The 46,096-nt window shown below is 73.7% G+C and carries 44 protein-coding genes; 34 read left to right on the forward strand and 10 right to left on the reverse strand.

Going from position 1 to position 46,096, the window contains the following annotated elements; genetic code table 11:
- The 5 genes from AB0E83_RS23940 to AB0E83_RS23960 all read left to right on the forward strand — a co-directional run.
- Positions 1–1,846 (forward strand): ComEC/Rec2 family competence protein (locus AB0E83_RS23940; RefSeq protein ID WP_362115373.1); only part of this gene is annotated, 1,846 nt, incomplete at its 5' end.
- Between the two features lie 71 nt (positions 1,847–1,917).
- Positions 1,918–2,535, forward strand: a complete 618-nt coding sequence (locus AB0E83_RS23945) for a helix-turn-helix domain-containing protein (protein ID WP_362115376.1) — start codon at positions 1,918–1,920, stop codon at positions 2,533–2,535.
- Between the two features lie 5 nt (positions 2,536–2,540).
- On the forward strand, positions 2,541–3,806 hold the full coding sequence (locus tag AB0E83_RS23950) for an MFS transporter (protein WP_362115379.1): 1,266 nt from the start codon (positions 2,541–2,543) through the stop codon (positions 3,804–3,806).
- A 27-nt stretch (positions 3,807–3,833) separates the two neighbouring features.
- The gene (locus AB0E83_RS23955) at positions 3,834–4,697 is read left to right on the forward strand and encodes an arylamine N-acetyltransferase (RefSeq protein ID WP_362115382.1); all 864 of its coding nucleotides are present in this window, start codon (positions 3,834–3,836) and stop codon (positions 4,695–4,697) included.
- 117 nt (positions 4,698–4,814) lie between these two features.
- Entirely contained in the window at positions 4,815–5,702 is an 888-nt protein-coding gene (locus AB0E83_RS23960; RefSeq protein ID WP_362115385.1) for a YceI family protein, read from the forward strand.
- Between the two features lie 12 nt (positions 5,703–5,714).
- Here AB0E83_RS23960 and AB0E83_RS23965 read toward each other — a convergent pair whose 3' ends face one another.
- A complete protein-coding gene (locus AB0E83_RS23965; protein WP_362115388.1) occupies positions 5,715–5,957 on the reverse strand; it encodes a hypothetical protein in 243 nt (80 codons plus the stop codon).
- Between the two features lie 77 nt (positions 5,958–6,034).
- Between AB0E83_RS23965 and holA the strand changes: the two genes are divergently transcribed.
- Positions 6,035–7,030, forward strand: coding sequence for a DNA polymerase III subunit delta (holA, locus tag AB0E83_RS23970; RefSeq protein ID WP_362115391.1), 996 nt, complete (start codon positions 6,035–6,037; stop codon positions 7,028–7,030).
- A gap of 475 nt (positions 7,031–7,505) precedes the next feature.
- Here holA and rpsT read toward each other — a convergent pair whose 3' ends face one another.
- Positions 7,506–7,772, reverse strand: coding sequence for a 30S ribosomal protein S20 (gene rpsT, locus AB0E83_RS23975; protein WP_123452213.1), 267 nt, complete (start codon positions 7,770–7,772; stop codon positions 7,506–7,508).
- Between the two features lie 207 nt (positions 7,773–7,979).
- Here rpsT and lepA point away from each other — a divergent pair, with 207 nt between their 5' ends.
- The 3 genes from lepA (at position 7,980) to hemW (ending at position 13,222) form a co-directional block, all read left to right on the forward strand.
- The gene (gene lepA, locus AB0E83_RS23980; RefSeq protein WP_362115395.1) at positions 7,980–9,848 is read left to right on the forward strand and encodes a translation elongation factor 4; all 1,869 of its coding nucleotides are present in this window, start codon (positions 7,980–7,982) and stop codon (positions 9,846–9,848) included.
- A 215-nt stretch (positions 9,849–10,063) separates the two neighbouring features.
- Complete coding sequence (locus AB0E83_RS23985; protein ID WP_362115398.1) at positions 10,064–11,941, forward strand: long-chain fatty acid--CoA ligase; 1,878 nt, start codon at positions 10,064–10,066, stop codon at positions 11,939–11,941.
- 39 nt (positions 11,942–11,980) lie between these two features.
- Positions 11,981–13,222, forward strand: a complete 1,242-nt coding sequence (hemW, locus tag AB0E83_RS23990; RefSeq protein WP_362115401.1) for a radical SAM family heme chaperone HemW — start codon at positions 11,981–11,983, stop codon at positions 13,220–13,222.
- A gap of 20 nt (positions 13,223–13,242) precedes the next feature.
- On the opposite strand, the gene AB0E83_RS23995 is transcribed toward hemW, so the two are convergent.
- Entirely contained in the window at positions 13,243–14,049 is an 807-nt protein-coding gene (locus AB0E83_RS23995; protein ID WP_362115404.1) for a DUF3097 domain-containing protein, read from the reverse strand.
- 10 nt (positions 14,050–14,059) lie between these two features.
- A complete protein-coding gene (locus AB0E83_RS24000) occupies positions 14,060–14,797 on the reverse strand; it encodes an MBL fold metallo-hydrolase (RefSeq protein WP_362115407.1) in 738 nt (245 codons plus the stop codon).
- A gap of 137 nt (positions 14,798–14,934) precedes the next feature.
- Between AB0E83_RS24000 and hrcA the strand changes: the two genes are divergently transcribed.
- The 9 genes from hrcA (at position 14,935) to AB0E83_RS24045 (ending at position 23,949) form a co-directional block, all read left to right on the forward strand.
- Positions 14,935–15,954 carry a heat-inducible transcriptional repressor HrcA gene (gene hrcA / locus AB0E83_RS24005; RefSeq protein WP_362115410.1) on the forward strand — a complete coding sequence of 340 codons (1,020 nt, stop codon included), beginning with the start codon at positions 14,935–14,937 and terminating at the stop codon, positions 15,952–15,954.
- Positions 15,955–17,094 (forward strand): molecular chaperone DnaJ, encoded by a 1,140-nt coding sequence (gene dnaJ / locus AB0E83_RS24010; protein ID WP_362115413.1) that lies wholly within the window; start codon positions 15,955–15,957, stop codon positions 17,092–17,094.
- Between the two features lie 239 nt (positions 17,095–17,333).
- Complete coding sequence (locus AB0E83_RS24015; RefSeq protein WP_362115416.1) at positions 17,334–18,422, forward strand: nitronate monooxygenase; 1,089 nt, start codon at positions 17,334–17,336, stop codon at positions 18,420–18,422.
- Positions 18,419–19,162, forward strand: coding sequence for a 16S rRNA (uracil(1498)-N(3))-methyltransferase (locus tag AB0E83_RS24020; RefSeq protein WP_362115419.1), 744 nt, complete (start codon positions 18,419–18,421; stop codon positions 19,160–19,162). Before AB0E83_RS24015 ends, AB0E83_RS24020 begins: the two co-directional genes overlap by 4 nt.
- A gap of 60 nt (positions 19,163–19,222) precedes the next feature.
- The gene (locus AB0E83_RS24025; protein WP_362115422.1) at positions 19,223–20,521 is read left to right on the forward strand and encodes a tetratricopeptide repeat protein; all 1,299 of its coding nucleotides are present in this window, start codon (positions 19,223–19,225) and stop codon (positions 20,519–20,521) included.
- The gene (locus AB0E83_RS24030; RefSeq protein WP_362115425.1) at positions 20,518–21,627 is read left to right on the forward strand and encodes a tetratricopeptide repeat protein; all 1,110 of its coding nucleotides are present in this window, start codon (positions 20,518–20,520) and stop codon (positions 21,625–21,627) included. Before AB0E83_RS24025 ends, AB0E83_RS24030 begins: the two co-directional genes overlap by 4 nt.
- A 60-nt stretch (positions 21,628–21,687) precedes the next feature.
- Positions 21,688–22,047: a histidine triad nucleotide-binding protein gene (locus AB0E83_RS24035; RefSeq protein WP_362115428.1), complete on the forward strand. Its 360-nt coding sequence runs from the start codon at positions 21,688–21,690 to the stop codon at positions 22,045–22,047.
- A 4-nt stretch (positions 22,048–22,051) separates the two neighbouring features.
- Entirely contained in the window at positions 22,052–22,957 is a 906-nt protein-coding gene (locus tag AB0E83_RS24040) for a ribonuclease Z (protein WP_362115431.1), read from the forward strand.
- A gap of 2 nt (positions 22,958–22,959) precedes the next feature.
- Complete coding sequence (locus AB0E83_RS24045) at positions 22,960–23,949, forward strand: adenosine deaminase (protein ID WP_362115494.1); 990 nt, start codon at positions 22,960–22,962, stop codon at positions 23,947–23,949.
- Positions 23,950–23,974: 25 nt separating this feature from the next.
- Here the strand turns inward: AB0E83_RS24045 and AB0E83_RS24050 are convergent, their stop codons facing one another.
- Positions 23,975–25,336: an MFS transporter gene (locus AB0E83_RS24050; RefSeq protein WP_362115434.1), complete on the reverse strand. Its 1,362-nt coding sequence runs from the start codon at positions 25,334–25,336 to the stop codon at positions 23,975–23,977.
- Between the two features lie 359 nt (positions 25,337–25,695).
- Here AB0E83_RS24050 and AB0E83_RS24055 point away from each other — a divergent pair, with 359 nt between their 5' ends.
- The 5 genes from AB0E83_RS24055 (at position 25,696) to AB0E83_RS24075 (ending at position 30,092) form a co-directional block, all read left to right on the forward strand.
- Positions 25,696–26,769: a PfkB family carbohydrate kinase gene (locus AB0E83_RS24055; RefSeq protein WP_362115497.1), complete on the forward strand. Its 1,074-nt coding sequence runs from the start codon at positions 25,696–25,698 to the stop codon at positions 26,767–26,769.
- 105 nt (positions 26,770–26,874) lie between these two features.
- Complete coding sequence (locus AB0E83_RS24060) at positions 26,875–27,912, forward strand: PhoH family protein (RefSeq protein ID WP_362115437.1); 1,038 nt, start codon at positions 26,875–26,877, stop codon at positions 27,910–27,912.
- Between the two features lie 11 nt (positions 27,913–27,923).
- Positions 27,924–28,421, forward strand: coding sequence for an rRNA maturation RNase YbeY (gene ybeY / locus AB0E83_RS24065; protein WP_030494138.1), 498 nt, complete (start codon positions 27,924–27,926; stop codon positions 28,419–28,421).
- 13 nt (positions 28,422–28,434) lie between these two features.
- Complete coding sequence (locus AB0E83_RS24070) at positions 28,435–29,742, forward strand: hemolysin family protein (RefSeq protein ID WP_362115441.1); 1,308 nt, start codon at positions 28,435–28,437, stop codon at positions 29,740–29,742.
- Positions 29,739–30,092: an MmcQ/YjbR family DNA-binding protein gene (locus AB0E83_RS24075; protein WP_362115444.1), complete on the forward strand. Its 354-nt coding sequence runs from the start codon at positions 29,739–29,741 to the stop codon at positions 30,090–30,092. Before AB0E83_RS24070 ends, AB0E83_RS24075 begins: the two co-directional genes overlap by 4 nt.
- Before the next feature lies 1 nt (position 30,093).
- On the opposite strand, the gene AB0E83_RS24080 is transcribed toward AB0E83_RS24075, so the two are convergent.
- The gene (locus tag AB0E83_RS24080; RefSeq protein ID WP_362115446.1) at positions 30,094–31,500 is read right to left on the reverse strand and encodes an MFS transporter; all 1,407 of its coding nucleotides are present in this window, start codon (positions 31,498–31,500) and stop codon (positions 30,094–30,096) included.
- Positions 31,501–31,593: 93 nt separating this feature from the next.
- Between AB0E83_RS24080 and AB0E83_RS24085 the strand changes: the two genes are divergently transcribed.
- The 8 genes from AB0E83_RS24085 to AB0E83_RS24120 all read left to right on the forward strand — a co-directional run bounded on the left by AB0E83_RS24085 (position 31,594) and on the right by AB0E83_RS24120 (position 38,575).
- Positions 31,594–32,478 (forward strand): helix-turn-helix transcriptional regulator, encoded by an 885-nt coding sequence (locus AB0E83_RS24085; protein WP_362115449.1) that lies wholly within the window; start codon positions 31,594–31,596, stop codon positions 32,476–32,478.
- A gap of 72 nt (positions 32,479–32,550) precedes the next feature.
- The gene (locus AB0E83_RS24090) at positions 32,551–32,913 is read left to right on the forward strand and encodes a cytidine deaminase (protein ID WP_362115452.1); all 363 of its coding nucleotides are present in this window, start codon (positions 32,551–32,553) and stop codon (positions 32,911–32,913) included.
- Positions 32,914–33,112: 199 nt separating this feature from the next.
- On the forward strand, positions 33,113–33,595 hold the full coding sequence (locus AB0E83_RS24095; RefSeq protein ID WP_362115455.1) for a hypothetical protein: 483 nt from the start codon (positions 33,113–33,115) through the stop codon (positions 33,593–33,595).
- 198 nt (positions 33,596–33,793) lie between these two features.
- Positions 33,794–35,131 carry a beta-xylosidase gene (locus AB0E83_RS24100; RefSeq protein WP_362115458.1) on the forward strand — a complete coding sequence of 446 codons (1,338 nt, stop codon included), beginning with the start codon at positions 33,794–33,796 and terminating at the stop codon, positions 35,129–35,131.
- Between the two features lie 93 nt (positions 35,132–35,224).
- Positions 35,225–36,172, forward strand: coding sequence for a DUF916 domain-containing protein (locus tag AB0E83_RS24105; protein WP_362115461.1), 948 nt, complete (start codon positions 35,225–35,227; stop codon positions 36,170–36,172).
- Between the two features lie 39 nt (positions 36,173–36,211).
- Positions 36,212–37,162, forward strand: coding sequence for a GTPase Era (gene era / locus AB0E83_RS24110; protein ID WP_362115464.1), 951 nt, complete (start codon positions 36,212–36,214; stop codon positions 37,160–37,162).
- A gap of 2 nt (positions 37,163–37,164) precedes the next feature.
- Entirely contained in the window at positions 37,165–37,539 is a 375-nt protein-coding gene (locus AB0E83_RS24115; protein WP_362115467.1) for a hypothetical protein, read from the forward strand.
- A 22-nt stretch (positions 37,540–37,561) separates the two neighbouring features.
- Positions 37,562–38,575: a hypothetical protein gene (locus AB0E83_RS24120; RefSeq protein WP_362115470.1), complete on the forward strand. Its 1,014-nt coding sequence runs from the start codon at positions 37,562–37,564 to the stop codon at positions 38,573–38,575.
- Position 38,576: 1 nt separating this feature from the next.
- On the opposite strand, the gene AB0E83_RS24125 is transcribed toward AB0E83_RS24120, so the two are convergent.
- Both AB0E83_RS24125 and AB0E83_RS24130 read right to left on the reverse strand, forming a co-directional pair.
- Complete coding sequence (locus AB0E83_RS24125; protein WP_362115473.1) at positions 38,577–38,825, reverse strand: protealysin inhibitor emfourin; 249 nt, start codon at positions 38,823–38,825, stop codon at positions 38,577–38,579.
- Positions 38,826–38,846: 21 nt separating this feature from the next.
- Positions 38,847–39,878 (reverse strand): M4 family metallopeptidase, encoded by a 1,032-nt coding sequence (locus tag AB0E83_RS24130; protein WP_362115476.1) that lies wholly within the window; start codon positions 39,876–39,878, stop codon positions 38,847–38,849.
- A gap of 297 nt (positions 39,879–40,175) precedes the next feature.
- Here AB0E83_RS24130 and leuA point away from each other — a divergent pair, with 297 nt between their 5' ends.
- The 3 genes from leuA (at position 40,176) to AB0E83_RS24145 (ending at position 44,353) form a co-directional block, all read left to right on the forward strand.
- Positions 40,176–41,939 carry a 2-isopropylmalate synthase gene (gene leuA, locus AB0E83_RS24135; RefSeq protein ID WP_362115479.1) on the forward strand — a complete coding sequence of 588 codons (1,764 nt, stop codon included), beginning with the start codon at positions 40,176–40,178 and terminating at the stop codon, positions 41,937–41,939.
- Between the two features lie 238 nt (positions 41,940–42,177).
- Positions 42,178–43,533 carry a choice-of-anchor A family protein gene (locus tag AB0E83_RS24140; protein WP_362115482.1) on the forward strand — a complete coding sequence of 452 codons (1,356 nt, stop codon included), beginning with the start codon at positions 42,178–42,180 and terminating at the stop codon, positions 43,531–43,533.
- A 127-nt stretch (positions 43,534–43,660) separates the two neighbouring features.
- Positions 43,661–44,353, forward strand: coding sequence for a TerB family tellurite resistance protein (locus tag AB0E83_RS24145; RefSeq protein ID WP_362115485.1), 693 nt, complete (start codon positions 43,661–43,663; stop codon positions 44,351–44,353).
- Positions 44,354–44,360: 7 nt separating this feature from the next.
- Here the strand turns inward: AB0E83_RS24145 and AB0E83_RS24150 are convergent, their stop codons facing one another.
- Together AB0E83_RS24150 and AB0E83_RS24155 are read right to left on the reverse strand one after the other, a co-directional pair.
- Positions 44,361–45,731, reverse strand: a complete 1,371-nt coding sequence (locus AB0E83_RS24150) for an FAD-binding oxidoreductase (RefSeq protein WP_362115488.1) — start codon at positions 45,729–45,731, stop codon at positions 44,361–44,363.
- A 79-nt stretch (positions 45,732–45,810) separates the two neighbouring features.
- On the reverse strand, positions 45,811–46,096 hold a 286-nt coding region (locus AB0E83_RS24155), incomplete at its 5' end, for a helix-turn-helix transcriptional regulator (RefSeq protein ID WP_362115491.1).

Raw genomic sequence — 46,096 nt, forward strand, 5'->3', positions numbered from 1 at the left:
GGCCGGGGCGGGGCCGCCGCGGATCGTGGGGCCGCCGAGCGCGCTCCAGCGGACCGCCGGCGAGCTGCGGGCGGGGCTGCGGGAGGCGACGGACGGGCTCGCCCCGGACGCGCGGGCGCTGTTGCCCGGCCTGGTCGTCGGGGACACCTCCCGGATCGGCACCGAGCTGCGGGAAGCCTTCGAGGCGACCGACCTCACGCACCTGTTGGCCGTCTCCGGGAGCAACCTTTCGATCGTGCTGCTCCTGCTCGTCGGCCGCCCGGGGCGGGCGCGGCGGGTGGAGCGGGGCGGGCTCGCTCCCCGGATCGGGCTCTCGCTGCGCGGGACCGCCCTGGCGGGGGCGGGACTCACGCTGGCCTTCGTGGTCGTGTGCCGGCCCGATCCGAGCGTGCTGCGGGCGGCGGCCTGCGGGCTGGTCGCGCTGCTGGCCGTCGCGACCGGCCGCCGGAAGTCGCTGATCCCGGCGCTGGCCGCGGCGGTGCTGGTCCTGGTGCTGTACGACCCGTGGCTGGCGCGGAGTTACGGCTTCCTGCTGTCGGTGCTGGCCACCGGGGCGCTGCTGGTGGTGGCGCCGGGGTGGAGCGAGGCGCTGCGGCGGCGCCGGGTGCCGGGCCGGCTCGCGGAGGCGCTGGCCGCCGCGCTGGCGGCGCAGGCGGTGAGCGCGCCGGTCGTGGTGGTCTTCGCGGGCCGGATGAGCCTGGTGGCGATTCCGGCGAACCTCTTCGCGGAGCTGGCGGTGGCGCCCGCGACGGTGTTCGGCTTCGCGGCGCTCGCCGTGGCGCCGGTGTGGGCGGCGGGCGCGGAGGGGCTCGCGTGGGTGGCGGGCTGGCCGGCCGGCTGGATCGCCGGGGTGGCCCGGGCGGGCGCGGCGCTGCCGGGGGCGGAGCTGGCGTGGCCCGGCGGCTGGTGGGGAGGGGCGGCGCTGGCCCTCGTCACGGTCGCGGCGGTGGCCGGGGTGCGGCGGTTGCGGCACCGGACCTGGCCGGTGATCGGGGTGGTCGTGCTCCTCGTGCTCGTGGTGGCGCGACCGGTGCCGCTGGCGCGCTGGGTCACCGGCTGGCCGCCGCCCGGCTGGGTGTTCGCGATGTGCCAGGTGGGGCAGGGGGACGCGACGGTGCTCGCGGCCGGCGGGGACGCGGGGGTGGTGGTGGACGCCGGGCCGGACCCGGCGGCGGTGGACCGCTGTCTGCGCGAACTGGGCGTGAAGCGGGTGCCGTTGCTGGTGCTGACTCACTTCCACGCCGACCACGTGGCCGGTCTGCCGGGGGTGCTGAGGGGGCGGGCCGTGGCGGCGATCCAGACCACGGGCCTCGACGAGCCGCCCGGGCAGGCGGAGTTCGTCCGGCGGGTGGCGGGCGAGGCGGGGGTGCCGGTGGTGCGGGCGGAGCCGGGGGAGCGGCGGCGGGTCGGGGCGCTGGAGTGGCGGGTGCTGTGGCCGCCGGCCGGTCCGGGGCCGCCGGGCGGCGGCGGGCCGAACGACGCGAGCGTCACGCTGCTGGTGCGGGGGCCGGGCGGGGTGAGCGTGCTGTTGCTCGGCGATCTGGAGCCCCCGGCCCAGCGGGCCCTGGCGCGGGCGCATCCGGAGCTGGGCGCGGTGGACGTGCTGAAGGTGGCGCACCACGGATCCGCGCACCAGGACCCGGGGCTGACCGCGAGGGCGCGGCCCCGGCTGGCGCTGGTGTCGACGGGGCGCAACACGTACGGCCACCCCTCGCCCCGGACGCTGGCGGCGCTGGGGGCGGGCGGCGCCCGGGTGCTGCGGACCGACCGGGACGGGGCGATCGCGGTGGCGGGGGCCGGGAGGGAGCTGGTGGCCGTGGCGAAGGGAGGGAGCGCGCCCCTGTGAGGAAGTGCTTGTAAAGCAGTGCTTGTAAAGAAACCCTTGTAAAGGAGTCTTTCTATAGATAGCTTTAGATCATGCCGGAGAACAGCGCGCCACCCCCCGGGGGCGAGCAGCCCCACAGCGTCAGGCTGACCGACCCCCGGGCCCTGCGGGCCTACGCCCACCCCCTGCGCATGACCCTGGTCGGGCTGCTGCGCCGGCACGGGCCCTTCACCGCCACCCGGGCCGCCGAGCTGACCGGCGAATCGGTGGCCAGCTGCTCGTACCACCTGCGGATACTCGCCAAGTACGGGCTGGTGGAGGAGGCGCCGGGCGGGCGCGGCAGGGAGAAGCCCTGGCGGGCCACCGCCCGGTACACCGAATGGCCCGGCTACAGCGACGACCCCTCGGTCGCCCAGGCGACCGACGAGCTCAACGTGGCCGTCGCCGAGCGCTACTTCGGGCGGTTCGCCAAGGTCCTGGAGGGCCGGTCGGGCGTGTCGAAGGAGTGGCGGGAGGCCGAGCTGTTCGGGGACGCCCTCGTCTACCTCACCCCTGGGGAACTCGCCGACCTCGGGGAACGGATCGACGAAATGCTCCGGGCCTACGCGGACCGGGAGGACGACCCGGCCCGCCGGCCGCCCGGAGCGCAGCCCGTCAGCTTCCTGAAGATCGCCTATCTGGACCCGGACACCGACGACGGCAAGGAGTGACAGGCATGGCCCTCACCGCGCGGGTCCCGGCGCTGCTGCGGGAGCGGACGTTCCGCCGCTACTGGACGGGGCAGACGGTCTCGCTCGTCGGCGACCAGATCTCCCTCATGGCCCTGCCGCTCGCCGCCGTGCTCGTGCTCGGCGCCGACGCGGCCCGGATGGGCTGGCTCAAGACCCTGGAACTCCTCCCGGCCCTGCTGCTCAACCTGCCCTTCGGGGCCTGGGCCGACCGGCGGGCGAACCGTCGGCGGATCATGATCGCCACGGATCTGGGGCGGGCCGCGCTGCTGCTCACCCTGCCCGTCGCGTACGCCTTCGACCTGCTGACGCTCGGTCAGCTCTATGTGGTCGCCTTCGGCGTGGGCGCCCTGTCGGTGCTCTTCGAGGTCTGCAACTCCACGGTCTTCGCGTCCCTCGTCCCCGCCGAGCGCTACGTGCAGGCCAACTCGCTCGTGAACGGCAGCCGTTCGATGGCGTGGCTGGCCGGGCCCAGCATCGGCGGCGTGCTGGTGCAGGTGCTCACCGCCCCCGTGGCGCTGCTCGCGGACGCCCTCACCTATCTGGTGTCGGCCGGCTGCCTGGCGAAGGTGCGGGTGGACGAGCCGGCCCCGGCACCCGTGGCCAAGGGGCACTTCACGGAGGGCGTGCGCTGGGTGGTGCGGGAGCCGTCGATGCGGGCGCTCTTCGCCGCCTCCGGCACCGTGCAGTTCTTCAACTACATGTTCCACACCCTCTTCGTGCTCTACGTGACCAAGGACCTCGGCCTCGGCGCGGGTCTGCTCGGCCTGGTCCTCGGCACCGGAGCCGTCGGCGGACTGCTCGGCGCGCTGTGCAGCGGGGCGGTCGTCCGCCGGATCGGCATCGGCGGCTCCCTCGTCGCCGGCTTCCTCGGCTTCACCCTGCCGCTGGTCCTCATACCCGCCGCGGACGGGCCGCTGCCGCTTGTGGTGGGCGTCCTGTTCGCCGCCGAGTTCCTGTCCTGCGCCGGCGTGATGATCGTCGACGTGGCCGCCGGGTCCTTCCAGATGGCGCTCATACCCGACACCATGCGGGCCCGGGTCATGGGAGCCTTCCGCACCCTCAACCACGGCTTCCGCCCCCTCGGCGCCCTCACCGGCGGCGTGCTGGGCAGCGTGCTCGGCCTCCGCCCCACGCTGTGGATCGCGACCGTGGGCGCCGTCTTCGCGGTCCTCTGGCTGCTGCCCTCGCCCCTTCCGCGCATGCGCGAACTGCCCACGCGGGAAAGGGAGCCGGCCGTCACCGCCCCGTGAGGCGCGGCGAGCGGGCAGACTGCCCCCATGAGCGATCAGGAGAAGCCCGCGGGGCTGACGGACGCGGTGGTGGACCGGTACCTGAAGCGCATCGGAGCCGTACGGCCGGACCGGGCGGACGCCGGGGCGCTGCGGGAACTGCATCTGCGGCACCTGTTGTCCGTGCCCTTCGAGAACCTGTCCCTCCACCTCGGACAGGACGTCGTCCTCGACGAGGAGGCGCTGGTCGACAAGGTGACCACGGCCCGGCGGGGCGGCTTCTGCTACGAACTGAACACCGCGTTCGCCGCGCTGCTCCGGGCGCTCGGCTACCGGGTCGAGCTGCTCCAGGCGCGGGTCCTCGGACCGGACGGCCGGGTGGGGATCCCGTACGACCACATGGCGCTGCTGGTGGAGACCGCGGACGGCCGGCGGTGGCTGGCCGACGTGGGCTTCGGCGACCACAGCCACCACCCGCTGGCCTTCGACGAGCGCGGGGAGCAGGCCGACCCGGCGGGGGTCTTCGTGATCCGGGAGGCGCCGGGGGCGGACGGGGACCTCGACGTGGTGCGGGACGGCACGCCGCAGTACCGGCTGGAGCGGCGGCCCCGGGCGCTCGCGGACTTCGCGGCCGGCTGCTGGTACCACCGGACCTCGCCCGAGTCCCACTTCACCCGCGGCGTGATCTGCTCGCTGCTCACCGAGGACGGCCGGGTCAGCATCGGCGGCCGGAAGCTCTACCGGACCGTGGCCGGCGAGCGGACCGTGCGGGAACTGGGCACGGACGAGGAGCTGCGCGAGGCGTACCGGGAGCTGTTCGGCATCGTCCTCGACGAGCTGCCGGCCGGACCGGCCGTACGGGACGGCGGGAACGGGCGGGCCGAACGGGGCGGCGGGAAGGAGAACCCGTAGCCGGAATCCTCAATTCGGACTCGTCGGTAAGAAGACCGCGTTTGCCTCGAACGCCCCAGGGGTGATCGAATGCGGATTCGTTGCATGGTGAACGAGTCGCACGGGGGTGCGTTGAGGATGTTCGGTGGTCTCTTCGGGAAGCGGGGGAACGGCGGTGCGGGCCGGGGCGGTGCCCTGGCGGGGGTCGCCGTGCCCGCCTCGGCCGGGGTGGTGAGCTGCCGGGTGCTCGACCCCGTGCACGAGCCGCTGCGGCAGGCCGAGTTCGTCCTCACCGACACGGCCGGCCGCAGGGTCCTGGGCGGGGAGACCGACCCGTACGGCACCCTCCTCGCCACCGTTCCCGCCGGCGAGTACCGGATCGCCGTCACCTCCGACGGCTACACGCCGCACCACGCCGCCGTCGTGGTCGACCAGGGCGCCCACGCCGACCTCGGGGACGTCCTGCTCCAGGTCGCCCCGCAGCCGCCGCTGCCCGAGCCGGGCGACTGGCAGATCGACCCCTCCCACTCCCAGATCGGCTTCACCGCCCGGCACATCGGACTGGCCCGCATCCACGGACGGTTCAACAGCTTCGCCGGGGCGATCCGGATCGCCGACCGGATGGAGCACTCGGCGATGCACGTCGTCATCGACGCGGCCTCCATCGACACCGGCGTCCAGATGCGCGACGACCACCTGCGGTCCGGGGACTTCCTCGACGTCGGCGTCCACCCGACCATCGAGTTCTTCAGCGAGCGCTTCACCCACCGCGGCGGCACCCGCTGGAACGTCACCGGCGCGCTCAGCCTCCACGGCGTCAACCGGACCGTCACCCTGGACACCCAGTACCTCGGCCTCGGGAGCGGCCTGGAGGGCGAGACGCGCTGCGCCTGCCGCGCCACCACCGAGCTCCACCGCGAGGACTTCACCCTCACCTGGCAGACCCTCCTGGCGCGGGGGATCGCGGCGGTCGGCTCCAGCATCGCCATCGACCTGGACGTCCAGATCGTGCCGAAGACCGGCTGAGCCGCCGCGCCCCTACGGGGCCTCCAGCCACCCCTCGTACTCGGCGGCGAAGGCGTCCAGCGCCGCCGGGTCGAGCCGGCCCTCCGGGTCCTCGACCACCACCAGCCACTGCGCGTCCTCGGCGTCGTCCTCGCCGGCCAGCGCGTCCCGGACCAGCTGCGGCTCCTCGGCCACCCCGAAGCGGCCGGCCAGCTCCTCGGCCACCTCCTCGGCGGCGTCGCGGTCGGGGAGCACCAGTACGTGTCGTTCGCTCACCCGGCCATTCTCGCCCGGGGCGCCGCCCGCCCCCGGCCGGGGTCCGCTGTCGGCGGGGCGTGGGATGCTGGACCGCGATGGCCACCAGAAAGACTTCCAGCGACGACCTCCTCGGCCCCGTCACGCTCGCCGTGGGCCAGGAGGACCTGCTCCTCGACCGTGCCGTGCGGGAGGTGGTGGCGGCCGCGCGGGCCGCCGACGCCGACACCGACGTACGGGACCTCACCTCCGACCAGCTCCAGCCCGGGGCCCTCGCCGAGCTCACCAGCCCCTCGCTCTTCGCCGAGCGCAAGGTGCTGATCGTGCGCAACGCGCAGGACCTCTCGGCGGAGAGCGTCAAGGACGTCAAGGGCTACCTCGACGCGCCCGTCGAGGACATCACCCTCGTCCTCCTCCACGCCGGCGGGGCCAAGGGCAAGGGGCTCCTCGACGCGGCACGGAAGGCGGGGGCCCGGGAGGTGGCCTGCCCCAAGACGACGAAGCCCGCGGAGCGGCTGACCTTCGTCCGGCAGGAGTTCCGGACCCTCGGGCGGTCCGCCACGCCCGAGGCCTGCCAGGCCCTCGTCGACGCCATCGGCAGCGACCTGCGGGAGCTGGCCTCCGCGGTCACCCAGCTGACGGCGGACGTCGACGGCACGATCGACGAGGCGGTCGTCGGGCGGTACTACACCGGCCGCGCCGAGGCCTCCTCCTTCACCGTGGCCGACCGGGCCGTGGAGGGGCGGGCGGCGGAGGCCCTGGAGGCACTGCGCTGGTCGCTGTCGACCGGCGTCGCGCCCGTCCTCGTCACCAGCGCCCTCGCCCAGGGCGTACGGGCCATCGGCAAGCTGCTCACCGCGCGCGGCGGACGGCCCGCCGACCTGGCGCGCGAGCTCGGCATGCCGCCGTGGAAGATCGACCGGGTCCGGCAGCAGATGCGGAGCTGGACCCCGGACGGGGTGGCCGTGGCCCTGCGGGCCGTCGCGGAGGCGGACGCGGGGGTGAAGGGCGGCGGGGACGACCCCGAGTACGCCCTGGAGAAGGCGGTCGTCGCGGTGGCGCGAGCGGCCAGATCGGGTCGCGGGGGGCGCTGAGCACGGCGCGGGCCCGCCCGCCCGGCCGGCGCGGCCGCTGTCGGCGGGGCGGTGCGGTCCGCCGACGGGCCGCTGCCCGGGGCCCCACCCCGCCACCGCCGTCCCGTGGGCCCGTCCCCTTCCCGGGGACTCCGGAACCCTGCCGGGGACCCTGAAACCCCGCCGGGGTTCCCGGGACCCTTGTTGGGGGCCTCGGAACCCCGCCCCGCCGGGGCCGGCCCGCCCCCGGTGCGGCGCCCCGTGGCCGAGAACCCGGGGGCTCCCGGTGAGGCGGAGGCCCGGGGTTCTCGGGCAAGGCGAAGGCCCCGGGGCTCCTGGGGAAGGAGCGGCCGGGGCCTTCGTCGTACTGCCGGGTGGTCCGTACACGCGTGGCGAACGCGTCTCGCGTACGGGCCGGGGGGCCGGGCGGGAGCGGTAGAGAGGGTCCGCTGGGTCCCGTACGGCCGGGTACAGCCTGAGATCAGAAGATCCGGACTCAGCCCTGGAGGGAGGCGACCTTGAGCGCCAGCGCCGACTTCTTGTTGGCGGCGGCGTTCTTGTGGATGACACCCTTCGAGACGGCCTTGTCGAGCTGACGCGAGGCGGCACGGGCGGCCACGGTGGCCTTCTCGAGGTCGCCGGCGGCGACAGCCTCACGGGCCTTGCGGATCGCGGTCTTGAGCGACGACTTGACGGCCTTGTTGCGCAGGCGCGCCTTCTCGTTGGTCTTGTTCCGCTTGATCTGGGACTTGATGTTCGCCACTGAGAGAGCCTTTACAGGTTCGATGTTTCTTCAGGTATGTGCCGCGCAGCTGAGAGGGCACACGAGACACAGCTGTCCACGGTATCAGGCGCCCTCGCGGCCGCCCAAACGGGGAGTGGGAGCGCCCGAACCGGACGCCCGGCGGCGGGCATGGGACGATGGGGTCTACGTACCCGTTCCGAACACCGCCCGAGACGAGAACCCTGCGTGCCCGCGACTCCTACCAACGTGCCCGAGCCGAGCCGTACCGACCCGGCTCTGATCCGCAACTTCTGCATCATCGCGCACATCGACCACGGCAAGTCCACGCTCGCCGACCGGATGCTCCAGCTGACCGGTGTGGTCGACCAGCGGCAGATGCGCGCCCAGTACCTCGACCGGATGGACATCGAGCGTGAGCGCGGCATCACGATCAAGTCCCAGGCGGTCCGGCTCCCCTGGGCCCCCACGGAGGGGCCCGACCAGGGCCGTACGCACATCCTCAACATGATCGACACCCCCGGGCACGTCGACTTCACCTACGAGGTCTCGCGGTCGCTGGCCGCCTGCGAGGGCACGATCCTGCTGGTCGACGCCGCGCAGGGCATCGAGGCGCAGACCCTCGCCAACCTCTACCTGGCGATGGAGAACGACCTCACCATCGTCCCGGTCCTCAACAAGATCGACCTGCCCGCCGCGCAGCCCGAGAAGTTCGCCGAGGAGCTGGCCAACCTCATCGGCTGCCAGCCCGAGGACGTCCTCAAGGTCTCCGCCAAGACCGGCATGGGCGTCGAGGCGCTGCTCGACCGCGTCGTCCGGGACATCCCGGCCCCCGTCGGCGACGCCGACGCCCCGGCCCGCGCGATGATCTTCGACTCCGTCTACGACTCGTACCGCGGCGTCGTCACCTACGTCCGTGTCGTCGACGGGCAGCTCAACAAGCGCGAGCGCATCAAGATGATGTCGACCGGCGCCACCCACGAGCTGCTGGAGATCGGCACCAACTCGCCCGAGATGCTGCCGGCCGACGGCCTCGGCGTCGGCGAGGTGGGCTACCTCATCACCGGCGTGAAGGACGTCCGCCAGTCCAAGGTCGGTGACACGATCACCAGCCAGTCCAAGGGCGCCACCGAGGCGCTCGGCGGCTACAAGGACCCGAAGCCGATGGTCTTCTCCGGTCTGTACCCGCTGGACGGCTCCGACTACCCGGAGCTGCGCGACGCCCTCGACAAGCTCCAGCTCAACGACGCCGCCCTGGTGTACGAGCCGGAGACCTCCGCCGCCCTCGGCTTCGGCTTCCGCGTCGGCTTCCTCGGCCTGCTCCACCTCGACGTGATCCGCGAGCGCCTGGAGCGCGAGTTCGGCCTCGACCTCATCGCCACCGCCCCCAACGTGGTCTACCGCGTGGTCATGGAGGACGGCAGCGAGCACACGGTCACCAACCCGAGCGAGTTCCCCGAGGGCAAGATCAGCGAGGTCTACGAGCCGGTCGTCCGCGCCACGATCCTCGCCCCCAGCGAGTTCATCGGCTCCATCATGGAGCTGTGCCAGAACCGCCGCGGCACCCTCATCGGCATGGACTACCTCTCCGAGGACCGGGTCGAGATCCGCTACACCCTGCCGCTCGCCGAGATCGTCTTCGACTTCTTCGACCAGCTGAAGTCCAAGACCCGCGGCTACGCCTCCCTCGACTACGAGCCCACCGGCGAGCAGAGCAGTTCACTCGTCAAGGTCGACATCCTGCTGCACGGCGACAAGGTGGACGCCTTCTCGGCGATCACCCACAAGGACGCGGCGTACGCGTACGGCGTGCGGCTCGTCGCCAAGCTGCGCGAGCTCATCCCCCGGCAGGCCTTCGAGGTGCCCATCCAGGCCGCCATCGGCTCCCGGGTCATCGCCCGCGAGACCATCCGCGCCATCCGCAAGGACGTCCTCGCCAAGTGCTACGGCGGTGACATCTCCCGGAAGCGGAAGCTGCTGGAGAAGCAGAAGGAAGGCAAGAAGCGCATGAAGATGGTCGGCTCGGTGGAGGTCCCGCAGGAGGCCTTCATCGCCGTCCTCTCCAGCGACGAGTCCGGCGGCAAGGCCAAGAAGTAGTCAGCTCGGACGACACGAACGGGTCCGCGTGCCGACGGCACGCGGACCCGTTCGTTATCCACAGGCCCTTACGTACCGGACCGCGGCCCTCTAATCTGAAGCCCCCCGTAGGTTACTCGTGAGTTAGTTACGCATCCGTAGTTGTGGGTGCGGCGAGAAGTCGCCGCACCGACCACCGCACCGCCAACAGGCACCGCCGCCGCCCGGAGGACGACGTGAGCGACAACCAGACCCAGATCGAGAACCGGCCGCCCTCCGTCGCGGCACTCTTCCTCGAACGCGTCGAGCGGACCCCGGACGCCGAGGCGTACCGCCACCCGGTCCCCGCCGCCTCCGGCACCGGGCCGGACGACTGGAAGTCGCTCAGCTGGGGGCAGGCCGCGCAGCGCGTCTTCGCCATCGCCGCCGGCCTCATCGACCTCGGCGTCCAGCCCGAGGAGCGGGTCGCCCTCGCCTCCGCCACCCGGGTCGAGTGGATCCTCGCCGACCTCGGCGTGATGTGCGCCGGCGCCGCGACCACCACGGTCTACCCGCAGACCAACGCGGACGAGTCCGCCTTCATCCTCGCGGACTCCGAGTCCAAGGTGCTCATCGCCGAGGACGCCGCCCAGCTCGCCAAGGCGGTCGAGCGCCGCGCCGAGCTGCCCGGACTCCACCACGTGGTGGTCGTCGACCCCGAGGGCGCCGACACCTCCGACGAGTGGGTGCTCACCCTCGCCGACCTGGAGAAGCGCGGCGCCGCCCACCTGGAGAAGCACCCCGAGGCGGTCAAGGAGCGGGTCGCCGCGATCACCGCCGACCAGCTCGCCACCCTCATCTACACCTCCGGCACCACCGGCCGCCCCAAGGGCGTCCGCCTCCCGCACGACAACTGGTCGTACATGGCCAAGGCCATCGCCGCCACCGGCCTCGTCACCCAGGACGACGTCCAGTACCTGTGGCTGCCGCTCGCCCACGTCTTCGGCAAGGTCCTCACCTCCGGCCAGATCGAGGTCGGCCACGTCACCGCCGTCGACGGCCGCGTCGACAAGATCATCGAGAACCTGCCGGTGGTCCAGCCGACCTACATGGCGGCCGTCCCCCGCATCTTCGAGAAGGTCTACAACGGGGTCGCCGGCAAGGCGCGGGCCGGCGGCGGCGCCAAATACAAGATCTTCCAGTGGGCCGCCGGCGTCGCCCGCGAGTACGCCAAGACCACCCAGGACAACTTCCGCCGCACCGGCACCGCCTCCGCGCCCTTCGGCCTCACCGCCAAGCACAAGGTCGCCGACGCCCTCGTCTACGCCAAGATCCGCGAGGCCTTCGGCGGCCGGCTGCGCGCCTGCATCTCCGGCTCCGCCGCCCTCGCCCCCGAGATCGGCTACTTCTTCGCCGGCGCGGGCATCCACATCCTGGAGGGGTACGGCCTCACCGAGTCCTCCGCCGCCTCCTTCGTCAACCCCGGCGAGGCCTACCGCACCGGCACCGTCGGCAAGCCGCTCCCCGGCACCGAGGTCCGCATCGCCGACGACGGCGAGATCCTGCTCCGCGGCCCCGGCATCATGGAGGGCTACCACGGCCTGCCCGAGAAGACCGCCGAGGTCCTGGAGGCCGACGGCTGGTTCCACACCGGCGACATCGGCGAGCTCTCCGCCGACGGCTACCTCAAGATCACCGACCGCAAGAAGGACCTCATCAAGACCTCCGGCGGCAAGTACATCGCCCCCGCCGAGGTCGAGGGCCAGTTCAAGGCCGTCTGCCCGTTCGTCTCCAACATCCTCGTCCACGGCGCCGACCGGAACTACTGCACCGCCCTCATCGCCCTCGACGAGCCCGCCCTCCTCGGCTGGGCCGCCGACCACGGCCTCGCGGGCAGGTCCTACGCCGAGGTCGTCGCCGCCCCGCAGACCGAGAAGATGATCCAGGGCTACGTGGACCGCCTCAACGAGGGCCTCCAGCGCTGGCAGACCATCAAGAAGTTCCGCCTGCTCCCGCGCGACCTCGACATCGAGCACGGCGAGCTCACCCCCTCCCTGAAGCTGAAGCGCCCGGTCGTCGAGCGCGAGTACAAGGACCTCATCGAGGAGATGTACGCCGGGTCGCGCGAGGCCTGATCCCGTCGGGACGGGGGTCACCCCGGGCGGTGCGGGACAATGGACCCCATGCCTTCCGTACTGCCCGATGGTGAGCCCATGCCCGAGGACGGGGCGCTGCCCGCGCGCGCCCTGGAAGGGGCCGGGGAGCGGCCGCTCGGGTTCTATCTGCACGTGCCGTACTGCGCCACGCGGTGCGGCTACTGCGACTTCAACACGTACACCGCGAGCGAGCTGCGGGGGGCCGGGGGCGTGCTCGCCTCGCGGGACAACTACGCGGGGCAGGTCGCCGAGGAGATCCGGCTCGCCCGGAAGGTGCTCGGGGACGACCCGCGGCCGGTGCGGACGGTGTTCGTCGGCGGCGGCACGCCGACGCTGCTCGCCGCCGGCGACCTCGTGCGCATGCTGGGAGCGATCCGGGACGAGTTCGGGCTCGCGGACGATGCCGAGGTGACGACGGAGGCCAACCCGGAGTCCGTCGACCCCGCCTACCTGGCGGAACTGCGGGCCGGCGGCTTCAACCGGATCTCCTTCGGCATGCAGAGCGCCCGGCCGCACGTGCTGAAGGTCCTCGACCGGAACCACACGCCCGGACGGCCGGAGGCGTGCGTCGCGGAGGCGCGCGCCGCCGGGTTCGAGCACGTGAACCTGGACCTGATCTACGGCACGCCCGGCGAGTCCGACGACGACTGGCGGGCCTCGCTCGACGCGGCCATCGGGGCCGGGCCGGACCACGTGAGCGCGTACGCCCTGATCGTCGAGGAGGGGACGCAGCTCGCGCGGCGGATCCGGCGCGGCGAGGTGCCGATGACCGACGACGACGTGCACGCCGACCGGTACCTGATCGCCGACGCGGCCTTCGAGGAGGCCGGGTTCTCCTGGTACGAGGTGTCCAACTGGACCACCTCCGAGGCCGGGCGGTGCCTCCACAACGAGCTGTACTGGCGCGGCGCCGACTGGTGGGGCGCGGGACCCGGCGCCCACTCGCACGTGGGCGGGGTGCGGTGGTGGAACGTCAAGCACCCCGGCGCGTACGCGGCGGCGCTCGGGGCCGGGAGGTCGCCGGGGGCCGGGCGCGAGGTGCTGTCCGACGAGGACCGGCGGGTCGAGCGGATCCTGCTGGAGCTGCGGCTGCGGGAGGGGGTCGAGCTGGGGCTGCTGAAGCCGGCGGGACTCGACGCCTCGCGGAAGGCGCTGGAGGACGGGCTGCTCGACGCGGGACCGTACGCCGCCGGGCGGGCCGTGCTGACCCTGCGGGGGCGGCTGCTGGCGGACGCGGTGGTGCGGGACCTGGTCGACTGAGGGGCCGCGGCCCCGGCCCGCTAGCCCGCCGTCACGAAGTCGATCAGTTCCTCCACGCGGCCCAGGAGCGCCGGCTCCAGGTCCTTGTAGGACGTGACGCGCTTCAGGATGGCCTGCCAGACCGCGCCCGTGTTCTCGGCGGGCCAGCCCAGGGCCCGGCAGGTGCCGGTCTTCCAGTCCTGGCCGCGGGGGACCTCCGGCCAGGCGGGGATGCCGAGGACGGAGGGCTTCACCGCCTGCCAGACGTCGATGTACGGGTGGCCGACGACCAGGACGTGCTCCGAGGTGACCTCGGCGGCGATCCGGGACTCCTTGGAGCCCGGCACCAGGTGGTCGACGAGGACGCCCAGCCGGGCGTCCGGGCCCGGGGCGAAGTCGGCGACGATCTCCGGGAGGCGGTCGACGCCCTCCAGGTACTCCACCACCACGCCCTCGATCCGCAGGTCGTCGCCCCAGACGCGCTCGACGAGCTCGGCGTCGTGGCGGCCCTCCACGTAGATGCGGCTCGTCCGCGCCACGCGCGCGCGTGCGCCGGGCACGGCGATCGAGCCGGAGGCCGTACGGGCGGGGCGCGCCGGCCCGCCGGACGCGGGGCGGACCAGGGTGACGACCCGGCCCTCCAGGAGGAAGCCGCGCGGCTCCAGCGGGAAGACCCGGTGCTTGCCGAAGCGGTCCTCCAGCGTCACCGTGCCCGCCTCGCAGCGGATCACCGCCCCGCAGAAGCCCGTCGAGACCTCCTCCACGACCAGGTCGGGGTCGGCCGGGACCTCGGGCACGGGGGCCCGCTTCTTCCAGGGGGGCGTCAGATCCGGGTCGTAGCTGCGCATTCCGGGGACGCTACGACACCCGGAAGCGGCGTGCCAGTTCATCGCGCTGGCGTCGGACGAACGCCGCGTCGACGACCGCGCCGTGACCGGGGACGTACAGGGCGTCCTCGCCGCCGAGGGCGAGGAGGCGGTCGAGGGCGTCGGGCCAGCGGGCGCCGAACGCGTCCGGGCCCGCCTGGGGCTCGCCGGACTCCTCGACCAGGTCGCCGCAGAAGACCACCTCCCGGTCGCCCGGCACGAGGAGGACCAGGTCGTGGCCGGTGTGGGCCGGTCCCACGTTGGCGAGGAGGACCTGCCGGCCGCCCAGGTCGAGGGTCCGCTCGCCGGTGACGACGTGGCGCGGGGCCACCAGCGCCTCCGCCGCCTCCGCCGCGGCCCGCTCCTCGACGCCCTGCCGCACCGCGTCCGCGTACAGCTCCTCGCGGGTCCGGGCGGAGGACAGCAGCTCCTCGGTGCCGACCGCGCCGAAGACCTCCGCGCCGGCGAAGGCCGCGGTGCCGAGGACGTGGTCGAAGTGGGGGTGGCCGAGTGCGATGTGCGTCACGCGCCGGCCGCCGGTGACCGCCTCCGCCTGGGCCCGGATCCCGGCGCCCTCGGCGAGCGTGGCGCCGGTGTCGTACAGCAGCACGGCCCGTTCTCCCACGACGAGGCCGGTGGTGGCGTCCCAGCCGGGGAGCCGCCGCCGGCCCACCCCCGCCGCGAGCCGTTCCCACCCCTGCGCCGCCCAGACCGCCTCGTCGATGTCCATGGGAGCGACGCTAGCGGGTCCGCCTCCTTGCCAGGAACGACGGGCCCGGCCGTACACTGGCCGGGGGTTTCCTGGCACTCGGACAGGGCGAGTGCCAAAAGCGGAGCAACCGGAACGGCGGAACGGGAGGTGTGCGCGTGCTGAGCGAACGCAGACTCGAGGTGCTGCGCGCCATCGTCCAGGACTACGTCGGGACCGAGGAGCCGGTGGGTTCCAAGGCGCTCACCGAGCGCCACAAGCTCGGTGTGTCGCCCGCCACCGTGCGCAACGACATGGCGGTGCTGGAGGAGGAGGGGTACATCGCCCAGCCCCACACCAGCGCCGGCCGGATCCCCACCGACAAGGGCTACCGCCTCTTCGTGGACCGGCTGGCCGGCGTCAAGCCGCTCTCGACCCCCGAGCGGCGCGCCATCCACAACTTCCTCGACGGGGCGGTGGACCTCGACGACGTCGTGGGCCGCACGGTGCGGCTGCTCGCGCAGCTGACCCGGCAGGTCGCCGTCGTCCAGTACCCCTCGCTCACCCGTTCCTCCATCCGGCACGTCGAACTGCTGTCGCTGGCCCCCGCCCGGCTGATGCTCGTCCTCATCACGGACACCGGGCGGGTCGAGCAGCGGGTGATCGACTGCCCCGCGCCCTTCGGCGAGACCTCCCTCGCCGACCTGCGGGCCCGGCTCAACAGCCGGGTCGGCGGCCGTCGCTTCGCCGACGTGCCGCAGCTGGTGCAGGACCTCCCCGAGTCCTTCGAGGAGTCCGAGGACCGCGCCACGGTCTCGACCGTGCTCGCGACCCTCCTGGAGACGCTCGTGGAGGAGCACGAGGAGCGGCTGATGATCGGCGGCACCGCCAATCTCACCCGCTTCGGACACGACTTCCCCCTGACGATCAGGCCCGTCCTGGAGGCCCTCGAGGAGCAGGTCGTGCTCCTCAAGCTCCTCGGCGAGGTCAAGGAATCGGGCATGACCGTACGCATCGGGCACGAGAACGCCTACGAGGGGCTGAACTCCACGTCCGTCGTCTCGGTCGGCTACGGTTCGGGCGGCGAGGCAGTCGCCAAACTCGGCGTGGTCGGACCGACCCGCATGGACTACCCCGGAACGATGGGAGCGGTACGCGCAGTGGCACGTTACGTCGGACAGATCCTGGCGGAGTCGTAAGTGGCCACGGACTACTACGCCACACTCGGCGTGCGCCGCGACGCTTCCCAGGACGAGATCAAGAAGGCCTTCCGCCGCCTCGCCCGCGAGCTTCACCCGGACGTCAACCCGGACCCGAAGACGCAGGAGCGGTTCAAGGAGATCAACGCCGCCTACGAGGTCCTGTCGGACCCGCAGAAGAAGCAGGTCTACGACCTCGGCGGCGACCCCCTCTCCGCCTCCGGCGGCGCGGGCGCGGCCGGCGGCTTCGGGGCCGGCGGCTTCGGCAACTTCTCCGACATCATGGACGCCTTCTTCGGCACGGCCTCGCAGCGCGGACCGCGCTCGCGGACCCGCCGCGGCCAGGACGCCATGATCCGCCTGGAGATCGACCTCAACGAGGCGGCCTTCGGCACCACCAAGGACATCCAGGTCGACACGGCCGTCGTCTGCACCACCTGTTCGGGCGAGGGCGCCGCGCCCGGCACCTCCGCGCAGACCTGTGACATGTGCCGCGGCCGCGGCGAGGTCTCGCAGGTCACCCGGTCCTTCCTCGGCCAGGTCATGACCTCCCGGCCCTGCCCCCAGTGCCAGGGCTTCGGCACCGTCGTCCCGACCCCGTGCCCCGAGTGCGCGGGCGACGGCCGGGTCCGCTCCCGCCGCACGCTGACGGTGAAGATCCCGGCCGGCGTCGACAACGGCACCCGGATCCAGCTCGCGGGCGAGGGCGAGGTCGGCCCCGGCGGCGGCCCCGCCGGCGACCTGTACGTCGAGATCCAGGAGACCCCGCACGAGGTCTTCCAGCGGCGTGGCGACGACCTGCACTGCACGGTCACCATCCCGATGACGGCGGCCGCGCTCGGCACCAAGGTGCAGCTCCAGACGCTCGACGGCCTGGAGGAGATCGACATCCGCCCGGGCACCCAGTCCGGTCAGTCGGTCCCCCTGCACGGCCGGGGCATCACGCACCTGCGGGGCAACGGGCGCGGCGACCTGATCGTCCACGTCGAGGTCCAGACCCCGACGAAGCTCGACCCCGAGCAGGAGCGCCTCCTGCGCGAACTGGCCAAGCTGCGCGGCGAGGAGCGCCCCACGGGCCAGTTCCAGCCTGGACAGCAGGGCCTGTTCTCGCGGCTGAAGGACGCGTTCAACGGGCGCTGAGCGGGTGGGCCCGCGCTGCTGGGGGTCCGGGGGTCGTCCCCCGGGCAAGCACGGTCAGCCGGGGCAGCAGGGCCTGTTCTCGCGGTTGAAGGACGCGTTCAACGGGCGCTGAGCGGACGCGTGGACGGGCGACGCGGACGGACGGCGGGTCCGTCCGGCGTGACCCCTGGGTGAGAGGGGCGGCACTCTGAGTGCCGCCCCTTTCCCGTGGGCGGGGAGGGGCATGACACGATGCCCATATGTCCACCACCGCACTGAACGATCTCTTCCGGTACCCGATCGTGCAGGCCCCCATGGCGGGTGGCGCCTCCTGTCCCGCGCTCGTCGGCGCCGTCGCGGAGGCCGGCGCGCTCGGCTTCCTCGCCGCCGGCTACAAGACGGCCGGCAGCCTCTACCAGGAGATCAAACAGGTGCGCGGGCTGACCGGACGGCCCTTCGGGGTCAACGTCTTCATGCCCCAGACCGGACCCGGCGCCGACCCTGCGGCCGTCGAGGTCTACCGGCACCAGCTCGCCGGGGAGGCCGGCTGGTACGAGACCGCGCTCGGCGACCCCGACTCCGGCCGTGACGACGGGTACGAGTCCAAGCTGGCGATCCTCCTGGAGGACCCCGTCCCCGTCGTCTCCTTCACCTTCGGCTGCCCGGCGCCCGAGACCTTCGAGGCCTTCGCCCGCGCCGGTACGTACACGCTCGTCACCGTCACCTCCGCCGAGGAGGCCCGCACGGCCCAGGCGGCCGGGGCCGACGCGCTGTGCGTCCAGGGCGTCGAGGCGGGCGGCCACCAGGGCTCGTACCGCGACGACCCGGCCGAGCAGCAGCCCGGCACCGGGCTGCTCGCCCTCCTCGCCCAGGTCCGGGAGGCGACCGCGCTGCCGCTCGTCGCGGCCGGCGGGCTCATGCGCGGCGAGCAGATCGCCGCCGTTCTCGCCGCCGGGGCCGCCGCCGCCCAGCTCGGCACCGCCTTCCTCGGCTGCCCCGAGTCCGGCGCCCACCCGCTGCACAAGCGGGCCCTGACCGACCCGCTCTTCACCCGGACCGCCCTCACCCGGGCCTTCTCCGGCCGGCCGGCCCGCGGGCTCGTCAACCGCTTCATGCGCGAGCACGGCCCGTACGCCCCCGCCGCCTATCCCGAGATCCACCACCTCACCGCCCCGCTGCGGAAGGCCGCGGCCGCCGCCGGCGACGCCCAGGGCATGTCCCTGTGGGCGGGCCAGGGCCACCGGCTGGCCCGCGAACTGCCCGCCGGGGAGCTCGTCGAGGTGCTCGCCGCCGAACTCGACACCGCCCTCACCGAACTCGCCGACCCGGCCCCCAGGAGTGCCCCATGACCGCCCCCGTCTTCGTCGTCGACACGATCCCGGACACCCGGCTGTTCACCCTGGACGGGCCCGAGGGCCGGCACGCCGTCTCCGTGAAGCGGCTCCAGCCGGGCGAGGACGTCGTCCTGACCGACGGCCGGGGCCGCTGGCTCGACTGCGTGGTGTTCGGCGTGGAGGGCAAGGACCGGCTGACCGTGGAGATTTCGTCGGTGTACGAGGACCCCGAGGAGCAGCCGCACCTCACCGTCGTCCAGGCCCTCCCCAAGGGCGACCGCGGCGAGCTCGCCGTCGAGACCATGACCGAGACCGGCGTCGACGCGATCGTGCCGTGGGCGGCCTCCCGCTGCATCACCCAGTGGCGCGGCGACCGCGGCCTCAAGGCGCTCGCCAAGTGGCGCTCCACCGCCCGCGAGGCCGGCAAGCAGTCCCGCCGCACCCGCTTCCCCGAGGTCGCCGACCTGATGACGACCAAGCAGGTCGCCCAGCTCCTCGCCACCGCCGACTTCACGGCCGTGCTGCACGAGGACCGCGACCACCCGAGCGGCGCCCTCGCCACCGCCGAACTCCCCGCGAAGGGCTCGATCGTGCTCGTCGTCGGCCCCGAGGGCGGGGTCTCCCCGGAGGAGCTGGCCGCCTTCGAGGCGGCGGGCGCGAAGCCGTACCGCCTCGGCCGGAGCGTGCTGCGGACCTCCACGGCGGGCACGGCGGCCACCGCCCTCGTCCTCGCCCGCACCGGCCGCTGGAGCTGAAACCGGTCCCGCGGGGGACCCGCTGTCCAAGCGCCCGGGGTCTTTTCTAGGCTGACCCCCATGGCCGACGAGTCCCCCCTGATCCGCAGTCTGCGCGCCGCGGTCGCCGCCGCGCCCGGCGACGTGCCCCTGCGCCTCCACTTCGCCGAACTCCTCCTCGCCGAGGGGCGGAACGACGAAGCCGTCACGGAGGCGGCCGTCGCCCTCCAGCACGCCCCGGGGGACGCCGCCGCCCGCGCGCTGATGGTCCGCGCCATGGGCGTGCCGCCGGCCCCGCCCGCGCCGGAGCCGCCTGCGCCACCGGTCGTACCGCGGGCGCCCGAGGTCCCGCCCGTGTCGCAGGCCCCGGCCGCCCCCGAACCGCCGGAGACCGGGAACTCCTTCGACTGGGCCGCCGCCGAGGAGCAGGTGTCGGACCTCGTCGGGCCGCGGTTCCTGGAGGAGCCGCAGGCCGACGGCGGGGACGGGCTCGCCTGGGACGTCGACGCGCCCGGAGCCGTCCGCCTCGCCGACGTCGGCGGCATGACCGACGTCAAGGAACGGCTCGAAGCCGCCTTCCTCGCCCCCATGCGCAACCCCGAACTCCGCCGCCTCTACGGCAAGTCGCTCCGCGGCGGACTGCTCCTCTACGGCCCTCCCGGCTGCGGCAAGACCTTCATCGCCCGCGCCGTCGCCGGCGAACTCGGCGCGAACTTCCTCACCGTCTCCCTCTCCGACGTCCTCGACATGTGGATCGGGGCCTCCGAGAAGAACGTCCACGACATCTTCGAGACCGCCCGCCGCCAGGCCCCCTGCGTGGTCTTCCTCGACGAGCTCGACGCCCTCGGCGGCAAGCGCTCCCGCACCCACAACAACGGGCTGCGCAACGTCGTCAACCAGCTCCTCACCGAGCTCGACGGCATCGCCTCCGGGGCCGGCAACGAGGGGGTCTTCGTCCTCGCCGCCACCAACGTGCCCTGGGACGTCGACATCGCCCTGCGCCGCCCGGGCCGGCTCGACCGCACCCTGCTCGTCCTGCCGCCCGACGCGCCGGCCCGCGAGGCGATCCTCCGCTACCACCTGCGCGAGCGGCCCATCGAGGCGATCGACCTCGGCAAGCTCGTCAAGGCCACCGAGGACTTCTCCGGCGCCGACCTCGCCCACCTGTGCGAGTCCGCCGCCGAGGCCGCCCTCCTCGACTCCGCCCGCACCGGCTCCGTCCGCCTCATCACCACCAAGGACCTGCTCGGCGCGGCCAAGCAGCTGAGGCCGTCCACCGAACCGTGGTTCGCGGCCGCCCGGAACGTCGCCATGTTCGCCAACGAGGGCGGTCTCTACGACGACCTCCTCGCCTACCTGAAGCGGAAGCGCAAGCTGTGACCACCCCCGCCACGCCCTCCGCGCTCGCCCGGGCCGAGGCGCTGTACGAGGCCGGCCGGTACGAGCAGGCCGGGGAGCTGGCCGCCCGGCACCTCGCCGGCGACCCCGAGGACGCCGAGGCGCTCACCCTGCTCGCCCGCTGCCTGCACCGGGCGGGGAACCACCCGGCCGCCCTCGCCGCCGTCGAGCAGGCGCTGCGCGCCGAGCCCGAGCTGATCGGGGCGCACCTGATGCGCACCCAGATCCTGCTCGCCCTCAAGCGGTACGGGGAGGCCGAGGCCGCCGCCCACCGCGCGGTCGAGCTGGCCCCGCAGTTCTGGGGCAGCCACTACGCGCTGGGCACCGCGCTCGCCGAGACCGCCCAGGCCGGCCGCGGCCGCGACCGGGCCCGGCTCGCCGCCGCCTACGAGGCCGCCCGGACCGCCGTCGCCCTCGGCCCCGAGGAGGACGCCGCCCACTTCCTCGTCGGCCTCACCGCCCAGCGGCGCGGCGACCACGCCACCGCCCGGCGGGCGTACGAGACGACCCTGCGGCTCAACCCGCAGAGCAGCGAGGCCCACAACAACCTGTCGCTGGTGCGGCTGCGGCGCCGCTGGCTGCGACGCGGGGCCTGGACACAGGCCGCCGAGGGCTTCGTCGCCTCCGCCGCGCTCGACCTCGACGACCGCAAGGCCCGGTTCAACCTGGAGGGGATGGCCTGGGGCGTCGCCGCCGGAGCCCGCTGGGTCGCCCTCGTCGGCTTCGTCGCCGCCGCGCTCGGCTCCGCCCCGCTCCGCACCGGCGCGACCGGCGCCGACGCCTTCGTTCCCTTCGCCCTCGGGGCCGCGGTCCTCGCCGGCGCCTGGGGCGGCTGGGCGGTGTGGATGGCCCGCCGGGTGCCGCCGCGGCTGCGCCGCCCGATGCTGCTCGTCGCCCGCAACTGCCGGCCGGTGCTCGCGATGGCCGCCGCCGTCGGCCTCCTCGGCCTGTACTCGGCGGTGGCCATGGCGCTGTGGACGCTCGACGCCGGGGTGGTCGGAGGGCTCGGGACACCGCTCTTCTGGGCCGTCGTCCTCACCTACTGGGTGAGCCGCTCGGCCCTCAACCGGCGGATGCCCAAGGACTGACCGGGGCGGCGGATAGCATGCCTCCGTACCGACTTTCACCAGGCGAGGAGGCCCGAGGCCATGGCCGGAGAGCCGCAGAGCGACTGCTTGTTCTGCAAGATCGTGGCGGGGGAGGTGCCGGCGACGATCGTCCGCGAGACCGAGACCACGCTGGCCTTCCGCGACATCAACCCGCAGGCGCCCACCCACGTCCTCGTCATCCCGCGCCTCCACCACCCGGACGCCGCGACGCTCGCCGCCGCCGCGCCGTCCGTCGCCGCCGACGTGCTGCGCGAGGCCGGCGAGGTCGCCGCGCAGGAGAAGGTCGACGGCAGCGGCTACCGGGTCGTCTTCAACACCGGCACCGGAGCCGGCCAGACCGTCTTCCACGCGCACGCGCACGTGCTGGGCGGCCGCGGCCTCAACTGGCCCCCCGGATAGGCCCGTGTCCGTCCGCGAACTGGTCGTCCTCGGCACCGCCAGCCAGGTCCCGACCCGCCACCGCAACCACAACGGCTACGTGCTCCGCTGGGACGGCCACGGCATCCTCTTCGACCCGGGCGAGGGCACCCAGCGGCAGATGCTGCGGGCCGGGGTCGCCGCGCACGACCTGGACCGGATCTGCGTCACGCACTTCCACGGCGACCACTCGCTCGGCCTGGCCGGGGTGATCCAGCGGATCAACCTCGACCAGGTCCCGCACCCCGTCACCGCCCACTACCCGGAGAGCGGACGGCACTTCTTCGAGCGGCTGCGGTACGCCACCGCCTACCGCGAGACCGTGCGGCTGGCCGAGGCGCCGGTGGCGCGGGACGGCGTCCTCGCCGTCACCGACGCGTTCACCCTGGAGGCCCGCCGGCTCTCCCACCCCGTCGAGTCCTTCGGCTACCGGCTCGTCGAACCCGACGGGCGCCGGCTGCTGCCCGAGCGGCTCGCCGCGCACGGCATCAAGGGCCCCGACGTGGGCCGCATCCAGCGCGAGGGCGGCCTCGGCGGGGTCGGCCTCGACGAGGTGAGCGAGATCCGGCGCGGCCAGCGCTTCGCCTTCGTCATGGACACCCGGCTCTGTGACGGCGTGCACGCCCTCGCCGAGGGCGCCGACCTGCTGGTCATCGAGTCGACCTTCCTCGACGAGGACGTCCGGCTCGCCGAGGACCACGGCCACCTCACCGCGGGCCAGGCCGCCGCCGTCGCCCGCGACGCCGGGGTCCGCCACCTCGTCCTCACCCACTTCTCGCAGCGCTACTCCGACCCCTCGGAGTTCGAACGCCAGGCCCGGGCGGCCGGGTTCACCGGCGAGCTGAGCATCGCCCAGGACCTCATGAGGGTCCCCGTACCGAAACGAACGTGACCATGCCCGTACCCAAGGCCGAACTGCACCTCCACATCGAAGGCACCCTCGAACCCGAGCTGGCCTTCGCCCTCGCCGCCCGCAACGGCGTCACCCTGCCCTACGCGGACACCGAGGAGCTGCGCGCCGCCTACCGCTTCGGCGACCTCCAGTCCTTCCTGGACCTCTACTACGCCCTGATGACGGTCCTGCGGACCCCGGAGGACTTCACCGCGCTCACCGACGCCTACCTGGAGCGGGCCGCCGCCCAGGGCGTCCGGCACGCCGAGATCTTCTTCGACCCGCAGGCGCACACCGCCCGCGGCGTCCCCTTCGGCACCGTGATGGAGGGGCTGACCGCCTCCCTCGACCGGGCCGAGGAGCGGTACGGGATCTCCACCCGGCTCATCATGTGCTTCCTGCGCGACGAGTCCGCCGAGTCGGCGCTCGCCACCCTGGAGGCCGCGAAGCCGTACCTCGACCGGATCACCGGCGTCGGCCTCGACTCGGCCGAGGCGGGGAACCCGCCGGGCACGTTCCGCGCGGTGTACGAGGAGGCCGCCCGGCTCGGCCTGCGCCGGGTCGCGCACGCGGGCGAGGAGGGACCGGCCGCGTACGTCCGGGAGGCCCTCGACGTCCTCGGCGTGGAGCGGATCGACCACGGCCTGCGCTGCATGGAGGACCCGGAGCTCGTCGAGCGCCTCGTCCGCGAGCGGGTCCCGCTCACCCTCTGCCCGCTGTCCAACGTCCGCCTCCGGGTGATCGACACCCTCGCCGACCACCCGCTGCGGGAGATGCTGGACGCCGGTCTCCTCGTCACCGTCAACTCCGACGACCCCGCCTACTTCGGCGGCTACGCGGGCGACAACTACGACGGCGTCCGCGACGCCCTCGGCCTCACCGACGAGCAGCTCCGCACCCTGGCCCGCCACTCCTTCGAGGCGTCCTTCCTGGAGGACGACGAGCCGCGCCGCGCCCGCTGCCTCGCCGAGGTCGAGGCGTACGCGTTCTAGGACCCGGCCGTCCGGGCCCGCCCCGTCAGCCCCGGCCGGGGCGGGCCAGCCGGAAGGCGGACCTGGTGCGGCGGGCGGCCGTCGCCGGGGCCGGGATCGGGGCGATCTCCTGCTCGGGGGCGCCGACCTGGGGGAGGAGGGCCGTCGTCGGGGCCGTGCCCGCGACGAACGCGGCCGGGGCGCCGCCGCGGCGGCGGATCGAGCCGGGCACCAGGGGGCGGCCGGAGGCGTGCCGGGCCACCGCCGCCATCGGGCCGGCGACGAGCAGCAGCAGGGCGGCCAGGACCGCGCCCATGCCCGGGTAGCCGGCCGCCTCGGAGAGGAGGCTGCCGGCGACCGGGCCGCAGGCCGTGCCGAGCGAGGACGCCGAGCCGACCAGGACCGCCCAGCGGCCGCGCGGGTCGAGGGAGGCGGCGAGGCCGAGGAGGTACGAGAGGACCACCGGGTAGACGGCGTTCCAGAGGATCTCGCCGGTCGCGAAGGAGGCCAGGCCGCCGGCGGCCGAGCTGAGCAGCACGCAGGCCGCGATGAGGACCGTGCCGGCGCCGATCGGCACCGCCCGGCCGAGCCGCGAGCCGAGCGCCCCGGCCGCCGTCACCCCGGCCAGGCCCGCGCCGAGGGCCAGCGCGAAGACCGCGCCGACGGTCACCTCGGAGAGCCCCGCCTGGCCGGTGCCGATCCGGCCGCTCACGCCCCACAGGGCGTTCTGGGCGAGGGACCAGCACAGGATGCCGCCGGCCAGGACCGCCCCCGCCCGCCGGTACGGCAGCGGGCCCGCGGCCTCCGGGGCGGCGGCCGGCCCGTACGCGCGCGTGCCGGACGCCTTCGCCCCGTACGCGCGCCCGGCGCCCGGCAGCCGGCCCGTCGCTGGCCAGGCCAGGGCCGCCGCCCCCGCCAGCGCGAGCAGCGGCAGGGCGTGGCCGCCGCCGAGCTGGGGCAGCGTCAGGTACAGGGCGCCGGCCGTGGCCGAGACCGACAGGAGGCCCAGCGTCGAGGCCCGCTGCGGGTCCGGCCGGCCGGCGATCCCGGAGGCCGCCACGGCCGTCGCCGTCCCCGAGCCGAAGCCGCCGAGGACGACCCCGGCGACCACCAGCGGCACGGTGCCGGTCGCGGCGGCGGAGCCGTACCCCAGGGCCATCGCGAGGAGGCCGGCGCGGGCGGCCCGGCGCGGGCCGATCCGCTCCACGCGCGCGGCGAGCGCGAAACCGGCGCAGGCGGAGCCGAGCAGCAGCACCGAGCCCACCAGGCCGGCCCGGGCCGGGCCGAGGCCCAGTCCGGCGGCGAGCCGGCCGACGACGGTCGGCAGCAGGTACGGGGCGAGGTAACCGGCCGTGAAGAGGGCGACGAGGGCGACGAGCGCCCCGTGGGCGCGCGGGCGCGACGGCATGGGCGTTCCAGGAACTGAACGGGGGAATGAGACGGCGCCCGGTGATCCACGGGGTCGCGGCACCATGTGTATCAAGCGACCGAATGGGCGGAGAAGGCACTCTCCCCCGATTCATCCTGTGAGACAGGACACAATCGGTTTGGGTGGAGGAATCCGGGGTATCAAGCGGCGATCCGCCGCGCCACCCCCGTCGCCCCGACCCCATCGGGCACACTGTCCGGATCGGCACCCGGTGCCGATCCCGCCGCACCACGACCGGGGAGTTCGCCGTGAGCACAGCCAGCGGAGACCAGCGCGGAGACCAGAACGGAGACCGGAACGGGGACCGGGGCGCGCGCCCGTACGGGCCGGAGGCCGACATCGACCCGCTGGAGACCGTCCGCGAACCCGCCGACCCCGCCTGCGACGTCTTCCTCACCGGCACCGTCTTCCTCGACATCGTCTTCACCGGCCTCGACAGCGCCCCCGTCCGCGGCACCGAGTCCTGGGCCCGCGGCATGGGCTCCAGCCCCGGCGGCGTCGCCAACATGGCCACCGCCCTGGCCCGCCTCGGCCTGCGCACCTCCCTCGCCGCCGCCTTCGGCGACGACCACTACGGCGTGTACTGCTGGGACGCCCTCGAACAGGGCGAGGGCATCGACCTCGCGCTCTCCCGCACCGTCCCCGGCTGGCACTCCCCGGTCACCGTCTCCATGGCCTACGAGGGCGAGCGCACGATGGTCTCCCACGGCCACGAGGCCCCCCACCCGGACGGCGCCGCCGTCCTCCCGCCGCCCGCCCGCGCCGCCGTCGCCTCCCTCGTCCCCGGCCGCCCCGAGGGGTGGGTCGCCCGCGCCGCCCGCTCCGGCGCCCGGATCTTCGCCGACGTCGGCTGGGACGACACCGGCCGCTGGGACCTGGCGGGCCTGCCCGACCTGGAGCACTGCGAGGCCTTCCTGCCCAACGCCGCCGAGGCGATGCGCTACACCCGCACCGACTGCCCCCGCGCCGCCGCCCGTGCGCTGGCCGACAAGGTCCGCTACGCCGTGGTCACCCTCGGTGCCGAGGGCGCCTACGCCGTCGACGGCGCCACCGGCGAGACCGCCGAGGTCCCCGCCATCCGCGTCGAGGCCCTCGACCCCACCGGCGCCGGCGACGTCTTCGTCGCCGGCTTCGTCACCGGCACCCTCGCCGACTGGCCGCTCGCCGACCGGCTCGCCTTCGCCGGGCTCACCGCCGCCCTCTCCGTCCAGGAGTTCGGCGGCTCCCTCTCCGCCCCCACCTGGACCGAGATCGCCGCCTGGTGGCAGCACGTCCAGCGCGACGACCGCCAGGACCCCGAGGCGCTGCGGGCCCGCTACGCCTTCCTCGAAGCCCTCCTGCCCGCCCCGGCCCGCCCCTGGCCGCCCCGCCGGGCGGTGCCCACCATCGGTTTCCGCGCGGCCGTCCCGTAAACCGCTTCGGGCACACCGGCACCAGGTCGTAGGCTGGGGGGCGAGAGGTTGTCGACCCGCGAGAACCCCGCAGCAGGAGGTATGCGCAGGCCAGAGTGCCGGCCCATGACGCAGACACCCACAGCTCCCAACGGAACGCCGGGCGAGGCCCGCGCCCACTTCGCGGTGCCCGCCAAGCACCCCATGGTGACCGTCCTCGGTTCCGGCGACTCCCTGCTCCGCGTGATCGAACACGCCTTCCCCGACGTCGACATCCACGTCCGGGGCAACGAGGTCAGCGCGGTCGGCGACGCCAGGGAAGTCGCCCTCATCCAGCGCCTGTTCGACGAGATGATGCTGGTGCTCCGCACCGGACAGCCGATGACGGAGGACGCAGTGGAACGCTCCATCGCCATGCTCAAGGCGAGCGAGAACGGCGAAGGCGCCGAGGAGACCCCGGCGGAGGTCCTGACCCAGAACATCCTCTCCAGCCGCGGCCGCACCATCCGCCCCAAGACGCTCAACCAGAAGCGGTACGTCGACGCGATCGACAAGCACACGATCGTCTTCGGCATCGGCCCCGCCGGCACCGGCAAGACCTACCTGGCCATGGCCAAGGCCGTCCAGGCCCTCCAGTCCAAGCAGGTCACCCGCATCATCCTGACCCGCCCGGCGGTCGAGGCCGGCGAGCGCCTCGGCTTCCTCCCCGGCACCCTCTACGAGAAGATCGACCCGTACCTGCGGCCGCTCTACGACGCCCTGCACGACATGCTCGACCCGGACTCCATCCCCAAGCTGATGGCGAACGGGACGATCGAGGTCGCGCCGCTGGCGTACATGAGGGGCCGCACCCTGAACGACGCGTTCATCATCCTCGACGAGGCGCAGAACACGAACCCCGAGCAGATGAAGATGTTCCTCACCCGCCTCGGCTTCGACTCGAAGATCGTCATCACCGGTGACATCACCCAGGTCGACCTCCCCGGCGGCACGAAGAGCGGCCTGCGGCAGGTGCGGGACATCCTGGACGGGGTGCCCGACGTGCACTTCTCGACCCTCACGTCGCAGGATGTCGTCCGGCACAAGCTCGTCGGCCGTATCGTCGACGCGTACGAGAAGTACGACAGCGCCAACGAGCAGCGCACCGGCCGCAACGGGAAGTAGAAGCACCGCACATGTCGATCGACGTCAACAACGAGTCCGGCACCGAGGTCGACGAGCAGGCGATCCTCGACATCGCCCGCTACGCCCTCGGGCGGATGCGCATCCACCCCCTCTCCGAACTCTCGGTGATCGTGGTGGACGCGGAGGCGATGGAGCAGCTCCACATCCAGTGGATGGACCTGCCGGGCCCGACCGACGTCATGTCCTTCCCGATGGACGAGCTGCGCCCGCCGGCCAAGGACGACGAGGAGCCCCCGCAGGGGCTCCTCGGCGACATCGTGCTCTGCCCCGAGGTCGCGAAGAAGCAGGGCGAGGACGCCCCGACCAAGCACTCCATGGACGAGGAGCTCCAGCTCCTCACCGTCCACGGCGTCCTCCACCTGCTCGGCTACGACCACGAGGAGCCGGACGAGAAGGCCGAGATGTTCGGCCTCCAGGCGGCGATCGTCGACGGCTGGCGCGCCGAGAAGGGCCTCACCGGCCCGTCCCCGGCCCCCACCGTCAACTGACCCCGCGCGCCCGATGAGCATCCAGCTGATCCTCGGCGCGGTCGCCCTGGTCGTCGTCGCCTGGCTCGCCGCCTGCGCCGAGGCCGGGCTCGCCCGCGTCTCCAGCTTCCGCGCCGCCGAGGCCGTCCGCTCCGGGCGGCGCGGCGCCGGGAAGCTCGCCCAGGTCGCCGCCGACCCCACCCGCTACCTCAACGTGGCGCTGCTGGTCCGCGTCGCCTGCGAGATGGCGGCCGGCGTCCTCGTCACCTACGCCTGCCTGGAGTACTTCCCGGAGACCTGGGAGGCGCTGCTCGTCGCCATCGCCGTGATGGTCCTGGTCAGCTACGTGGCGGTCGGCGTCTCTCCGCGCACCATCGGCCGCCAGCACCCGATGAGCACGGCGACCGCCGCCGCGTACGTCCTCGTCCCGCTGGCCCGGATCATGGGCCCGGTGCCGCAGCTGCTGATCCTCATCGGCAACGCGCTCACCCCCGGCAAGGGCTTCCGCAAGGGCCCCTTCGCCTCCGAGGCCGAGCTGCGGGCGATGGTCGACCTCGCCGAGCAGGAGTCGCTGATCGAGGACGAGGAGCGCCGGATGGTGCACTCGGTCTTCGAGCTGGGCGACACCCTGGTCCGCGAGGTGATGGTGCCGCGCACCGACCTCGTCTGCATCGAGCGGTACAAGACCGTCCGGCAGGCCCTCACCCTCGCCCTGCGCTCCGGCTTCTCCCGGATCCCGGTGACGGGGGAGAACGAGGACGACGTCGTCGGCATCGTGTACCTGAAGGACCTGGTCAGGAAGACGCACATCAACCGCGACGCCGAGGCCGACCTGGTCTCCACCGCGATGCGCGCGGCCGCCTTCGTCCCCGACACCAAGAACGCGGGCGACCTGCTGCGCGAGATGCAGCAGGAGCGCAACCACGTCGCCGTCGTCATCGACGAGTACGGCGGCACGGCCGGCATCGTCACCATCGAGGACATCCTGGAGGAGATCGTCGGCGAGATCACCGACGAGTACGACCGGGAGCTGCCGCCCGTCCAGGAGCTGGGCGACGACCGCCACCGGGTCACCGCCCGCCTCGACATCGGCGACCTCGGCGAGCTCTACGGCTTCGGCCCCGACGAGTTCGACGACGAGGACGTGGAGACGGTCGGCGGTCTGCTCGCCAAGGCGCTCGGCCGCGTCCCGATCTCCGGCGCCTCGGCCGTCGTCGCCCTGCCGGACGGACGGGAGCTGCGGCTGACCGCCGAGGCGTCGGCCGGCCGCCGGAACAAGATCGTCACGGTGCTCGTCGAGCCGGTCGTCCCGGCCGGTGCGGAGGGGGAGGGCCGGGAGTGACCCCGGAGCGGCTGCGCGCCTTCTGCCTGGAGTTCGACGACGCGACCGAGGAGTTCCCCTTCGGGCCCGGGATCTCCGTCTTCAAGGTGGCGGGGAAGATGTTCGCGCTCTCCTGGATCGACGCCGAGCCGCTGCGGGTCAACCTCAAGTGCGATCCGGAGGACGCCGTGCGGCTCCGCGAGGAGCACCCGGCGATCACCCCCGGCTACCACATGAACAAGCGCCACTGGAACACCGTGGAGGTGGCCGCGCTCCCGGACCGGATGGTCCGGGAGCTGATCGAGGACTCGTACGACCTGGTCGTCGCCGGCCTGCCGAAGGCGGTACGGCTCCGCCTCGACCGGCCGTGACTCACCGGGAGCGGCGCAGGCCCAGCGCGACCAGGACCGCCGCGCCCAGCACGATCGCCGCGTCCAGGGCGACGACCGTGCGCACCCCGTCGTAGAGGCTGCCGCCGGTGGTGGCGAGGACGCCCAGCATCGGGATGCCGACGGTCAGGCCGACCTGCTGGGTGGTGGTGACGAGGCCGGTCGCCAGCCCCTGCTCCTCGTCGCGGACGCCCGAGGTGACCGTCAGGCCGTACGCGATGATCGCGCCGAGGTGGAACATCGAGGCGAGGGTGACGGCGGCGGTCGCCAGGACCGCCCCCGCGTGCTCGCCGACGCCGAGCAGCGCCGCCGTGAGGACCGCCTGTCCGGCGAGGGAGACCACCAGGGTGCGGCGGGCGCCGATCCGTCCGACCACCTTCGGCGTGAGCGTGCCGGCCAGGACCGAGAAGGCACCCTGGATCCCGAAGACGACGCCGGTGGCGAAGGCCGAGAGCTCCAGCGTCTCCTGGAGGTACAGGGTCAGCACGAAGACGATCGTCGACATCATCGAGAAGGTGACCAGCCCGCCGAGGTTGCCGAAGGCGACCGTGCGCCGGCGCAGCATCGGCAGCGAGACCAGCGGCGCCGGGTGCCGGGACTCGACGACCACGAAGGCGGCCAGCAGGACCAGGCCGGCGGCCAGGGTCACCAGGACGTCGGCGCCGCCGAAGCCGTGTTCGGCCGCGGTGGTCAGGGCGTAGATCAGGGCGAGCAGGCCGGCGGTGACGGTGGCCGCGCCGGGCACGTCGAGCCGGGGCCGGTCCGGGGTGCGCGACTCGGTGAGCAGGCCGGGGGCGAGCGGCAGCACGACCAGCGCGAAGACGGCGAGCAGGCCCATGGTGGAGCGCCAGCCGAGGGTCTCGGTCATGACGCCGCCGAGGACCATGCCGATGGTGAAGCCCAGCGACATGAGGGTGCCGGAGATGCCGAGCGCCCGGTCGCGCAGGGGGCCCTCGGGGAAGGAGGTGGTGAGCAGGGACATGCCGGTGGGCACGATCGCGGCGGCCCCGACGCCCTGGAGGGCGCGGCCGGCGAGGAAGGAGGCCGGGTCCCAGGCGACGGTGGCGAGCACCGAGGCGGCGGCGAAGAGGCCGAGGCCGCCGAGGAAGAACCGCTTGCGGCCGTAGAGGTCGCCGATCCGGCCGAAGAGCAGCAGGAAGCCGCCGGAGGGGAGGGCGAAGGCGGTGACGGCCCACTGGAGGGCGGAGCGGTCGAGGCCGAGGTCGGCGCCGAGGACCGGCAGGGCGACGTTGAGGACGGAGAAGTCGAGCGCCACGATGAACTGGGCGGCGCACAGGACGAAGAGGACGAGCCGGGCCCGTCCGTCGAGGGCGGGGGGCGCGGGGGTGACGGGGGCGGGGGCGGGCGGGGGAGTGGTCGCGGTTGCCATGGCCACGACTCTCCTGGCGCGGGAACAACCGCGGGGAGCGGGAACTTATCCTGTTGCACGCACCACCAGGCAATCCAGGGGGAGGAAGCTCACGTGGCCACGGCAGCGGAGAGCGACGCGTCGAAGCGGCACCGGCTGGGCGAACTGCGCGAGTTCCTGATGAGCCGCCGTGCCCGGGTCAGCCCGGCCGAGGCGGGGCTGCCGGACGGCGGCCGGCGGCGCACGCCGGGGCTGCGCCGCGAGGAGGTCGCCGTCCTCGCCGGCGTGGGGGTCAGCTGGTACCAGTGGCTCGAACAGGGCCGGGACATCACGGTCTCCCCGCAGGTGCTGGACGCGGTGGCGCGGGTGCTGAAGCTGAGCCCGGCGGAGCGCCGCCACCTGTACGTCCTCGCGGGGCTGAACCCGCCGGCGCTCGAACCGGCCCCGGAGGACCGGGACATGTGCGACGGGCTGCGGCGGCTGATCGACGCGTGGACGCCGTTCCCGGCGCACATCATGGACGCGTACTGGAACACGGTGATGTTCAACGAGGCGGCGGCCGCCGTGTTCGGGCTGCGCCCGGACGTCCACCGGAACTGCCTGATCGACTTCTTCACCGACGAGAGGTACCGGAGCCGGATGCGGGGCTGGGAGGAGCTGGCGCCGAAGGTGGTGGCGCAGTTCCGGTCGGCCTGCTCGGAGTGCCCGGACGACGACGGCTTCCGCGCGGTGGTCGAGGAGGCGAAGGCGGCGAGCGCCGAGTTCGCGGAGCTGTGGGAGCGCCGGGACATCCGGCCGGGCGGCCAGAACCGCAAGGAGATGGACCACCCGGTGGCGGGCCTCCTCGTCATGGAGGCCACCCAGCTGCGGGTGCCGGCCCGCCCGGACCTGGTGATCGTGCTGCACACGCCGCTGCCGGAGGCCGGGACGGCCGAGAAGCTGGAGTGGCTGGCCTCGCCGGAGGGCCGGCGGGGGGCGATGCACCCGGTGGCGGGCTGACCGGGCGGACGGGCCGGTCCGGCGGCGCACCCGGCGGCGGGCCGGTCCGGCGCGCCGACCTATGCTCGGTCCATGACACTCAGCAGTGAGCACGGCGACCTCGGCGCCGAGGACCTGAAGATCATCACGCTGGCGCGCAGCGCCCGCGCCCGCAACGGCGTGGCCGAGGGGGCCGCCGTACGCGACGAGACCGGCCGCACCTACGTCGCGGGCACGGTCGAGCTGGAGTCGCTGAAGCTGAGCGCCCTGCGGACGGCCGTGGCGATGGCCGTGGCGAGCGGGGCGCGGTCGCTGGAGGCGGCGGCCGTGGTGTCCGCCGCCGAGACCGCGTCCGACGAGGACCGGGCGGCCGTGCGGGACCTGGGCGGGCCGGAGACGCCGGTGCTGCTCGCGGGGCCGGACGGGCAGCTGCGGTCGGCCGTCACGGCGGGCTGAGCACCGTCCGCCGCACGTGCGGGGTCCGGCCGCGGCCGGACCCTTGCGCGTTTGTGAAGGATCTCCGCGACTTCTCTTGCCTTCCCGTGCCGTCTGCGTCTCAATAGGCGGCGGAGGGTCCGACGGACCGTCAGATCTCCGCCATCCCACGCAGCGCCCGCACCCCTGCGTTCGTCATCGGAAGGGGTACGAACTCGCCATGAGGAGAAGCATCTTGGGGGCGTCCGGGGCGCTCGCCGCCGGACTCGCCGCCGCGTCGCTCGCCTTCGCCCCCACGGCTTCGGCCGCCGTCTCGCCGGGCACGGCGACGGCCACGTACGACTGCGGGTCCTGGGGCGGCGGCACCGCCACCCTCACCATGACCCACTCCGGGAGCACGGCCCAGGTCTCCATCACCGCCCCCGTCACCACGCCGATCGCGGTCGGCGCGGACACGATCGGCTCCACGCTGGTCCTGGACAACACGACGGGTCCCGACCGGGTCTTCACCGGCAAGAAGAACCCGGCCATCCCGGCCGGCGGCACCGCGAAGCTCGGCCCGCTGACCGCCACCGGCGTGGTCGCCGGCGACAAGCTCAACTCGTACTTCGCCGGCGTCGCCCTCAAGCTGGTGATCTTCGGCGTCACGGTGAACTGCGACGCGGTGACCTCGCAGTCCCCGGGGCCGTTCGTCATCAGCTGAACCGCCGCACCACCCACGACCGGTGCCGCCGAGGGCGGCACCGGTTCCCGTCGTGCCCGGCACTCCGGAGAAGTCGCCAGATCCCCCGATCTTGACAGGATCTGATGGTGCATCAGCAAATGCCGTCCGTCGTTATTGACTTCTCTCGCCCCCCGCCCGTCAATGGCGCCCTCTCGATCCTCAGGAGGGGGCACTCACATGGCATTCACCCGAACCCGGGCGGCGGCCCGAAGACGGCGCTGGACCGCCGTCCTCGGCGCCACCGCCCTCGCGTTCGCGGCCGGCGGCGCGCTCGCCGCCCCGGCGCACGCGGTCGGCGCCGGGCAGTCGGTGGAATTCCCCACCCGCTGCGTCCCGCCGCCCATCGCGGGCATCCCGCCCATCGAGGGCGTCACCACCGCCGTGATCTCGGTCGACAACGCCAATCCCAAGGTCGGCGACACCGTCAACGTGACCTACTCGATCACCGAGCCCGCCGCGTCCAACCCGGTCGACCTCCCGCTCCCGGCCGACATCCTCACCCCGAGCGGCAAGGTCGTCCTCGGCGGCGCGCAGAGCGGCGCGGTCAGCGTCACCGGTCCCAAGAAGAACCCGCCGGTCCCCGGCAAGGGCGCCTTCCCGGGCTTCTCCATGACCGGCAGCTTCACGGTCACCGCGGCGGGCTCGATCACCCTCTCGCCCGGCGACTACAACATCCACACCAGCTACCTCATGGAGCTGGACACCCCGTGCACGGTGATCGACCCGCCCGCACCCGTCTCGCAGACGGTCCAGGCCGGCGACCAGTCCGTGCCCAACGAGCGGACCCTCGAACTCGGCGCCGCCTCCGGCGCGCCCGGCGTCCGGGTCACCGTCACCGGCGCCGCGTTCGCCCCGCTCACCGAGGTGACCGTGGCCGGCCGGGCCGGAGCCGCGGAGACCGCCGACCGGATGACCGTCACCACCGACAGCGAGGGCGGCTTCGTCGCCCGGCTCAAGGTGAACGACCCCGCCACCACCGGGATCGTCGCGTACGAGGGCGGCTCCTGGAACGCGGAGAAGGGCGCGGGCCCCCTCCCGTACCAGGTCGTCGACGACACCCCGACCCCGCCGAACAGCCAGAGGATCACGGCCACCGTCCGGGCGGGCGAACTGTCCATGACCCAGGCCGGCGACGCGGTCCCGCTCTCCGCGGTCGACTTCGGCCAGGGCGGCGCGGCCACCGGAGCCCTCCGGACGGTGACGGTCAAGGACTTCCGCGGCGGCCCCGCGGGCTGGTCCGTGACCGGCAAGGTCACCGACTTCACCGGCCCCGGCGGCGCCATCGGCGCCGACAAGCTGAGCTGGACCCCCGTCTGCGTCGCCAAGGAGGGCAGCCCCAGCGCCTGCGCGGCCGGCTCCGCCGGGCCCGTCGGCGCCGGCGCCACCCTCGCCTCCACGGCGAACGGCACGGTCACCGGCGGCGAGTTCACCGTCGACGCGGGACTCTCGCTGGACGTCCCGGCGTTCACCGCGCCCGGCTCCTACGCGGGCGTGCTCACGCTGACCCTGTCCTGACACCGGCCGGCGGGCCGGCCGGGCGCACCCCCGGCCGGCCCGCCGGCGACCCTCCACCCACTCCGCCCCACCGCACCCCCGGGGGTCCGCACCGTGCGACGCAAGCTGTACGCCCTCCTCCTGAGCGCCGTCCCGCTGCTCCTCGGGGCCCCGGCCGCCCAGGCCGCCGAGAACGGCGAGTGGGCCGTCTACCCGGCCGCCGCCCGGCTCGGCGAACGCCCCTACTTCGTCCTCACCGCCGATCCCGGCGCCACCCTCCGCGACGAGGTCACCGTCGCCAACAAGACGGCCGCCCCGCTCACCTTCCGGCTCTACGGGGCCGACGCCTACAACACCGAACGCGACGGCGGCTTCGCCGTCCGCACCCTGAAGGAGGAACAGACCGGCGCCGGCGCCTGGATCACCCCCGAGCGCACCACCGTCACCGTCCCGCCCCGCTCCGCCGTCACCGTCCCCTTCACCCTCGCCGTCCCCGCCGACGCCGACCCCGGCGACCACCCCGGCGCGCTGGTCGCCCTCGACGAACGGATCACCCCCGGCGGCGGGGGCGCCGTCGCCATGGGCGTCCAGCGGGCCGTCGCCGCCCGCGTCTACCTCAAGGTCAGCGGCCCGGCCGTGCCCGCCCTCGCCGTCGAGGACGTCACCCTGGAACAGGACCGGCCGCTCGTCCCCGGCACCCGGGACTCCACAGCCCTCGTCACGTACACCCTCCACAACCGCGGCAACGTCACCCTCAGCCCCAGGGTCGTCCTCAGCGCCGAGGGGCTCTTCGGCCGGACCCTGCTCGCACGCGACCTCGACCGGCTGCCGTCCGAGCTGCTGCCCCGGCAGCGGATCCGGCTGACCGAGCGGTGGACCGGCTCGCCGCAGCTCGACCGGGGCGTGGTGACCCTCACCGCCACCGCGAAGGACGTCCGCGAGAGCGCCACCGTCTCCTTCCTCGCCCTCCCTTGGCTGCTCGCCGCGGTGCTGCTCCTCGCCGCCGCCGGGGGCCTCGCCGCCCGCCGGATCCGGCGCCGCCGGGCCCGGCCGGGGCACTGATGTACGTGGGGCGGCCGCTCATCGGGGACAATGGCCCCCATGAGCGTGCGCCGTGATGAGACCGATGAGAACACCGCCCCCCACCGGGCGGGCTTCGCCTGCTTTGTCGGGCGCCCCAACGCGGGCAAGTCCACCCTCACCAACGCGCTGGTCGGCCAGAAGGTGGCGATCACCTCCAACCGCCCCCAGACCACCCGGCACACCGTGCGCGGCATCGTGCACCGGCCGGACGCCCAGCTGATCCTGGTCGACACCCCCGGCCTCCACAAGCCGCGCACCCTCCTCGGCGAGCGGCTCAACGACGTCGTCCGCACCACCTGGGCCGAGGTCGACGTGATCGGCTTCTGCCTGCCCGCCGACCAGAAGCTCGGCCCCGGCGACCGCTTCATCGCCAAGGAGCTCGCCGGGATCAAGAAGACCCCCAAGGTCGCCATCGTCACCAAGACCGACCTGGTCGACTCCAAGACCCTCGCCGAGCAGCTGATCGCCATCGACCGGCTCGGCAAGGAGCTCGGCATCGAGTGGGCCGAGATCGTGCCCGTCTCCGCCGTCGGCGACAAGCAGGTCCAGCTCGTCGCCGACCTGCTCATCCCGCTCCTCCCGGAGTCCCCGCCGCTCTACCCGGAGGGCGACCTCACGGACGAGCCGGAGCAGGTCATGGTCGCCGAGCTGATCCGCGAGGCCGCGCTCGAAGGCGTCCGCGACGAGCTGCCGCACTCCATCGCGGTCGTCGTCGAGGAGATGATCCCGCGCGAGGGCCGCCCCGCGGACCGGCCGCTGCTCGACATCCACGCCAACGTGTACATCGAGCGCCCCAGCCAGAAGGGCATCATCATCGGCCCCAAGGGCAGCCGCCTGAAGGAGGTCGGGATGAAGTCCCGCAAGCACATCGAGGCGCTCCTCGGCACCCCGGTCTTCCTCGACCTGCACGTCAAGGTCGCCAAGGACTGGCAGCGCGACCCCAAGCAGCTCCGCCGCCTGGGCTTCTAGCGGTGCTCGACACCGCGACGGAACGCTTCGCCGACGCGGCGGCCGCCCTGCCGCCCGCCGCCCTCGCCACCGCCTGGGACCGCATGGTCGACGACCGGTCCCGGGGCGGCCGGGAGGCGTCCCGCGCGGCGCGGCCGTCGGCGGCGCGGGACTCGGCGCTCGTGCACCGGGTCCGCTCGGCGCTGCTGCCCCGCGCCGACGAGCTGAACGGCCACCTCGACGGCCTCCACTCCGACGCGAAGTCCGCGATCTGCATCGCCTCCCGCGCGGTCCTCACGCGCGGGAGGCTCACCCCGGAGCAGTACGCCCTCCTCACCGCGCCCTTCACCGCCCTCGGCGTCCCCGCGCCCCCGCACCCGACCATGGACCTGCCCTGAACCGGCGTGCCAGCATGACGCCGTGACGAAGATCAGCAAGGGGGAGGACCTGCCGGACTCCGGGCAGACAGGGCAGGCCGGACCCGTTCCGCTGGACATCCCGGGCGTCGGCAAGTCGTCGGGCGCGGGTACGGATACGGGTTCGGCTGCGGGCTCGGGTTCGGGCTCGGGTACGGGTTCGGCCGCGGGCCGGGGCGCCGACTCGGGTTCGGCTGCGGGCTCGGGTTCGGGCTCCGCCGCGGGCGGCGCACCGGCCGTCGGGGCCGGCTCGCCGGGGGAGGACCTCGCGCGGCCCCCGCGCCGGGTCGACGCGGCGGACGGCGGATGGTGGGCGGAGCTGATCGTTCCCTCGCCCGAGGCCCCGGGGCCCGAGGCGGCCGCGGCCGCCGGGCTCCTCGCCGGCGAGTTCGAGCCCCTCGTGTACACCGGCAGGGACGACGCCAAGTTCGCCATGGAGGAGAAGCCCCCGCCCGGTTACGTCCTGGTCGAGTACGCCTGGAAGGGTCGTTTCTTCTCCCTGCACTCCATCGACTGGAACGGCAGGGAGGCCGTCTCGCTCGGGGGCGCGCACGTGCCCCGCGGGTCCGGGCGGCGGGTGATGTGGTGCGACAGCCTGTACCCGCTGCGTTTCGCCGTCTCCTGCGGGGACCACGACGACTGGGTGGTCGTGGTCCGGCCGGTGAGCGGGGTGCGCGAGCTCGGCCGGGGAGCCACCGGACGGGGCTCCGACGTGCTGCTCCACACGGGGCCCGCCGCCGAACTGGTCTCCCGGCTGCGACCGGCGAAGGAGCAGGGCTCCCTGAGCGTCCGGGGTCACGGGCCGCGCCGCCCCGGCGCTCCCGCCCCGTTCCCGCACACGCTGGCGAGCGGCTACGACCGGAGCCCGAAGGACAGGCGGGCACTGCCCGAGGGGCCCCTCTTCGTGGAGGTCGCCGAAGCCTGGGGCGACTGGTCCCTGGAGGTCCGGGACCCCGGTGAGGCCCCGCCCGCCGAGGAGAAGCGCCCCGGCTTCTGGAGCCGCCTGTTCGGGCGGTAGGTCAGGCGCCTTCCTTGAGAACCCTCGTCACGAGGGTCCGCTGGGCGTCTGTGAGGTGGGGGTCGGCGCACCGCACGGTCCGGCCGTCGACGGTGATCTCGTACGCGAAGCCGTCCGGGACCACCCGGACGGCCTCCGGGCCGGTGAGGACGGCGGAGGCCAGGGACTCCCACTCGGGGCCCGAGACCTCCACCTCCGCCGACCGCTCGATGCCCGCGAAACCACCGGTGCGCCGCACTCGAATCCGCATGGGGACTGTCTACCAGCCGGCTCAGTCGACCGGCAGGCCCACGGCCGCCCACGCCTTCGTCACGGCCTGGAGCTCCGCCGCGTCGCCGTACCGGGCCTTCGCCGCCGCCGCGGTCGCCGCCGCGAACTCGGTGAACCGCGTCTCCGGGGTCAGCGCGCCGCCCGTCATGACGTCGTACCAGATCTGCCCGGCCCGCTCCCAGGCGTTGCCGCCCAGCTCGGTCGCCAGCAGGTGGAAGGCGCGGTTGGGGATGCCGGAGTTGATGTGGACGCCGCCGTTGTCCCGGCTGGTGCGGACGTAGTCGTCCATGTGGCCGGGCTGCGGGTCCTTGCCGAGGACGTCGTCGTCGTACGCGGTCCCCGGCTCCTTCATCGAGCGCAGCGCCGTGCCCCGGTCGACGCCCGGGCCGAGCAGCCCGGCGCCGATCAGCCAGTCCGCCTCGGCGGCGCTCTGGCCGAGGGCGTACTGCTTGACCAGCGCGCCGAAGACGTCGGAGACGGACTCGTTGAGCGCGCCGGACTGCCCGTAGTACTCCAGGTTCGCCGTGTGCTGGGTGAAGCCGTGGGCGAGCTCGTGGCCGATGACGTCGACCGGGAGGGTGAAGTCGAGGAAGAGGTCGCCGTCGCCGTCGCCGAAGACCATCTGGCTGCCGTCCCAGAAGGCGTTGGCGTAGTCGACGCCGTAGTGGACGGTCGCGTCCAGGGGCATGCCGGTCCCGTCCATCGAGTCCCGGCCGTAGACCTGCAGAAAGAGGTCGAAGGTGGCGCCGAGGCCGGCGTGGGCGCGGTTGACGGTCGCGTCCCCGACGGGGGCGTCGCCCTCGGCGCGGACCTTGCGCCCGGGCAGGGTCTCGGTGTGCTCGGCGTCGTAGACGGTGCGCTTGGGGGTGCCGGTGGGCACGGACGCGGGCTGCGTGGCCCGCAGGGTGGTCATCCGGCGGCGGGTGCGGAGGGCGGAGTCGGCCTGGAGGGTGCGCTGGGCGGACTCGTGGCCGTCCTGGGCCAGCTTGTCGAGGATGTGGGGCGGGACGATGGTGCAGAAGACGGAGGTCATACCCGGCAATGTGGCACTGCGCGACACACCTGTCACGAGGTGTGACGAGGATTGGCGAAATGGAGTGATGGGCCACCTTTCGGCCTTGACGTCGGCGCCGTCCCGCATACTGGAACAGGACGTCCGCCTTCCTCGGACCTGGGCTATGGTGACGCACATCATGCGTTTCGGGCTGCTTCTCCTTAGCTGCCGCGGCGAGGGCCTGTAGTCGTAGGCCGACCCCCTCCCCGCGGGTTTCGGTGTTGCGTTCGACAGTCGGCCGTCCCTTCCAAGGACACCCCCGAGGAGCCCTACGCAATGTCTCAGTCGCCCTTCGTCAGCCGCCCGACGCCGGTCACCAACGCGACGCACACCCAGAAGCCGTCCGGGATGCCGATCCACAAGTACGGCCGGTACGAGGCCGTCGAGATCCCCGACCGCACCTGGCCCGAGCAGCGGATCACCAAGGCGCCCCGCTGGCTGTCGACCGACCTGCGCGACGGCAACCAGGCCCTGATCGACCCGATGTCGCCGGCCCGCAAGCGCGAGATGTTCGACCTGCTGGTACGCCTGGGCTACAAGGAGATCGAGGTCGGCTTCCCGTCCTCCGGCGAGACCGACTTCGCCTTCGTCCGCTCCATCATCGAAGAGGGCGCGATCCCGGACGACGTCACCATCTCCGTCCTGACCCAGGCCCGCGAGGACCTGATCGAGCGGACCGTGGAGTCCCTGGTCGGCGCCAAGCGCGCCACCGTCCACCTGTACAACGCCACCGCGCCGACCTTCCGCCGGGTCGTCTTCCGCGGCTCCAAGGACGACATCAAGCAGATCGCCGTCGACGGCACCCGCCTGGTGATGGAGTACGCCGAGAAGCTGCTGGGCCCGGAGACCGTCTTCGGCTACCAGTACAGCCCGGAGATCTTCACCGACACCGAGCTGGACTTCGCCCTGGAGGTCTGCGAGGCGGTCTGCGACGTGTGGCAGCCCGGCCCCGGCCGCGAGATCATCCTCAACCTGCCCGCCACCGTGGAGCGTTCGACACCGTCCACGCACGCGGACCGCTTCGAGTGGATGTCCCGCCACCTGACCCGCCGCGAGTACGTCTGCCTGTCCGTGCACCCGCACAACGACCGCGGCACCGCCGTCGCCGCCGCCGAGCTGGCCCTGATGGCCGGCGCCGACCGCATCGAGGGCTGCCTGTTCGGCCAGGGCGAGCGGACCGGCAACGTCGACCTGGTCACCCTGGGCATGAACCTGTTCAGCCAGGGCGTCGACCCGCAGATCGACTTCTCGCAGATCGACGAGATCCGCCGCACCAGCGAGTACTGCAACCAGATGGAGGTCCACCCGCGCCACCCCTACGCGGGCGACCTGGTCTACACCGCCTTCTCCGGCTCCCACCAGGACGCCATCAAGAAGGGCTTCGACGCCATGGAGGCCGACGCGGCCGCCCAGGGCAAGACCGTCGACGAGATCGAGTGGGCCGTGCCGTACCTGCCCATCGACCCCAAGGACGTCGGCCGCTCCTACGAGGCCGTCATCCGCGTCAACTCGCAGTCCGGCAAGGGCGGCATCGCGTACGTCCTGAAGAACGACCACAAGCTGGACCTGCCCCGCCGGATGCAGATCGAGTTCTCCCGGATCATCCAGGCCAAGACCGACGCCGAGGGCGGCGAGGTCACCCCGGCGCAGATCTGGTCCGTCTTCCAGGACGAGTACCTGCCCAACCCGGACAACGCCTGGGGGCGCATCCAGCTGCGCTCCGGCCAGTCCACCTCGGACACCGACGGCACGGACACGCTGCGCGTCGATGCGGTCGTCGACGGCGTCGACACCGTCCTGACCGGTTCCGGCAACGGTCCGATCTCCGCCTTCTTCGACGCCCTGCAGTCGATCGGCGTGGACGCCCGCCTGCTGGACTACCAGGAGCACACCATGAGCGAGGGCGCCTCCGCGCAGGCCGCCTCGTACATCGAGTGCGCCATCGACGGACGGGTGCTGTGGGGCATCGGCATCGACGCCAACACCACCCGCGCCTCCCTGAAGGCGGTCATCTCGGCGGTCAACCGCTCGGCCCGCTGACCTCCGGAATCTCACGCTCCGTGCGGCGCCCCGTTCCCTCGGTGAGGGGACGGGGCGCCGTCATATGTGAGGTGTGTCACGGTTTCAGGTTCGCTTAAGGAAGATCGTGGAGACATGCCGGAATCGGCGTCATATGCGGTGAGTTGACGGCACATCACGGCCTGGCGGATGGTACAGACCACTCCCCACGGGACCCCCCGCTTCTTCCCTCCCCGCACTCCCTGACCTGGAGTTCCGCATGCGCACGTCCGCTTCCGTGGCCACCGTCCTCGCGGTGACCGGAGCCGCCCTCGCCTGGGCCCCCGCCGCTTCCGCCACCACCACCGCGTGCGCGCCGAACCCGCTCGGCACGGCCGGGCTGTACGCGGAGTTCGTGGAGAAGGACTCGGTGCGCCACTCCGACTCCGAGGGCGCGGTCGCGGTCGGCGGCGACGCGGAGTTCGGCGACCCGAAGGCGCCCTCCGGCTTCTCCGTCGGCTACCGGCTCACCCCCGGCGACCTGGCCGAGCTCCCCGGCGGCCACAGCCTCGTCGTCGGCGGCACCCTCTCCGCCAACCAGGTCGTCCTCACCCGGGGCACCGGCATCGCCGGCAAGGTCGTGAACGCCTCCGGCGGCAAGAACTTCGGCGTCGACGGCCCGATCACCGAGGGCGCCTCCCCGGTCGACTTCGGCAAGGAGTTCACCGCCCTGCGGACCCTCTCGGCCGGCTGGGCGGGCCAGAAGCCCAACGGCACGGTCTCCGCCTCCGGCGACGGACTCTTCCTCGCCGGCACCGACACCGGCCTCAACGTCTTCGCCGTGGACGCCGCCGACCTCCAGAAGGCCCGCGCCATCACCCTGGACGTGCCCGTCGGCGCCTCCACCCTGGTGAACGTGCTCGGCGCCGCGTACGACATGAGCGCGCACGCCACCTACGGCGTCTACTACAAGAACGCCTCCGGCGGCCCCGCCGTCATCGACGACTACACCGTGCCGGACGCCTACCGGACGATCCGCTCCAAGCTGCTGTGGAACTTCCCGCAGGCCACCACCGTGAAGAAGAACCACACCTCCTGGCCCGGCACGATCCTCGCCCCGAACGCCACCGTCCACCTCGGCGGCCCGGGCGTCGGCCCCGGCCACGTCAACGGCGCCGTCATCGCCGAGAACCTGGTCAGCGTGCCCGGCGCCGAGACCCACCAGATGACCTTCGCCGGCTGCCTCCCGCAGGGCGAGACCCCCGGCCCGGCCGTCACCCCGGAGCCCCCGGAGCCGACCGAGACGCCGGTCCCCACCCCGCCGGCCACCACCGCGCCGCCCGCCACCCCGGCGCCCGGCGCCCCGGAGACCACCGGGCCCGCGCCGTCCGCGACGCCCGCCGCGACCACCTCCGGCGCCCCCTCCGCCACCCCCGCGGAGAGCGCCGGCGGCACCGCGCCCCCGGCCGCCCCCGAGGAGACCGGCGGGACGCCCTCCCCGGCCGCGACCACCCCGGAGGGTGATCTCGCGACGACGGGTTCGGCCATCGGACCCGGTGTCATCGGGGCGGCCGTCGGCGCCGTACTGATCGGCGGAGCCGTCCTGGCCTTCGCGAAGCGCCGCCGCCGGGCCTGAACCACCGGTGTCGTGTCTCGGCCATCTCCGGGGCGAAGTACGGACGAGGTGCTGACGTCCCCTCGAAGATGTGGCTAACATCACGCCAACGCACCGGCAGTGCAGCCGGGCCGTTGAGGAGGTGCGCGTGCGTTCTGCCAGGAAAACGCGTGGTGGGAAGCTGACCGTCTGCGGAATCCGCACCTCCTGGAACACGATCGGCGACGGCGACTTCTTCTGCGAGGAGTGCGGCGGCGACCGCAACTACCGGCGCCGCACCGGCCGCCGCCGGTTCGCCGTCCTCGGCGTCCCGCTGCTGCCCCGGGGCTGTACCGGCCCCGTGGTGGAGTGCGCCGCCTGCCGCACCCACTTCGGCACCGAGGTGCTGGAACGGCCGACCACCGGCCGCTTCTCGGCGATGCTCCGGGACGCCGTCCACACCGTCGCCCTCGCCGTGCTCGCGGCCGGCGGCACCGGCTCCCGCGAGGTCCTGGACCGGGCCGTGCACGCCGTCCGGTCCGCCGGGTACGCCGACTGCACGGCCGTCCAGCTCGTCGACCTGGTCGAGGCGCTGGAGGCCGACACCGGGCGGTTCATGCCCGAGATCAACCCCGAGGGCGCCCTCCTCGCCATCGAGATCCACGAGGCCGTCGCCCCGCTCACCCCGCACCTGGAGCCCGCCGGGCGGGAGGCGCTGCTGCTCCAGGCGGCCCGGATCGCGCTCGCCGACGGCGGCTACAGCCCGGCCGAGCAGGAGGTCCTGGGCACCGTCGGGACGGCCCTCGGCCTCCCGCCCGAGAACGTCCTGCGGCTCCTCGCCTCCGCCCGCACGGTGCCGTGACCGCCCCTCACGGGACGATGTTCTGGTTGAGCCGGAACACGTTGTCGGGGTCGTAGCGGCGCTTCACCTCCCGCAGCCGGCCGTAGTTCTGCCGGTAGTTGACCCGGACCCGGTCCTGGTCGTCGGTGTCCATGAAGTTCACGTACTCGCCGGCCTCGGTGTGCGGCCGCAGCGCCCGGTCGTAGGCGCGGGTCCACGCCACGTTCGCGGCCGTGCCGGACGGGTCGGTCCAGGTCGCGCCGATGGAGTGCGAGACGTCCGCGTCCCGGTAGGCGAAGGCGGTCTCCTCCGGCCCCGTCCGGTGGCAGGCGCCGTCGATCGGGAAGAGCGCGGTGTCCGACTCCATGGTCGGCATGGTCGCGCCGTACTCGACGTGCGCGGCGACCGCCCCGGCGGACAGGCCGCGGCTGAACTTCCCCTTCCAGTAGTGGTACAGCCCGGCGGGCAGCTGCTCGTCGAAGAGGGTGTTGACCAGCGGGTACGGCATCCGCTCCAGGAACCGGCCCAGCACCGGGCCCAGCCCGTCGAGGAGGGCCAGGACCTCGTCGTCCCGGTCGCGCGGGCCGCTGAAGCAGGTGAAGGCGGCGCAGATCGGGCGCCCGTGCCAGCGCTCCGGCAGGAACGGTTCCTCCGGGCCGAGGGCCAGCACCATGATGATGTTCAGCTCCTCCGGCGCGGCGGTGACCGCCTCGTACCAGGCGCGGATCACCGCCGGGTCCAGCGGGTAGCAGGTCATCCCGCCGAGCACGTCGGTCACCGGGTGCAGCCGGTAGCGGAACTCGGTCACCACCCCGAAGTTCCCGCCGCCGCCGCGCAGCGCCCAGAACAGGTCGGGCCGGCGCTCGGCGTCGCAGGAGACGAGGGTGCCGTCGGCGGTGACGACTTCCGCGCCGACGAGGTTGTCGCAGCTCAGCCCGTACCGGCGGGAGAGGTGGCCCATGCCGCCGCCGAGGGTGAGGCCGGCGATCCCGGTCGTGGAGATCACCCCGCCGGTGGTGGCGAGCCCGAAGGCGTGGGCGGCGTGGTTGAAGTCGCCCCAGGTGGCGCCGCCGCCGGCCCGGGCCGTCCGGGCCTCCGGGTCGACCCGTACCTCCCGCATCGGGGAGAGGTCCACCACCAGCCCGTCGTCGACCGTGCCGAAGCCGGCGACCGAGTGGGAGCCGCCGCGGACGGCGAGCGGGAGGCCGTGCTCCCGCGCGTGGCGGACCGCCGCGATCACGTCGCCGGCGTCCACGGCGCGGACGACGACGGCGGGCCGGCGGTCGTGCAGGGCGTTGTAGACCCGCCGGGACTCCTCGTACGAGGGGTGGCCGGGGGTGACGACGGTGCCGCGCACGGCACCGCGGAGCGCGTCCAGGGTCTCCGTCGATGTGGTCATGCTCCCGGTGTACGCGGGCGGTCCGGGCGGCCGCATCGCCCGTTCCGCCCATGTCGCGGGCCGGGCCCGGATGGGCCGTTCAGACCAGGCCGTGCGCGAAGGCCCAGGCGGTGGCGGCGGCGCGGGAGGAGACGCCCAGCTTGGCGAAGACGTTGTTGAGGTGCCGGGCGACGGTGTGCTCGGAGATGACGAGGGCGCGGGCGACGCCCTTGTTCGTCGCGCCCCCGGCGACCAGCCGCAGCACCTCGGCCTCGCGGGCGGTCAGCCCGCCGGGCAGCCGGGGCCGGGCCGCCGCGGGGCGGATCGAGAGGGCGGGGGCGGGGGGGGGGTGGTGGCGCCGCGGGGAGTAAGGCCGTTGGCTCGGC

The sequence above is a fragment of the Streptomyces sp. NPDC035033 genome, from assembly GCF_040636735.1.
GTDB lineage: Bacteria > Actinomycetota > Actinomycetes > Streptomycetales > Streptomycetaceae > Streptomyces.

What these genes read in the sequence shown, in the direction of transcription:
- AB0E83_RS24125 (WP_362115473.1), bottom strand. Translation starts at nt 38,825, where the DNA reads ATGCGGATTCGAGTGCGGCGCACCGGTGGTTTCGCGGGCATCGAGCGG.
- AB0E83_RS24000 (WP_362115407.1), bottom strand. Translation starts at nt 14,797, where the DNA reads ATGGACATCGACGAGGCGGTCTGGGCGGCGCAGGGGTGGGAACGGCTC.
- hemW (WP_362115401.1), top strand. Translation starts at nt 11,981, where the DNA reads ATGGACCCCATGCCTTCCGTACTGCCCGATGGTGAGCCCATGCCCGAG.
- AB0E83_RS23945 (WP_362115376.1), top strand. Translation starts at nt 1,918, where the DNA reads ATGCCGGAGAACAGCGCGCCACCCCCCGGGGGCGAGCAGCCCCACAGC.
- era (WP_362115464.1), top strand. Translation starts at nt 36,212, where the DNA reads ATGAGCGTGCGCCGTGATGAGACCGATGAGAACACCGCCCCCCACCGG.
- AB0E83_RS24025 (WP_362115422.1), top strand. Translation starts at nt 19,223, where the DNA reads ATGGCCGACGAGTCCCCCCTGATCCGCAGTCTGCGCGCCGCGGTCGCC.
- AB0E83_RS24070 (WP_362115441.1), top strand. Translation starts at nt 28,435, where the DNA reads ATGAGCATCCAGCTGATCCTCGGCGCGGTCGCCCTGGTCGTCGTCGCC.
- AB0E83_RS24090 (WP_362115452.1), top strand. Translation starts at nt 32,551, where the DNA reads ATGACACTCAGCAGTGAGCACGGCGACCTCGGCGCCGAGGACCTGAAG.
- holA (WP_362115391.1), top strand. Translation starts at nt 6,035, where the DNA reads ATGGCCACCAGAAAGACTTCCAGCGACGACCTCCTCGGCCCCGTCACG.
- ybeY (WP_030494138.1), top strand. Translation starts at nt 27,924, where the DNA reads ATGTCGATCGACGTCAACAACGAGTCCGGCACCGAGGTCGACGAGCAG.
- AB0E83_RS23960 (WP_362115385.1), top strand. Translation starts at nt 4,815, where the DNA reads ATGTTCGGTGGTCTCTTCGGGAAGCGGGGGAACGGCGGTGCGGGCCGG.
- AB0E83_RS24045 (WP_362115494.1), top strand. Translation starts at nt 22,960, where the DNA reads ATGCCCGTACCCAAGGCCGAACTGCACCTCCACATCGAAGGCACCCTC.
- AB0E83_RS24095 (WP_362115455.1), top strand. Translation starts at nt 33,113, where the DNA reads ATGAGGAGAAGCATCTTGGGGGCGTCCGGGGCGCTCGCCGCCGGACTC.
- AB0E83_RS24050 (WP_362115434.1), bottom strand. Translation starts at nt 25,336, where the DNA reads ATGCCGTCGCGCCCGCGCGCCCACGGGGCGCTCGTCGCCCTCGTCGCC.
- AB0E83_RS24060 (WP_362115437.1), top strand. Translation starts at nt 26,875, where the DNA reads ATGACGCAGACACCCACAGCTCCCAACGGAACGCCGGGCGAGGCCCGC.
- AB0E83_RS24020 (WP_362115419.1), top strand. Translation starts at nt 18,419, where the DNA reads ATGACCGCCCCCGTCTTCGTCGTCGACACGATCCCGGACACCCGGCTG.
- leuA (WP_362115479.1), top strand. Translation starts at nt 40,176, where the DNA reads ATGTCTCAGTCGCCCTTCGTCAGCCGCCCGACGCCGGTCACCAACGCG.
- AB0E83_RS23955 (WP_362115382.1), top strand. Translation starts at nt 3,834, where the DNA reads ATGAGCGATCAGGAGAAGCCCGCGGGGCTGACGGACGCGGTGGTGGAC.
- AB0E83_RS24130 (WP_362115476.1), bottom strand. Translation starts at nt 39,878, where the DNA reads ATGACCTCCGTCTTCTGCACCATCGTCCCGCCCCACATCCTCGACAAG.
- AB0E83_RS24015 (WP_362115416.1), top strand. Translation starts at nt 17,334, where the DNA reads ATGTCCACCACCGCACTGAACGATCTCTTCCGGTACCCGATCGTGCAG.
- AB0E83_RS24100 (WP_362115458.1), top strand. Translation starts at nt 33,794, where the DNA reads ATGGCATTCACCCGAACCCGGGCGGCGGCCCGAAGACGGCGCTGGACC.
- AB0E83_RS23995 (WP_362115404.1), bottom strand. Translation starts at nt 14,049, where the DNA reads ATGCGCAGCTACGACCCGGATCTGACGCCCCCCTGGAAGAAGCGGGCC.
- AB0E83_RS24080 (WP_362115446.1), bottom strand. Translation starts at nt 31,500, where the DNA reads ATGGCAACCGCGACCACTCCCCCGCCCGCCCCCGCCCCCGTCACCCCC.
- AB0E83_RS24150 (WP_362115488.1), bottom strand. Translation starts at nt 45,731, where the DNA reads ATGACCACATCGACGGAGACCCTGGACGCGCTCCGCGGTGCCGTGCGC.
- AB0E83_RS24140 (WP_362115482.1), top strand. Translation starts at nt 42,178, where the DNA reads ATGCGCACGTCCGCTTCCGTGGCCACCGTCCTCGCGGTGACCGGAGCC.
- AB0E83_RS24035 (WP_362115428.1), top strand. Translation starts at nt 21,688, where the DNA reads ATGGCCGGAGAGCCGCAGAGCGACTGCTTGTTCTGCAAGATCGTGGCG.
- AB0E83_RS23950 (WP_362115379.1), top strand. Translation starts at nt 2,541, where the DNA reads ATGGCCCTCACCGCGCGGGTCCCGGCGCTGCTGCGGGAGCGGACGTTC.